At 61.8% G+C, this 57671-nt stretch carries 45 protein-coding genes (2 of these 45 only partly in view); 29 read left to right on the forward strand and 16 right to left on the reverse strand.

Annotation, left to right across the window (positions count from 1 at the left end; genetic code table 11):
* The 3 genes from xylG to xylA all read right to left on the reverse strand — a co-directional run.
* On the reverse strand, positions 1 to 1417 hold the 5' portion of the coding sequence (gene xylG, locus IB266_RS07595) for a D-xylose ABC transporter ATP-binding protein (protein ID WP_192260772.1). It extends 140 nt beyond the left edge of the window; only the first 1417 of its 1557 coding nucleotides appear in the window; it begins with the start codon at positions 1415 to 1417; its stop codon lies off the left edge, out of view.
* Positions 1418 to 1600: 183 nt separating this feature from the next.
* Complete coding sequence (gene xylF, locus IB266_RS07600; protein ID WP_025213958.1) at positions 1601 to 2602, reverse strand: D-xylose ABC transporter substrate-binding protein; 1002 nt, start codon at positions 2600 to 2602, stop codon at positions 1601 to 1603.
* Positions 2603 to 2747: 145 nt separating this feature from the next.
* Positions 2748 to 4064 carry a xylose isomerase gene (gene xylA / locus IB266_RS07605; protein WP_192260773.1) on the reverse strand — a complete coding sequence of 439 codons (1317 nt, stop codon included), beginning with the start codon at positions 4062 to 4064 and terminating at the stop codon, positions 2748 to 2750.
* A gap of 155 nt (positions 4065 to 4219) precedes the next feature.
* Here xylA and IB266_RS07610 point away from each other — a divergent pair, with 155 nt between their 5' ends.
* The 4 genes from IB266_RS07610 to IB266_RS07625 all read left to right on the forward strand — a co-directional run bounded on the left by IB266_RS07610 (position 4220) and on the right by IB266_RS07625 (position 8228).
* Positions 4220 to 5407: a XylR family transcriptional regulator gene (locus IB266_RS07610; protein ID WP_192260774.1), complete on the forward strand. Its 1188-nt coding sequence runs from the start codon at positions 4220 to 4222 to the stop codon at positions 5405 to 5407.
* 78 nt (positions 5408 to 5485) lie between these two features.
* Positions 5486 to 6613: a saccharopine dehydrogenase NADP-binding domain-containing protein gene (locus tag IB266_RS07615; RefSeq protein ID WP_192260775.1), complete on the forward strand. Its 1128-nt coding sequence runs from the start codon at positions 5486 to 5488 to the stop codon at positions 6611 to 6613.
* Between the two features lie 2 nt (positions 6614 to 6615).
* Entirely contained in the window at positions 6616 to 7110 is a 495-nt protein-coding gene (locus IB266_RS07620) for a DUF2269 family protein (protein ID WP_060742682.1), read from the forward strand.
* Positions 7111 to 7292: 182 nt separating this feature from the next.
* Positions 7293 to 8228, forward strand: a complete 936-nt coding sequence (locus IB266_RS07625; protein ID WP_225613447.1) for a hypothetical protein — start codon at positions 7293 to 7295, stop codon at positions 8226 to 8228.
* Between the two features lie 28 nt (positions 8229 to 8256).
* On the opposite strand, the gene IB266_RS07630 is transcribed toward IB266_RS07625, so the two are convergent.
* Complete coding sequence (locus IB266_RS07630; RefSeq protein ID WP_192260777.1) at positions 8257 to 8496, reverse strand: hypothetical protein; 240 nt, start codon at positions 8494 to 8496, stop codon at positions 8257 to 8259.
* A gap of 153 nt (positions 8497 to 8649) precedes the next feature.
* On the opposite strand from IB266_RS07630, the gene IB266_RS07635 reads away from it, so the two are divergent.
* Complete coding sequence (locus tag IB266_RS07635; RefSeq protein WP_192260778.1) at positions 8650 to 8991, forward strand: hypothetical protein; 342 nt, start codon at positions 8650 to 8652, stop codon at positions 8989 to 8991.
* A 105-nt stretch (positions 8992 to 9096) separates the two neighbouring features.
* Here IB266_RS07635 and IB266_RS07640 read toward each other — a convergent pair whose 3' ends face one another.
* Entirely contained in the window at positions 9097 to 9999 is a 903-nt protein-coding gene (locus IB266_RS07640; protein ID WP_192260779.1) for a LysR family transcriptional regulator, read from the reverse strand.
* Between the two features lie 92 nt (positions 10000 to 10091).
* Here IB266_RS07640 and IB266_RS07645 point away from each other — a divergent pair, with 92 nt between their 5' ends.
* From IB266_RS07645 to IB266_RS07660, 4 genes are all read left to right on the forward strand, one after another.
* A complete protein-coding gene (locus tag IB266_RS07645) occupies positions 10092 to 11099 on the forward strand; it encodes an aldo/keto reductase (RefSeq protein ID WP_192260822.1) in 1008 nt (335 codons plus the stop codon).
* Positions 11100 to 11211: 112 nt separating this feature from the next.
* Complete coding sequence (locus IB266_RS07650) at positions 11212 to 12006, forward strand: DeoR/GlpR family DNA-binding transcription regulator (RefSeq protein WP_192260780.1); 795 nt, start codon at positions 11212 to 11214, stop codon at positions 12004 to 12006.
* A gap of 118 nt (positions 12007 to 12124) precedes the next feature.
* Entirely contained in the window at positions 12125 to 13051 is a 927-nt protein-coding gene (locus tag IB266_RS07655) for a Gfo/Idh/MocA family protein (RefSeq protein WP_192260781.1), read from the forward strand.
* A 15-nt stretch (positions 13052 to 13066) separates the two neighbouring features.
* The gene (locus IB266_RS07660; protein ID WP_192260782.1) at positions 13067 to 13762 is read left to right on the forward strand and encodes a tRNA (adenine(22)-N(1))-methyltransferase; all 696 of its coding nucleotides are present in this window, start codon (positions 13067 to 13069) and stop codon (positions 13760 to 13762) included.
* 153 nt (positions 13763 to 13915) lie between these two features.
* On the opposite strand, the gene IB266_RS07665 is transcribed toward IB266_RS07660, so the two are convergent.
* Positions 13916 to 14293 (reverse strand): hypothetical protein, encoded by a 378-nt coding sequence (locus IB266_RS07665; protein ID WP_192260783.1) that lies wholly within the window; start codon positions 14291 to 14293, stop codon positions 13916 to 13918.
* A gap of 113 nt (positions 14294 to 14406) precedes the next feature.
* On the opposite strand from IB266_RS07665, the gene IB266_RS07670 reads away from it, so the two are divergent.
* Entirely contained in the window at positions 14407 to 15033 is a 627-nt protein-coding gene (locus IB266_RS07670) for a hypothetical protein (RefSeq protein ID WP_192260784.1), read from the forward strand.
* A gap of 33 nt (positions 15034 to 15066) precedes the next feature.
* Here the strand turns inward: IB266_RS07670 and IB266_RS07675 are convergent, their stop codons facing one another.
* Positions 15067 to 15792 carry a type II CAAX endopeptidase family protein gene (locus IB266_RS07675; RefSeq protein ID WP_318646584.1) on the reverse strand — a complete coding sequence of 242 codons (726 nt, stop codon included), beginning with the start codon at positions 15790 to 15792 and terminating at the stop codon, positions 15067 to 15069.
* Positions 15793 to 15993: 201 nt separating this feature from the next.
* On the opposite strand from IB266_RS07675, the gene IB266_RS30680 reads away from it, so the two are divergent.
* Positions 15994 to 16359, forward strand: coding sequence for a hypothetical protein (locus tag IB266_RS30680; protein WP_225613449.1), 366 nt, complete (start codon positions 15994 to 15996; stop codon positions 16357 to 16359).
* 361 nt (positions 16360 to 16720) lie between these two features.
* Here the strand turns inward: IB266_RS30680 and IB266_RS07680 are convergent, their stop codons facing one another.
* On the reverse strand, positions 16721 to 17965 hold the full coding sequence (locus IB266_RS07680) for an acyl-CoA dehydrogenase family protein (protein ID WP_192260785.1): 1245 nt from the start codon (positions 17963 to 17965) through the stop codon (positions 16721 to 16723).
* 377 nt (positions 17966 to 18342) lie between these two features.
* Here IB266_RS07680 and msuE point away from each other — a divergent pair, with 377 nt between their 5' ends.
* From msuE to IB266_RS07720, 8 genes are all read left to right on the forward strand, one after another.
* Entirely contained in the window at positions 18343 to 18906 is a 564-nt protein-coding gene (gene msuE, locus IB266_RS07685) for an FMN reductase (protein ID WP_092326263.1), read from the forward strand.
* Between the two features lie 39 nt (positions 18907 to 18945).
* Positions 18946 to 20043 carry a dimethylsulfone monooxygenase SfnG gene (gene sfnG, locus IB266_RS07690; protein WP_192260786.1) on the forward strand — a complete coding sequence of 366 codons (1098 nt, stop codon included), beginning with the start codon at positions 18946 to 18948 and terminating at the stop codon, positions 20041 to 20043.
* A 14-nt stretch (positions 20044 to 20057) separates the two neighbouring features.
* Complete coding sequence (locus tag IB266_RS07695) at positions 20058 to 21218, forward strand: AMP-binding protein (RefSeq protein WP_192260787.1); 1161 nt, start codon at positions 20058 to 20060, stop codon at positions 21216 to 21218.
* A 13-nt stretch (positions 21219 to 21231) separates the two neighbouring features.
* Positions 21232 to 22014 (forward strand): ABC transporter ATP-binding protein, encoded by a 783-nt coding sequence (locus IB266_RS07700; protein WP_072410120.1) that lies wholly within the window; start codon positions 21232 to 21234, stop codon positions 22012 to 22014.
* Between the two features lie 67 nt (positions 22015 to 22081).
* Entirely contained in the window at positions 22082 to 22963 is an 882-nt protein-coding gene (locus tag IB266_RS07705) for a branched-chain amino acid ABC transporter permease (protein ID WP_192260788.1), read from the forward strand.
* Positions 22964 to 22974: 11 nt separating this feature from the next.
* Positions 22975 to 24042: a branched-chain amino acid ABC transporter permease gene (locus IB266_RS07710; RefSeq protein WP_192260789.1), complete on the forward strand. Its 1068-nt coding sequence runs from the start codon at positions 22975 to 22977 to the stop codon at positions 24040 to 24042.
* A 71-nt stretch (positions 24043 to 24113) separates the two neighbouring features.
* A complete protein-coding gene (locus IB266_RS07715) occupies positions 24114 to 25439 on the forward strand; it encodes an ABC transporter substrate-binding protein (protein WP_192260790.1) in 1326 nt (441 codons plus the stop codon).
* Positions 25440 to 25495: 56 nt separating this feature from the next.
* Positions 25496 to 26293, forward strand: coding sequence for an ABC transporter ATP-binding protein (locus tag IB266_RS07720; protein ID WP_192260791.1), 798 nt, complete (start codon positions 25496 to 25498; stop codon positions 26291 to 26293).
* Here the strand turns inward: IB266_RS07720 and IB266_RS07725 are convergent.
* Positions 26285 to 27388 (reverse strand): sigma-54 interaction domain-containing protein, encoded by a 1104-nt coding sequence (locus tag IB266_RS07725; RefSeq protein WP_060742658.1) that lies wholly within the window; start codon positions 27386 to 27388, stop codon positions 26285 to 26287. The genes IB266_RS07720 and IB266_RS07725 overlap by 9 nt on opposite strands.
* 316 nt (positions 27389 to 27704) lie before the next feature.
* Between IB266_RS07725 and IB266_RS07730 the strand changes: the two genes are divergently transcribed.
* The 3 genes from IB266_RS07730 (at position 27705) to IB266_RS07740 (ending at position 31563) form a co-directional block, all read left to right on the forward strand.
* On the forward strand, positions 27705 to 28967 hold the full coding sequence (locus IB266_RS07730) for a serine hydrolase domain-containing protein (RefSeq protein WP_192260792.1): 1263 nt from the start codon (positions 27705 to 27707) through the stop codon (positions 28965 to 28967).
* 115 nt (positions 28968 to 29082) lie between these two features.
* Positions 29083 to 30420, forward strand: coding sequence for an alginate export family protein (locus IB266_RS07735; RefSeq protein WP_192260793.1), 1338 nt, complete (start codon positions 29083 to 29085; stop codon positions 30418 to 30420).
* A 39-nt stretch (positions 30421 to 30459) separates the two neighbouring features.
* Positions 30460 to 31563 (forward strand): polyamine ABC transporter substrate-binding protein, encoded by a 1104-nt coding sequence (locus tag IB266_RS07740; protein ID WP_060742655.1) that lies wholly within the window; start codon positions 30460 to 30462, stop codon positions 31561 to 31563.
* Positions 31564 to 31614: 51 nt separating this feature from the next.
* On the opposite strand, the gene IB266_RS07745 is transcribed toward IB266_RS07740, so the two are convergent.
* On the reverse strand, positions 31615 to 32226 hold the full coding sequence (locus tag IB266_RS07745) for a TetR/AcrR family transcriptional regulator (protein WP_192260794.1): 612 nt from the start codon (positions 32224 to 32226) through the stop codon (positions 31615 to 31617).
* A 497-nt stretch (positions 32227 to 32723) separates the two neighbouring features.
* On the opposite strand from IB266_RS07745, the gene gabP reads away from it, so the two are divergent.
* The 4 genes from gabP (at position 32724) to IB266_RS07765 (ending at position 38868) form a co-directional block, all read left to right on the forward strand.
* Positions 32724 to 34124 carry a GABA permease gene (gene gabP, locus IB266_RS07750; protein ID WP_192260795.1) on the forward strand — a complete coding sequence of 467 codons (1401 nt, stop codon included), beginning with the start codon at positions 32724 to 32726 and terminating at the stop codon, positions 34122 to 34124.
* A 307-nt stretch (positions 34125 to 34431) separates the two neighbouring features.
* Positions 34432 to 36153: a type I secretion system permease/ATPase gene (locus IB266_RS07755; protein ID WP_192260796.1), complete on the forward strand. Its 1722-nt coding sequence runs from the start codon at positions 34432 to 34434 to the stop codon at positions 36151 to 36153.
* Complete coding sequence (locus IB266_RS07760) at positions 36146 to 37516, forward strand: HlyD family type I secretion periplasmic adaptor subunit (protein ID WP_192260797.1); 1371 nt, start codon at positions 36146 to 36148, stop codon at positions 37514 to 37516. Before IB266_RS07755 ends, IB266_RS07760 begins: the two co-directional genes overlap by 8 nt.
* Before the next feature lie 2 nt (positions 37517 to 37518).
* Positions 37519 to 38868 carry a TolC family outer membrane protein gene (locus IB266_RS07765; RefSeq protein WP_192260798.1) on the forward strand — a complete coding sequence of 450 codons (1350 nt, stop codon included), beginning with the start codon at positions 37519 to 37521 and terminating at the stop codon, positions 38866 to 38868.
* A 225-nt stretch (positions 38869 to 39093) separates the two neighbouring features.
* Here the strand turns inward: IB266_RS07765 and IB266_RS07770 are convergent, their stop codons facing one another.
* Entirely contained in the window at positions 39094 to 44706 is a 5613-nt protein-coding gene (locus IB266_RS07770; RefSeq protein ID WP_192260799.1) for a putative Ig domain-containing protein, read from the reverse strand.
* A gap of 412 nt (positions 44707 to 45118) precedes the next feature.
* Between IB266_RS07770 and IB266_RS07775 the strand changes: the two genes are divergently transcribed.
* The 3 genes from IB266_RS07775 to hemN all read left to right on the forward strand — a co-directional run bounded on the left by IB266_RS07775 (position 45119) and on the right by hemN (position 48416).
* A complete protein-coding gene (locus tag IB266_RS07775; RefSeq protein WP_192260800.1) occupies positions 45119 to 45562 on the forward strand; it encodes a CopD family copper resistance protein in 444 nt (147 codons plus the stop codon).
* Between the two features lie 95 nt (positions 45563 to 45657).
* Positions 45658 to 47031 (forward strand): coproporphyrinogen III oxidase, encoded by a 1374-nt coding sequence (locus IB266_RS07780; protein WP_192260801.1) that lies wholly within the window; start codon positions 45658 to 45660, stop codon positions 47029 to 47031.
* Positions 47028 to 48416 (forward strand): oxygen-independent coproporphyrinogen III oxidase, encoded by a 1389-nt coding sequence (gene hemN / locus IB266_RS07785; RefSeq protein WP_192260802.1) that lies wholly within the window; start codon positions 47028 to 47030, stop codon positions 48414 to 48416. The genes IB266_RS07780 and hemN overlap by 4 nt, the downstream gene beginning before the upstream one ends.
* Positions 48417 to 48495: 79 nt before the next feature.
* Here the strand turns inward: hemN and IB266_RS07790 are convergent, their stop codons facing one another.
* From IB266_RS07790 to IB266_RS07810, 5 genes are all read right to left on the reverse strand, one after another.
* Positions 48496 to 48648, reverse strand: coding sequence for a hypothetical protein (locus IB266_RS07790; RefSeq protein WP_412548291.1), 153 nt, complete (start codon positions 48646 to 48648; stop codon positions 48496 to 48498).
* Positions 48649 to 48708: 60 nt separating this feature from the next.
* Positions 48709 to 50133, reverse strand: coding sequence for an AdeC/AdeK/OprM family multidrug efflux complex outer membrane factor (gene adeC / locus IB266_RS07795; protein WP_060742644.1), 1425 nt, complete (start codon positions 50131 to 50133; stop codon positions 48709 to 48711).
* Between the two features lie 83 nt (positions 50134 to 50216).
* The gene (locus IB266_RS07800; protein WP_060742643.1) at positions 50217 to 51041 is read right to left on the reverse strand and encodes a helix-turn-helix transcriptional regulator; all 825 of its coding nucleotides are present in this window, start codon (positions 51039 to 51041) and stop codon (positions 50217 to 50219) included.
* 600 nt (positions 51042 to 51641) lie between these two features.
* Complete coding sequence (locus IB266_RS07805; RefSeq protein ID WP_192260803.1) at positions 51642 to 52802, reverse strand: FAD-dependent monooxygenase; 1161 nt, start codon at positions 52800 to 52802, stop codon at positions 51642 to 51644.
* 86 nt (positions 52803 to 52888) lie between these two features.
* Positions 52889 to 57671: the 3' portion of an amino acid adenylation domain-containing protein gene (locus IB266_RS07810; protein ID WP_192260804.1), read on the reverse strand. Its footprint extends 2516 nt past the window's final position; 4783 of the gene's 7299 nt are visible here — the last part of the coding sequence; its start codon lies beyond the right edge, outside the window; the stop codon is at positions 52889 to 52891.

The raw sequence follows: 57671 nt of genomic DNA on the forward strand, positions 1-57671 counted from the left end.
CCCCCAGCACCTCGGCCAGCTCCGAGGACACCATGATGATCGACACGCCTTCGGCCGCCAGGGCGCCCATCAACTTGTAGATCTCATACTTGGCGCCGACGTCCACACCGCGGGTCGGTTCGTCGAGAATCAGCACGCGGGGCTTGGTCAGGAGCATTTTCGCCAACACGGCTTTTTGCTGGTTGCCGCCGGAGAGGCTGGTGATCGGCAGGAACGGACTCGCGGTCTTGAGGTGCATGCGCGCGATTTCCTTGTCGATGCTGCCCAGTTCGGCTTCGGCGTCGATGCGGGTCAGTTTCGAGTAGTTGTCCAGCACCGCCAGGGTGATGTTCTGGCCCACCCCCAGGTCCGGGATGATGCCTTGGCGCTTGCGGTCTTCGGGGACCATGCACAGGCCGGCGCGGATCGACTTGAGCGGCGTGCGCGTGTCGATTTGCTGGCCGTTGAGCCAGACTTCGCCTTCGTAGCGGCCGGGGTAGGCGCCGAACAGCGCCGAGACCAGTTCCGTACGCCCGGCGCCGACCAGTCCGGCGATGCCAAGGATTTCCCCGCGCTTGAGGACGAAGGAAATATCGTCGACCCGTTTGCGCCTGGGGTTGTCGACGTCGTAGCAGGTGACGTGGCGCGCCTCGAAAATCACCTCGCCGATGTCATGGGGTTCGGTAGGGTAAAGGTTGCTCATTTCCCGTCCGACCATCTGGGTGATGATCTTCGGAATGTCCATGTCGGTCATGGCGGTGGTGGCGATGTGTTTGCCGTCGCGGATCACCGAAATGGTGTCGCACACGGCGGCCACTTCATCGAGCTTGTGGGAGATGTACACGCAGGCAACGCCCTTGGCCTTGAGGTCGCGGATGATGTCCAGCAGCACCTCGATTTCCGAGCGGGTCAGGGCCGAGGAGGGCTCGTCGAGAATCAGCAGCCGTGCCTGCTTGTTCAGTGCCTTGGCGATCTCCACCAATTGCTGGTAGCCACCGCCGTACTGGGAAACCGGCAGCGACACGTTCATGTCCGGAACCTTGAGATCACGCATCAGGGCCTCGGCACGGTGGATCATCGCCGGGTAGTTCATGCGTCCGCCGGGCAGCGTCAGCTCGTGGCCCATGAAGATGTTTTCCGCCACCGACAGGTCGGGGACGAGGGTCAGTTCCTGGTGAATGATGACGATCCCGGCGGCTTCGGTTTCGCTGATGGACTGCGCCTTGAGCGGCTGGCCGTCCCAAATGATCTCGCCTTCCCAGGTGCCGTAGGGATAGACCGCCGACAACACTTTCATCAGCGTGGATTTGCCCGCGCCGTTCTCACCGCACAGGCCGACGCATTCCCCGGGCCTGACCTTGATATCGATGCCGTTCAGGGCTTTGACACCACCAAAGGTTTTGACGATGCCGTTCATTTGCAGCAGGTAGTCGGACATGGCAGGACTCATGAGAATGGGCTCACACACACGCAGGAACCCTGAAGTCAATCAGCCCCCTGTGGGAGCGAGCTTGCTCGCGATAGCGGTGTTTCAGCTTGCCCCCATATTGGATGGGCTGCCGCCATCGCGAGCAAGCTCGCTCCCACAGGGACTTTGCTTAACCCAGGATTTGCACCCAGGTCACTGCCCGGCGATCTGCGCCTTGGTATAGAACCCGTCCTTTTCCAGCAGGTCGATGTTGTCCTTGGTCAACGGCGTGGGGGTGAGCAGGATGGTGTCGACTTTCTTGCTGCCATTGTCGTATTGCGAGCTGAAGGTCGGTTTCTCGTTACGCGCCAGTTGCACCGAGAGCTTGGCGGCTTCGGAGGCAATCAGTTTCAGTGGCTTGTAGACGGTCATGGTCTGGGTGCCATCGATCACGCGCTTGACCGCCGCGAGGTCGGCGTCCTGGCCCGAGATCGGCACCTTGCCGGCCATTTTCTGTGCGGCCAGGGCCTGGATGGCGCCGCCGGCGGTGGCGTCGTTGGAGGCGACGATGCCATCGATCTTGTTGTTGTTCCGGGTCAGGGCGTTCTCCACGATGCTCAAGGCTTCGGTGGGGTTCCATTCCTTCACCCACTGTTGGCCGACAATCTTGATGTCACCCTTGTCGATGGCCGGTTGCAGCACTTTCATCTGGCCTTCGCGCAGGACCTTGGCGTTGTTGTCCGTGGGCGCGCCACCGAGCAGGAAGTAATTGCCCTTGGGCGCGGCTTTCAGCACGCCACTGGCCTGCATCTCGCCGACCTTTTCGTTATCGAAGGAAATGTAGGCATCGATATCGGCATTGAGGATCAGTCGATCGTAGGACACGACCTTGATCCCGGCCTTCTTGGCTTCGGCGACTGCGTTGGTCAGCACGGTGGCGTTGAACGGCACGATGACGATCACATCGACGCCACGGGAGATCAGGTTTTCGATCTGCGAGATCTGCTTCTGCTCGTTGGCATCGGCAGACTGGACGAAGACCTTGGCGTCGAGTTTTTCCGCCGCCGCGACGAAGTAGTCACGGTCCCGCGACCAGCGCTCCAGGCGCAGGTCATCGATGGAGAAACCGATTTTCGGATGGGCCGCATCGGCCATGACCGGAAGCGAGAGCAGGGCGAGGGCGCCGGCGAGCAGGGTACGTTTGAATGTTTTCATGTAGTGCGTCCTTTTATTGTTGTTTGAAAGACACTGCCTGACGATGAGCGTGATACCGGGTAGAACTGTAGAGCGTTGCAGGACGCCGTGGGCACAGATTTGTCGCGAGAATGTAACAACCCCCGTGCCCCGAACGGCGCCGTTGTCAGGGGTAGATAAACCGATTGACCACGTTCTCGAGCATTTCCTGGCGACCGCTGACAGCCTGGGGATTCAGCTCGTTGGTAAAGGCGTGCTCGGCCAACGATTCAAGACTGAAGTCGCCGGCCAGCACTGCCTTGCCAAACGGTTTGTGCCAGCCTGCGTAGCGCTGGTCCTTGAACTGTTGCAACTGATCGTTCTGTACCATGGCTGCCGCGCGCTCCAGGGCGAGGGCGAGGACGTCCATGGCGGCGACATGGCCGTGGAACAGGTCGATATCGTCCACGCTCTGGCGCCGGACCTTGGAATCGAAGTTGAACCCACCATTGCCGAACCCGCCAGCCTTGAGGATTTCGTAGGTGGCCAGGGTCATTTCTTCGACGCTGTTGGGGAACTGGTCAGTGTCCCAGCCGTTTTGCGGGTCGCCGCGGTTGGCGTCGATGCTGCCGAAGATCCCCAGGGAGACGGCTGTGGCGATCTCGTGCTGGAAGCTGTGCCCGGCGAGGGTGGCGTGGTTGGCTTCGATGTTGACCTTGATCTCGTTTTCCAGGCCGAACTGCTGCAGGAAGCCGAACACCGTGGCACTGTCGTAATCGTACTGGTGCTTGGTCGGCTCCTGGGGCTTGGGTTCGATCAGCAGGTCGCCTTTGAAGCCGATCTTGTGCTTGTGCTCGACCACCATGCGCATAAACCGGCCCAGTTGCTCGCGCTCGTGTTTCAAATCGGTATTGAGGAGGGTTTCGTAGCCTTCGCGACCGCCCCACAATACGTAGTTGGAGCCTTTGAGGCGTTGGGTGGCGTTCATGGCGCTGAACACCTGGGCGGCTGCGCAGGCGAACACTTCGGGATCGGGGTTGCTGGCGGCGCCTGCGGCAAAGCGCGGGTTGCTGAAGCAGTTGGCGGTGCCCCACAGCAGCTTGATCCCGGTCTGCTCCTGATGGCGTTCAAGGTGGTCGATCATCTGGGCGAAGTGGTTGCGGTACTCCTTGAGCGAGCTACCCTCCGGGGCGACATCGGTGTCGTGGAAGCAGTAGTAGTCGATGCCCAGCTTGGAAAAGAACTCGAAGGCCGCTTCGGCCTTGCCAATGGCCACTTCCATCGGATCCCCGGCGTGCTGCCACGGGCGCTTGAACGTGCCGGAACCGAACACATCCGACCCCGGCCAGACGAAGGTATGCCAATAGCAGACCGCCATGCGCAGGTGTTCGCGCATGGGTTTGCCGAGCACCAGTTTGTTGGCGTCGTAGTGACGGAAGGCAAGCGGCGAATCGCTGGCGGGGCCCTCGTAGCGAATCTTGTCGACACCGGGGAAGTACGGCATGTGCGGGTTTCCTTTTTATTCTTGGCGGTGTCTCGATACTAACGCCGGCCCCGTGGCTGCTGATTATGAAAATCACCAACGGGCAGTTCGATTTTGAGTATTGAGATTCGTCGGCCGGGCGCCTAGTCTGTGTCCACCGGCACAGGGTTAAGCCAATGAAAACCGTCCCGCCCGTTCACCGCATCGCGCTGTTGTTCAACGGCAGCAAAATCTACGACCGCGGCATCATCAGCGGTATCGGCAACTATTTGAGCAGCACGCGTGCGTCCTGGGACTTGTTTCTCGAGGAGGATTTTCTCTGCCGCTTGAAAGGCATCGAGCGCTGGCAGGGTGACGGGATCATTGCCGACTTCGACGACCCGCTGATCGGCGAGGCGCTGGCCGGGATCAAACTGCCGGTGGTGGCGGTGGGCGGTTCCTATCAGGATGAACGCGCCTACCCGAAGGGCATCCCCTATGTCGCCACCGACAATGACGCGTTGATGAGGTTGGCCTACGAGCACCTGATCGAGGCCGGGCTGACCCGCTTCGCCTGTTTCAGCCTGCCTGAAGCACAAGCCAATCGCTGGGCCCAGGAACGGGAGAAAGCCTTTCGCCGGCTGGTGCAGCGCGACGGCCTGCAGGCCGAGGTCTATCGCGGCATGGGCACCAGCGCACCGCTCTGGGACAGCGCCGTCGAACAGCAGATCGCCTGGTTGCAAAGCCTGCCCAAACCCATCGGCATCATCGCCGTCAGCGACGCCCGCGCCCGGCAACTGCTGCAAGCCTGCCTGACCGCCGGGATCGCCGTGCCGGAGCAAGTGGCGTTGATCGGTATCGACAACGACCCGCTGACCCGCAGCCTGACGCGGGTGCCGTTGAGCTCGGTGATCCAGGGCACCGAGACCATGGGGCGGACCGCCGCACGCCTGCTCCACCAAATGCTGCACGGCATGCCGTCCACGGGCACACAGATTCTGATCCCACCGGATGCGATCAATGTGCAGGTGTCGAGCCTGCATCAACCGTTGGGCAACCCTTATGTCATGCAGGCACTGCTCTTCATCCGCCAATACGCCTGCCAGGGCATCAAGACGGCCCAGGTGGCGGCTTATGTAGGGATATCGCGCTCATCGCTGGAAGCGCATTTTCGCAAGGAGCGGGGCTGCAGCGTCCACGATGAAATCCTGCGCTTCAAACTGACCGCCGCCGCCAACGGGCTGGAAAACACCGACGCACCGATTGCCGACATCGCCCAGAATTGCGGCTTCAAATCGGCGCAATACCTGCACACGGTGTTTCGCCGCGAATTCGGCTGCACGCCCCGGGAGTATCAGCAGGGGGCAAGTGTGGGAACTCAATGACCTGCCACAAGGGCTACACCACCGCCTCGTCCTTGTGGCAAGGTTGCGGGCTTCATCGAATATTTAGGGACGGATGGAATGACGCTCAGGGTCATGGTGGTCGGTGGGTATGGAAATTTCGGCAGTATCGTTTCCAGGCACCTGGTGGTGATGCCAGGCGTACAGTTGGTGATTTCGGGGCGCGACGCCCAAAAACTGCAGCGCAAAGTCGATGAGTTGAACGCCCGATCGGGCACGGCATGTGAAAGCTGGTGCGGCGACGCCATGGGCCCAGGCTTCAAATCTGTCCTTGGCTTGATGAACATCCAATGGGTCATTCATACCGGCGGCCCCTTTCAAGGGCAATCCTATGCCGTCGCCGAGAGCTGCATCGACGCCGGCGTGAATTACTGCGACCTGTCGGACAGCAGAGCCTTCGTCACCGGCATTAGCGCACTCGACACCCGGGCAAAACAGGCAGGTGTGGCGATCCTCAGTGGTTGCAGCTCAGTGCCAACGCTCTCGGCCGCCCTCATTGATCAGCAGCGGCATCGGTTTAAACGCATCGACACGATCGAGCATGGTATTTCTTCTTCGGCCAAAATGCCGGGCTTGTCCACCGTCGAAGGCGTTCTCGCCTATGCGGGTAAGCCGATCAAGCAACTCAGGAATGGCCGGGTGCATGAGGTTCTGGGATGGCAGGATCTGACGCTTCGCAGAATGCGCTACATGGGCACCCGGGTACTGGCTAATGTCGACGTGCCGGACATGGATATCTTCGCCAGCCGCTATGGTGCCCTGAACCTGAGCTTCAAGGCCGGCGCAGGCCTGAAGCTCGGCGGCATTGCCAACTACCTGCTGGCCCAGGCAATGAGGATGGGGCTGGTGCGCGACCATCTCCCTTGGGCGGCCAGGCTTCATCGGTGTGGGCTCTGGTTCGAACGACTTGGCGATGGCAAAAGCGCAATGTACATCGATGTCCATGGCATCGGTGCCGACGGCGAGCCGCTGTCGTTGAACGTGCAGCTCACCGCCATGAACGACAAAGGGCCGGAAATTCCCAGCTGTGCAGCCGTTGCCTTGGCGGCGAAAATCGCCCAAGGGTATCTGCCCGAACCCGGAGCTCGGGCCTGTGTGGGTGAAATCACCGTCGACGAATACATGGCCGCCATCAACGATCCGCAAAACCTCAGCCTGTCTGTGCATTTCTCTGACGGGCAGGGTTGACCATGCTCTATCTGTGCTTGAAGTACATCCATGTGATCGCTGCCATTTTCCTGTTCGGCTTCGGCATGGGATCCTACCTCTACCTGATCGCCGCCAGCCGCACCGCCAACCCGCAGGTCATTGCCCATGTGGCCAGGACGGTTGTCCGGTTCGATACCTGGATTACCACGCCGGCGGGTTTCATTCAGATAGTGACGGGTTACCTGCTAACGAGACTGGCCGGACTTCCCCTGACTACGGAATGGATCATGACGTCGTTGATCATTTTCCTGTGCGTGGGGGCGTTGTGGCTGCCTGTGCTGGTGTTCCAGAAGCGGTTATACGTGATGGCGTCGAGCGCGCTGGGGGATGGGCGCACGCTCGATGATCGATACTCAACCGTGTATCAGAAGTGGTTCTGGATGGGGGTTCTGGGCTTTTTGGGGATGTTTGTCATTGTGTCGATCATGGTGACGAAGATGACGCCACAGCAGTGGATCGAGCGACTACTGGTCTAAATATCGATCCGTTCCGCCGGGTTGTTCCCGGGCGTGGATATCTTCAAGAAACGTCGTTCGTGATCCGGATGCTCGAACAGGACCACTGTCTAGCCTGGCTTGAGCAAGGGGGCGGGTGAAGCGAGTTTGGGCGATGGGCATGAATGTGTGAACACGATGACTTCAAGGACAAGATCCGATCCATGAGCGATGACACCTACACCCTGTACATGCGTTTCCAGACGCCCGATCCTGACATCGGCCCTCGGGAGCGGGCGCCGATGCTTGCTCAGGAGCTGGCCTGGGCGCGTGAGCGGGCGACCATGCATCGCTTCAGCTGGATCATGGTGCTGGTGCCGCCGTTGTGCCTGGGCCCGGTGTTGCCGGGCATCGCGTTTTTGCTGGGGCTGTTGGTCTATCAGGGGTTATCCGCCCCAGGCGTCGACCTTGACCGAATCGTGGGAGATTCCCTTGGCTGGCTTGTGCTCGTCACCTTGCTGTTCATGGCTGCCTGGGTCCTGCATAACTACTTGCGCGATAAGCGCGACCCGACCAAGCGATATTGGCAATCGATGCCCGATCAAGGGCTGGTCGAGCTCGAACACCACACCCTGATCCGCGGCATCAGCCTGTGGTCCAACGACTATGACCCGGACTGCAACACCCTCATGCAATGGATCGACGGCAAGCTGAAATGCGTGCAAGACAGCGGTGTGTCGCAATGGATTCTGGCCAAGACCGCGGCGGGGCATTGGCTGGTGCTCAAGGAGCAGTTCTCAGGGGACTTCAGCTACGGGCGAGTAGGGCAAATGCCTGCACCGGACAAGCTGCTGCAACCCCAGCAGCAACTGGCGATTGCTTTCGCCCCCGGCACGAACCTGCAGTTGGGCCGGCGTTTCGACGGTGCGCCGATGCCATTGGTGGATACGCCGTACTGGATGTCTGCCGATGAACTCAAGCGTCTGGAGGAGGCCGCCCATCACTGGAAGTTTTTACCGCCGAACCGCTATGGGGTGGTCAATGACCAGGACGCCGCCTGGGTGCAACGGCTGGTGGACAGGGCCCAAGCCAGTGTCGGGCCGCAGCCGGCAATAGATCGCAGCCCAGCCCAGCGGGAGCAATCGCCCTCGCCACCATGAATCGAACACATCCCGCAAGTCCGGCTTGTCACTGAAGCCACGTGTCCACCACCCGCCGATCCAGCTCCTCCCAATCCGCCATACCCAATACCCGAGTGGTATTCAATCCGCGCAGATAACCGCGCAGCTGATTGGCCGTGGCCCGCTTGAGCTCCGGGTCGGGTTCTGTGTCGCTCAACAGCACGCTTTCGTACTGGATCAGGTAGTCAGCCACCCGCTCACGGAAGTCGGGCAATACCGAGTCGCGAATCAGATCAAACGTTCTCATGGATAGTCCTCATCAATCTTTCTCGGCTTGCAACTATTGCTAGGAGTAATAGTGACCATTACGAAATGCAAGTTCTGCTTTGCCGGCAATCATTGGAAAATCAGCGCCATCGAACACGCAGCCCCGTATTTTTATTTTCAGGACCCATGACCCATGCGCCGTTTATTTTTGCTTCCCCTGGCGTTTTCCCCATTGTTGCTGGCCGGTTGTGCCTCGGCACCGAACGATCCGACCCTGACCTTGCAGACCAGCAAGACGCCGGCCCAATACGCCGAATGCGTCGTACCGAAATTGCAGGGCAATGCCTTGAACCCGATGGTCTCGCAGACCCAGCGCAGCTACCGCATCGTGGTGCCGAGCAAAGTCTCGGCGGACAACGTGCTGGAAGCCTACAAGGCCGGCAACGGCGGCAAGGTATTCATCTACGAGCGGCACTTGCTGGCCTCCAACCTCCTGCCTTCGAGTTTCGAACGCGCCGCACAGGAATGCATCTGACCGGCCCGTAAACGCTTTTCACCGTGCTCCTTTGGTTGGCCGCAACCAACCAATTCCCTTGCCCCGCACCGTCCTCGGTCGCGGGGCTTTTTTTTTCTGCCGGTTTCAGGCTGGCCAATCGTCCGCCCGGATGAACTCGATGAGCGCTCTCAGGGCCGGTGGCACATGGCGTCGGCTGGGGTAATAGAGGAAAAACCGGCTTGGTGGCGCTTTCCATTGCGCGAGCAGTTCCGTGAGATGCCCATTGCGGATGTCGTCACGCGCCAGCTCCTCGTAGACGTAGGCAATCCCGGCGCCATCTTTCGCCGCCTGGATCATCAGCGCATCGTCTTCAAGAGTGAGCGGGCCGGTGACGGACAACCGGATCGGTTGCCCCTCTGCCTGATACTCCCAGGCGTAGAGTTTGCCGCTGGGAAAACGCCGGGCGATGCAGGCATGGTCGAGCAAGTCCCGTGGAGCCTGGGCGATTCCCTTCGTGGCCAGGTAGGTTGGCGCGGCTACGGTCACGAACGATTGAGGGGGGCCGACAGGGACGGCGATCATGTCGCCGGCCAGGCTTTCGCCAAAGCGCACGCCGGCGTCAAAGCCGCCGTTGACGATATCGGTCAAGCCATCATCGCTGACCAGGTCCAGTTGAATGCGGGGATACCTGGCCACGAACGGCGCGAGCACCTTCGCAAATACTGCACGCGCCGCCGGACGCGCCACGTTGAGGCGAAGCTTACCGGCGGGCACATCCTGCAACGAGGTCAATTGGGCCAAGGCTTCGGCAACCTGCTGCAGGGTAGGGGCCAGCGTTGCCAATAGCTGGTGGCCGGCCTCGGTCGGGGTAACGCTGCGCGTGGTGCGGTTGAGCAGCCTGACACCCAGGCGTGCTTCCAGGGCTCGCATGGCGTGGCTCAGTGCCGAGGCCGAAACGCCACGCTCGTCGGCGGCCTTGCGAAAGCTGCGATGGCGAGCGACGGCGGCAAAGGCATCCAGTTCGGAAAGATCGGGGTGCTGACTCATGAATGCAATTCAGTAGTTCAAATACGATTACCCATCTTATCGTCATGAGATCCCTCGCGGATACTGCCCACATCATCTGTGGAGAACTCGCTATGCAAAAGAATCGTCTTGGATCATCGGACTTGCTGATTTCGCCCATTGGCCTGGGAACCTGGGCCATTGCTGGCACTGGCTGGGAATACAGCTGGGGGGCGCAGGACGACGAGGACAGCCTCGGTGCTCTTGAATATGCCGTTGAATGCGGGGTGAACTGGATCGATACGGCGGCGGTTTATGGATTGGGCCATGCCGAGCAACTGGTCGGGCAGCTGTTGCGGCGGCTGCCGGCTTCGCAGCGTCCATTGGTGTTCACCAAGGGCAGTCTGGTCTGGGACCCGGTCACCAAGGCGATCTCACACTCGCTGGCGCCTCGATCGTTGCTCGCCGAGGTCGAGGCAAGCTTGCGCCGACTGCAAGTCGAAACCATCGACCTTTATCAGATTCACTGGCCGGCCTTTCCTGCCGACGGTAGCAGTGAAGGGCTCGAGAAGGCGCTTTCGGCGTTGGCCACAGCCCGCGAACAGGGAAAAATTCGCGCCATCGGCGTCTCCAATTTCGATGTCGCGCAACTCAAACGGGCCCAGGCGGTAACCGAGATCGTTTCACTTCAGCCGCCTTATTCCGCCTTGATGCGGGACATCGAGCAAGACGTCCTGCCATTTTGCGAGCAGGCGGGAATGGGTGTCTTGGCCTATTCCACTCTTCAATCGGGGCTGCTTTCCGGCAGCATGACGCGCGAACGCATCGCCCAATTGCCCGACGACGATTGGCGCAAGGCGCGAAGCGCCGACTTCCAGGAGCCTCGCTTGAGCGCGAACCTGGCGCTGGTCGAGGTCTTGGCTGGTATCGGCGAACGGCACGGGGTCAGTGCGGCGGCAGTCGCCATCGCCTGGGTGCTGCGCAAGCCGGTGGTGACCGGCGCCATCGTCGGAGCCCGTCGCCGCGGGCAGGTCGATGGGCTGATTGCCGGCGCGCAGCTGTGCCTCAGCGCCGAGGAGATCGAAGAAATTCGACCCTTCCTGCCAGTGGGCATGGGCACGAATGTCCCAGGGAGCGCTTGACCGTTTATCGTGCAGGCGCTCCCTGGAATGAGCGGGTTTGACGCTTCGCTGCATAACCGGCACTATCTGCTCGTTGATGATCATTAGTGCTCGTTTATGCAGGTTGTATCTCATGACTTCTCCCCACGAAGCGTTCCCCGGCGAACGCCAGCAATTGATCAGCCAGCGTCTCGCCCGGTATGGCCGGGTGATCGCGGCGGACCTGGCCAGCGAATTCAATGTGTCCGAACACTCGATCCGGCGTGACCTGGGGGTGTTGGCAGCGGCGGGGTTATGCAAGCGCGTTTATGGCGGCGCGATACTTGTGCCGGCTGCCGAAGGGTCGCTGGATGTACGCGTGCGTAAAGACCCGGTACGCAAGGGCAGCCTCGGCCAAGCGGCCGCTGCATTGCTGCGCGCGGGCCAGCACGTGTTCATCGATGCCGGATCGACCAACCTGGCGATTGCTGGCGCCATCGATCCAAGCCTTCAGGTGACCCTCTCCACCAATTCGCCGTTGATTGCGGTGCAGTTGATGAAACTGCCCCGTGCCGAAGTCATCCTCCTGGGGGGGCGCTTGAATCCAATCGCCGGTGGTGTGATCGGGCTGACGGCGGTGGAGCAATTGCGCCAGTTCAGTTATGACGTGTGTTTTCTGGGTGCCTGTGCCATCGATCCAGACAATGGGGTCACGGCATTCGGCTTGGAGGACGCAGAGTTCAAGCGCGCAGTGGTGGCGGCGAGTGGGCAAGTGATTACCGCGGTGACCAACGAAAAGCTGTCCAGCGTTGCTCATTATCAGGTGGTTTCTTGTGAGGAGGTCGCCGCCCTGGTGGTGGAGCACGATGCGCCACGTGAGCGGCTGGAGCCCTTCTACGGCCGGGTGACCAACGTCGTGACGAGCGTCCTTGAGCAGCGGCGTAGCTGATGCCTTTGCGGCGCCGGGCTGGGCAATCAGGTAGATACTGCTCGGCCCCCATTGTCCGCCAGGCGATTTGCGTCTAGTTTGCTGGCCGATCACAAGTACAAAAAATCAGGAGTCATCGATGCAACCGATTCGTCTCGGCCTGGTGGGCTACGGCAAGATTGCCCAGGATCAACACGTTCCAGCCATCCTCGCCAACCCCGCGTTCCAACTGGTGGCGGTCGCCACGCAAGGGCAGCCCTGCGCCGGGGTGGAGAACTTCCGATCCCTGGGCGAACTGCTCGAAAACGGCCCGCACGTCGATGCGATTGCGTTTTGCACACCGCCGCAAGGTCGATTCGCCCTGGTGCAACAGGCGCTGGCGGCCGGTAAGCACGTTCTGGTGGAAAAGCCGCCGTGCGCCACGTTGGGTGAAGCCATGGCCTTGGTGGATCAGGTTCGCGAGCAAGGCGTCAGCGGTCTGTTCGCCTGGCATTCCCGTTATGCCCCAGGCATCGCAGCCGCCCGTGACTGGCTGGCCAGCCGCACCTTGCACAGCGTGCAGATCGATTGGAAAGAAGACGTGCGCAAGTGGCATCCCGGCCAGGCGTGGATCTGGCAACCCGGCGGCCTGGGGGTCTTCGATCCCGGCATCAACGCGTTGTCGATTGCGACTCATCTGTTGGCGCTGCCGTTGTTCGTGGAGTCCGCCGAGTTGCGTGTGCCGGACAACTGCCAGTCGCCGATTGCCGCCAGCATCAAGATGGCCGACGCGCGCCACCTCGATATTCGTGCGGAATTCGATTTCGACCATGGCCATGACGAGCTCTGGAGCATCGAGATTCGCTGCACCGAAGGCGTCCTGCGCCTGGACAACGGCGGCGCGCTGTTGAGCATCGACGGCGTGCGCCAGGCCGTCTCCGCGCAAGGCGAGTACGCCGCGGTGTATCGACATTTTCAGCAACTGATCAACGACAAGGCCAGCGACATGGACCTGCAGCCACTGCGGTTGGTCGCGGACAGCTTCTTTGTCGGCAGTCGGACGGCGGTCGAGCCGTTTTACGATTAACCCAGGGAACTGCAGTTGAACGAACAGACATTATCCATGCGCCTGGAGCGTGTGGCGGCGCATATGCCGGCAGGTGCGCACCTGGCCGATATCGGCTCGGATCACGCTTACCTGCCGGTGGCCTTGTTGCGCCGTGGCGTCATTGCGACGGCGGTGGCCGGCGAGGTGGCGTTGACACCCTTGCGCGCCGCCGAACGCACCGTGGGCGAGAATGGCCTGGAGCAGCGGATCAGTGTGCGTCTGGCCAACGGCCTGGCGGCAATCGAGCCGGAAGACGGGATCACCGCGATCAGCCTCTGCGGCATGGGCGGCGAGACGATCCGCGACATCCTCGACAGCGGCAAGGCACGGCTGAGCGGGCACGAGCGGCTGATTCTGCAACCCAACGGCGGCGAACAACCGCTGCGCCAATGGCTGATGGAAAACGGCTACCGCATCCTTTGCGAGGAAGTGCTGCGGGAAAACCGCTTCTACTACGAGATCATCGTCGCCGAGCGCGCCGGGCCAGTGACGTACACCGCCGAGGAGCTGTACTTCGGCCCGCTGCAGATGCAAGCGCGAACCCCGACCTTCCTGGCCAAGTGGCAGCGCCTGCTGCGCCAGAAACAAAAGACCCTCGCCAGCTTCGCCAAGGCGCGGCAAGCGGTGCCCGAAGAGAAGCTGCAAGACATTGCCCGGCAGGTCCGGTGGATCAGTGCGCTGTTGGCTTGAGTTGCATTGAGGTTGGATGTGCGGACGTCATCGCGAGCAAGCTCGCTCCCACAGGGAGTTGTGCAAGTCCCTTTTGTGGGAGCGAGCTTGCTCGCGATGAGGCCATCAGTGACTTCACTGATTCGAGAGCTGCCGCCTTCTCCGGCTGCCCGACTATCGACCCATCATGGGGTAGTGCTTGATACGGCACGGATGCGAATTACCGTCGCCTTTACAGATGCCATCCAGGTAGCGGTAGTCCACCCGTACCGACTGCCCTTTGCCGGGCCATTGTCGGCGGGGGAGCGTGGCTTGGTAGTCCGGGGTTTCCGGGGTGAAGGTCAACAGTGAGCCTTGCGCGGGACACTCCACCGAGGCGGATTTCGGCATGGCTTTCACGATCTGCGCCTGAAGTTGCGGGTAGGGTTGTTTCAGTACCTCGACGATACGCAACTCCATCTGGCAGATCTGCCACGTCGAGGCCTGGACGGGCTCGCACAGGAAGGGGAGCGTCAAGGCAAGCAGTCCGAGGCATGCGGTGTGAGTGTTCATTGCTGACCTTGTTTGGGGTGCTGACGTTTGCCAATCATAGCTTGGCATTGTAGCCATCAGCAGAGTAGTGGCACTATGCCTACGGTCTTTTGGCCAATACAAGGAAGTAACCCATGCCCGGCATCCCAAACGTCGCTTCAGCATTCTGTGCATTCATGCAATCGTGGGAAGAGGATCGCAAATACCTGCCGTCATCCATCAGTGCCCTGGCCAACGGTTTCGAGGGCTGGTTGAAGTTCGAGTTTTATTTCTGGCTGATCCACGCCCGTGGACTTCGTGGCCCCGACCGCGAACTGGCGGATGTTGGCGTCGAGTACAAGGTGAAGCTCGATCAGCGTTGGTCGCTGATGGACATTGTTTCCAAGCAATGCGATTTGTGGATTCGCGACCAGGATGAAAAGCGCTTTCACTTCATTGAACTCAAGACACCTTTCGCCAATGCCAACCAGGGCAAGATGTTTGAAAGCGCGGCCAAGGACTATTGGTACATGACCCGCTTGAAAGCCCAGGCGGAAAAGGTGGCGACGGGCAGTGTCATCATCTTTGGCGTGAACTTTGATCAGGCGCGCTGGGAAAAGCATCTCCGCTACATCGAAGAATATGCCGGCTACGTCGAGCATTCATCCAAGGCATCCGGCACCGTGCCAGGCGTGGAGGGGCTGAGGTGGGCGGTCCTGACCATGCACTACCTGCAGATGGGCGAGATTCTTCTGCCACCCGTCGAGGTTCAGGCGCCGTGAAGCTGTGGAGGGCCGCTGCCTGGCACCGCTGGCTCAACCGTAAAGCCCCATCAGCGAGAAAGACTGGTCAGCGCTCAGTGCGACAATCTCGGTCAGCGAATGCAGGAGCACCGGCACCAGCAGGCTACCGCTGACCACCCTGGCGATGGCGAACACGCCTCCACAGGCGAAGATCAGCACGATCGTCATCCAATTCCCGTATTGGATGTGCATGCCGGCGAAGACGGCCGACGTCACGATGATCGCGATCCATGTCCAGGCACGGCTGTTCTCGTAGGGAAACAGCCGGAACATGTAATGGCGGAAGAACAGCTCTTCGGCGATGGGCGGCAGCACGATCAGCGAGGCAATCTTGATCGCGGCCTGCCAACGGTTGAGCCCGTCCAGAAGCTCGGCCATGAACACCTCACGGGGCAACCCGAGCACGAAGACGGCGACTCCGAAAAGCAGGTAGGTCCCGACAATGCCGACCGCCCCCCACCGCAGGGGGTTGCCAATGGCATGACCGCGCCACTGCGGGCGCGAATCGGCACGGTATTGCAGGGCGAAGAGGCCGAGGAGGACGAGCGCGGTGAGCCCCGAGGTGGTCGTGAACATCAGATAGGCCTGCATGTCCGCGGGTACGAAAAGGACCTCGGGTATCGCGGCCAGGAAGACGACCACAGTGGCCAGCACAAACATCCCGAGCCGGGGAAAGAAGCGGTAGGGCGATAAAGTGGAGGCGGGTGCAAACTCAGGGGCGGCACTTAGATTCGTCACAGTCACTCCATGAGTGCAAGGAAAAAGGCATGATGCCAGTGTTTTGATCGTCTGGGATGAGTTCCTATCGGCTTTGTGCAGAGGTAGGCAGTTTGCCTTGCGACTCGGTACTTGCCCGGGGGGCTTTACCAGTGGCGACAAAAATGATTCAGGGTCATCGACGGCCGCAATGGAATATCTCGACTAGAGGACGCGACATTCATGGAAACTCCCTTTTCTCCAATCAGCGATCGTTTGCACAATCGCCGGTTTACGGTGGCGGATAATGCCCAAGGACTCTCTGGCGCTGGCACGGTATTTCATTACCACGTCGAGGACGGTGCCATTTCGAGCACTTACCAAGGCGGCCGGATTCGCCTGGGCAATCAAGTCGGACGTGTAACGGGTCCCGATACCATTGAGCTTCTCTTCCAATGCTTGACTACGGAGGGTGAGATTCTTTCCGGCTGGTCCCGTGGGACGGTGAGTGTCGATCAAGCAGGGCGTACGACGTTGAGCTTCGTATGGGGTTGGTTGTCGGGTGCGACTGGAGGTGGGGAATCCCACTACGTCGAACGTGTGGCGTAAGGAGCAGGCATCCATGCAGCTGAACCACCGCTATCGCGAGCCAGCCCGACATCCATACAGCTGAACTACCGCTATCGCGAGCAAGCTCGCTCCCACACTCGATCTCCAGTGGACACGAAACCCATGTCTAACCCAGAACCCCTGTGGGAGCGGGCTTGCTCGCGAAGGCGGCGTCACAGTCAATGAAGATGTTGAATGTGCAGGCCTCTTCGCGAGCAAGCCCGCTCCCACAGAAGGATTCCGGGTGCACGCGGATATTGTGTCCGCTGAAGATCCAATGTGGGCGAGCCTGCTCGCGATGAGGCCACCAGCCAGCCCAACATCTATGTAGCTGAACCACCGCTACCGCGAGCAAGCCTGCTCAAAGCTGCTTCGAGCCCCCGCCAATCTGCCAGACATACGGCGGTTCCGTACCGTTGATTTCCCAATCACCGATGATGCGCTCCTTGTAGATCAGCGGATTGTGCGAGGCCGCGGTGCGGGCATTGCGCCAGTGACGGTCGAGGGCCTTGCTGGTGCTGGTGGCCGAAGCACCGAGGGCATTGAACAGGTCGCTGGTGGCGCGCAGCACCAGGTCGGAAATCACCACCTGGGCCTGGGCCGACTCCAGTTCGGCGGCGATGTTGGCGGTGTGCTCGGCCTCGGCGTCCTGGCTGAAGCGACTTTCGTAAGCGCGCTGGGAGGCGCTCGCGGCGCGCAGGGTGGTGGCTTCGGCGGCATAGACCTGGGCCGATGCCCTGCCGACCACTTGCTGCACTTGCACGTCCTGGCTCACTTCGCTGGCATTGCCGGTGCTAAAGACCCGCGTGCGTTTGCGCACTTGCTCGGTGATGTCATGAACCGCCGCGCGACCGGCGCCGGTCAGCACGGCCAGCAACACCAGTTGATAAAACGCGGTCTGGTATTTGAAGCGGGTAGAGAAGTCGATGAGGTTTTCTGCCTCGACCAGTGCATTCTCGAACAGCGATGTCCCGCTGCCGGTGGTGCGTTGGCCAAAACCGTCCCAGTCATCGCTTTGCTTGACGCCCGGCTGGTGTACGCGGACGGCGGCAATCACGTCGGCGCCGTTGTCGTCGCGTTGGGCATACACGTCGATCCAGTCGGCGAAGATACTGCCGGTGCTGTAGTACTTGGTGCCGTTGACGACCCACTGATCACCCTGGCGGGAAACTCGGGTGACGACTTCGCCGATTTTCACCGCGCCGACTTCCGTCCAGGCATTGCCCACCAACTCACCCTCGACAAAGCGCTTGAACCAGGTGTCCTGTGGGCTACTGGCGTGGGCGTTGAGGCGGTCCTCGACGAATGCGAAGTGCCCGCGCAAGGCCTGGGGCAGGTTGGAGTCGGCTTCAGCCAGTTCGATCAGCAATTGCAACAGCTGCGGCAGCGAGGCCCCGGCGCCGCCATATTCGACCGGTACGCGGACGGCGCCAAAGCCGGCTTCCTTCAGCCATTTCACCTGTTCAAAGGGCAGGCTGCGTGTTTGCTCACGCTCCAGGGCGCCGGCCTGGATGCGTGCAAAGATCGGCCGGAAGCGTTCGGCCAGGGGCTCATAGTCAGTGCCCGTGGAAAGGATCGGCGGCAGGTGGTGTTGCTGTGCGGTCATGTTGATATTCCTTCTTGGTGGCGAGTCGGCGGGCAGGGGAAAAATCTGCCGGTGCCAAAAGCCATTGCACAGTCCATGCCCGAGACCCAACGCCCGTAAATGCGGGGTCCATACGGCGTTCATCAGCGAAAGGGCTGTCCTGGCCGCGGACAATCTGTTGCGCAACTGTGTGCCGGGCAACAGTTGCCGCGACGGACATCGACGGGCCAGGTGTTCGCCAGGCAACAGTGGAACAACAGCTTGTCCGTCGGGCGACAGTGCAGTGATTGGGAGTGTCATGTAATTCATTGATTAGTAAGGAAATATTTAACTGGCACGGTTGCTGCTCTACACCTTGTGCAGACGCTGAGGTGGCGTCTCCAGGCATGGGGTAAGCGATGAGCAAGCAATTCAAAGTGGTGGCGGTGTCAGGCAGCGTGCAGCACCCGTCACGCACCCTGGCACTGCTCCAGGCGTTGGTGGACCGGCTCGGGCAGCAACTGCCGATCGAGGTGCGCTTGATCGAATTGGCCAAGGTCGGTCCACAGTTCGCCGGAGTGTTGCGTCGCGAGGCGTTGCCGGCTGCCGTGCAGGAGGATCTGCATGCCATTGAATCGGCCGATCTGTTGATCGCCGCCAGCCCGGTGTATCGAGCCTCGTACACCGGTCTGTTCAAGCACCTGTTCGATTTCGTTCATCACGAAGCCCTCAAGAACGTACCGGTGCTACTGGCCGCGACAGGTGGCTCGGATCGCCATGCCTTGATGATCGACCACCAGTTGCGACCCCTGTTCGGCTTCTTCCAGGCCCTCAGCCTGCCAGTGGGGGTCTATGCCAGCGAAACCGATTTCAGCCAATACCGGATCTCCAGTGCACAGGTGCTGGAGCGTATCGAGCGCGCCGTCGAGTCGGCGTTGCTGAGCCTGGTCCCGGGCGCCCGGCGTGACGCCAGTGCTGCCTGATCCATTTTTCCTTTCAAAACGAGCCGTGGAGTACATGCAATGAGCCAGGACACGATCAAATTTGCCTACTGGGTGCCCAACGTCAGTGGCGGTCTGGTGGTCAGCAAAATCGAACAACGCACCGACTGGGGCATCGACTACAACCGCAAGCTGGCCCAGATCGCTGAAGCGGCCGGCTTCGACTACGCCCTGTCCCAAGTGCGCTTTACCGCCGGCTACGGTGCTGAATACCAGCACGAGTCCGTCGCGTTCAGTCATGCCTTGCTGGCCGCCACCACGCGCCTGAAAGTCATCGCCGCGGTACTGCCGGGGCCGTGGACGCCGTCGGTGTTGGCCAAGCAGATCGCAACCATCGATCACCTGACCGGCGGCCGTGTGGCGGTCAACATCGTGTCGGGCTGGTTCAAGGGCGAGTTCACCGCCATTGGCGAGCCGTGGCTGGAGCACGATGAGCGCTATCGCCGTTCCGAAGAATTCATCACCGCGCTCAAGGGTATCTGGACCACCGACAACTTCACCTTGCGCGGTGATTTCTACCGCTTCCACGACTACACCCTCAAGCCAAAACCACTGCAGCAGCACCCGGAGATCTTCCAGGGCGGCAGTTCACGTGCGGCTCGGGACATGGCCGCCCGGGTATCGGACTGGTACTTCACCAACGGCAATACCGTGGAAGGCGTCAAGGCGCAGATCGATGACCTCCAGGCGAAAGCCGCGGCCAACAACCACAAGGTCAAGGTCGGTGTTAACGCCTTTGTTATTGCCCGCGACACGGAAGAAGAGGCGCGTGCGGTCCTCGCCCAGATCATCGACCAGGCCGATCCCGAGGCCGTCAATGCCTTCGGCGATGCGGCGAAGCAGGCCGGCAAGTCCAGCCCGGAAGGCGAGGGCAACTGGGCCAAGTCCAGCTTCGAGGACCTGGTGCAATACAACGATGGCTTCAAGACCAACTTGATCGGCACGCCGCAGCAGATCGCCGAACGCATCGTCGCGCTCAAGGCGGTAGGCGTGGATCTGGTGCTCGCCGGTTTCCTGCACTTCCAGGAAGAAGTCGAGTATTTCGGTCGTAAGGTCCTGCCGCTGGTGCGTGAGCTTGAGCAACGCAAAGCGGCAGCCCAAACGGCGGCGGTCGCTTAGGCGCGGGAGGCAGCATGGGCACGTTCACCGACACCCTCGACCCGGCCCCGGCCAGCTTGCCCCAGTGGTTGCAGCGCCAGGCGCTGGAGCATGGCACGGACGTCGCGCTGCGTCACAAGCACCTGGGTGTCTGGCAGGAGCGGACCTGGGTGCACGTAGCCGACGAGGTGCGCCATTTCGCCAGTGCCCTGCAAGCCCGCGGTTTTGCGGCGGGCGCGACCCTGACGATCATCAGTCGACCCAGGCCGCAGGCGCTGCTTGCCGCCTTGGCCGCGCAATGGCTGGGCGGCGTGGCGAGTCTGTTCGACCCGCTGGAGACGGCGGCCGAACAGGTGCAACGACTCGCCACGCTGCAGCCGGATTTCGTCCTGGTCGAAGGCGTGGAAGAAATGCTGCGTCTGCGTGCGGCGCAGGTGGCCGTGGGGGTGTGGGTCTACCTCGACAAGCGTGGCCTGTCGGATTCGGCGCCATTTGCGCAAGCGCTGGATTACGCCGCGTTGGCTGCCGAGCGGCCAATCGTTGACCTGGCCCCGCAAGGGCAAGTGCTGCAGACGGCCTTTGTTTTTTATCGCGGAAGTGGACGGGCGATGGAGGAACAACGCGTCAGCCACGCCGAACTGTTGCAGGAGGGGCAGCGGCTGTTGGCGCGCGAAGGGCTGGGCCGGCAGGAAGAGGCATTGGCCGCCCGGGCGTTCGCCTCGGGCGGGCAAGCTCGCTATCTGCTGGCGCCCTGGTTGATGGCCGGTTTTCGCCTGAACTTTCCTGAGAACCTGGCGACCCGTGATCGCGATCGTCGCGAGCTGGGTCCGACGCTGGTGGCCGGGACACGGGAAACCTACGAGCGTTTGCACCGCTATGCGCTGGAACGTTTGCCGGAGCCGGGCAGTTGGTCGCGCGGGCTGGTGGACTGGGCGTTGGCAGCGCAGCCGGGGCTGCTGCAACGGCATCTGGGGAACTGGCTGGTTCGCCGGCCGTTGCGCGACGTGCTGGGGTTTTCCCGGACCCGCGCGCCGCTGCTGGTGGGCGATGCCTTGCCGCCCGAAACCCAGGCATTTTTCCAGGCATTGGGTATCAAGGTTCGCCAGTGGGACGACGGGGCTCGCTGGCAAGCGCCGCCGAACCTGGTGCAGCACTCCACCGATGACTGGACGGGTCTCCAGTCGCAACTGGCCTGAGAGGAGACGCCCCATGACCCAGACGGCCATCACGCATTTGCTGGAACTGGACCATATTTCGCTGTCATTCAAAGGCGTGAAAGCAGTCACGGACATCAGCTTTCGCGTCGCTGCCGGTGAGATCTGCGCCTTGATCGGCCCCAACGGCGCCGGCAAGAGTTCGCTGCTGAATGTCATCAGCGGCGTGTACCAGGCCCAGGACGGGCACATCCGTTTTGATCGACAGGAGCGGCGCCGGATGCGCCCTCACGATGTGGCGGTCCGCGGCATTGCCCGGACATTCCAGAACATCGCGTTGTTCAAGGGCATGAGCGTGCTCGACAACGTGCTCACCGGACGCAACCTCAAGCGCCGCAGCACCTGGATCGAACAGGCACTGCGCATCGGTCGTGCCCGGGCCGAGGATGACCGTCAGCGCGAAGCGGCCGAGCGCGTCATCGCGTTCCTGCATTTGCAGCCTTGGCGCGACGTCCTGGTGGGTACGCTGCCCTATGGCTTGCAGAAACGGGTGGAGTTGGCCCGCGCGCTGGCGGCGGAGCCTCGGCTGTTGCTGCTGGACGAGCCCATGGCCGGGATGAACGCCGACGAGAAGCAGCAGATGAGCCGCTTCATCGTCGACATCAACCGTGAGCTGGGCACGACGGTGGTGTTGATCGAGCACGATATCGGCGTGGTCATGGACATCAGCGACCACGTGGTGGTGCTCGATTACGGTCGCAAGATCGGCGACGGCTCGCCTGAAGACGTACGGCAGAACCCCGAGGTCATTTCGGCCTACCTGGGCACTCGCCACTGATACCGGATATTCGACACCTTCCCACCAGGGAGGGCAGGCAAGTTGCGTCCGCAGAATAGGAGCGGCGATGGAATTTTTCTTTGAAGTATTGATTGGCGGGTTGTTGGCGGGGGTGATGTACGCCTTGGTGGCCATCGGTTTCGTGCTGATCTACAAGGCCTCCGGGGTGTTCAATTTTGCCCAGGGTGCGATGGTGCTGTTCTCGGCGCTGACCTTCGTCAGCCTGCTGGAGCGCGGTGTGCCGTTCTGGCTGGCGTTCGTCATCAGCCTGGCGGCCATGGTGCTGATCGCGGTGGCGGTGGAGCGGGTAGTGCTGCGGCCCTTGGTCAACCGTTCGCCGATTACGCTGTTCATGGCCACCCTCGGGCTGTCCTACGTCATCGAAGGTTTCGCCCAGGCACTGTGGGGCGCCCAGGTGCATGGCCTGGAGCTGGGGATCAGCGATGAGCCGCTGGAGTTGGGCGGGATGTTGTTGTCGCAGTTCGACATTTTTGCCGCATTGACCGCGGCGTTCCTGGTGCTGCTGTTGTCCTGGCTGTTCAACAACACCCGGCTCGGATTGTCGTTGCGGGCGGTGGCCGATGATCCACTGGCGGCGTTGGCCGTGGGCATTCGTTTGCAGCGGGTCTGGGTGGTGGTGTGGGCGGTGGCGGGGTTTGTCGGGCTGGTCGCCGGCCTGCTCTGGGGTGCTCGCCTGGGCGTGCAGTTCTCGCTCTCGCTGGTGGTGCTCAAGGCCTTGCCGGTGCTGATCATCGGTGGGTTTACCTCCATCAGCGGGGCGATTGTCGGTGGCCTGATCATCGGGGCTTCGGAGAAGCTGGCGGAGGTTTACCTCGGGCCCTTCATCGGCAGTGGCATCGAGAACTGGTTTCCCTACGTGCTGGCGCTGTTGTTTCTGCTGGTGCGTCCGGCGGGGTTGTTTGGCGAACGGGCCATCGAACGGGTTTAGGGAGAACACTCATGTTTTATCGAGAAGCAGGCCAGTTCAACACCCGCTATGCCCAGGACCGCCGAGTCTTTGCCCTGCGCCAGGACCGTCACGGGCTGGCCGCATTGTTGCTGTTTGCCTTCGTCGTGGTGCCCTGGCTGGGCAATGACTACTGGTTCAGCGCGATCCTGATTCCGTTCCTGGTGCTGTCCCTGGCCGGGTTGGGGCTCAATTTGCTCACCGGTTATGCTGGGCAACTGTCCCTCGGTTCGGCGGCGTTCATGGCGGTGGGAGCCTTCGCCACCTACAACCTTGAAATACGGGTCGCCGGCTTGCCGTTGTTGGTCAGTATCGCCCTGGGTGGGTTGACGGCAGCGCTGGTGGCGGTGCTGTTCGGCCTGCCGAGCCTGCGCATCAAAGGCTTCTACCTGCTGGTCTCGACCCTGGCGGCGCAGTTCTTCGTGACCTGGGCGTTGACCCGGTTCAGCTGGTTTTCCAACAACAGCGCCTCGGGCGTGATCAGTGCGCCGCGCCTGGACGTATTCGGGGTGAACCTCGACGCGCCGGCCGGCCGCTATCTGTTGACCCTGAGCGTGGTGGTAGCGCTGTTCTGGCTGGGCAAGAACCTGGTGCGCAGTGAGCTGGGACGCAACTGGATGGCGGTGCGCGACATGGACACCGCCGCTGCGGTCATCGGCATTGCGTTGGCGAAAACCAAGCTGCTGGCGTTCGCCATCAGCGGTTTTTTCCTCGGGGTGGCCGGCGCGCTCTGGGCCTTCGCTTACCTGGGGACGGTGGAGCCCCATGGGTTCGACCTCAATCGGTCGTTCCAGATCCTGTTCATCATCATTATCGGCGGCCTCGGCAGCCTGCTGGGCAACTTCCTCGGTGCGGCTTTCATCGTGCTGTTTCCGGTGTTGCTTTCGAACCTGGTGTCGCTGCTGCCCGGCGGGCTGGTGGACGCCGGCCAGGTGGAGAACCTGCAGAAGATGATATTCGGCGCCCTGATCATCCTGTTCCTGATCAAGGAGCCAGAGGGCCTTGCGCGCCTCTGGCAGAGATTTCGCCAGCGCGCACGGCTGTGGCCGTTGCGCTACTGAGCGAACCGCACAACGCGGGTTTGCAGTTCCATTTTGTTGGCTTATCCATGGCTTCATACAAGGAAAATTCGATGTTCAAACGATCATTCGCCAGCAGCCTGGCACTGGCCCTGAGCCTCACCGCCGCGGCGTTCACTGTCCAGGCGGACAACGAGCAATACTTCCCGCTGCAAAGCTATCGCGTCGGCCCTTATGCCGCCGGCGGCACCGGTTTTTTCGGCGGCTTCATCGACTACCTCAAGTACGTCAACGCCAATGGCGGCGTGAACGGCGTCAAGCTGACCTGGAGTGAATGCGAGACCGAGTACGTGGTCGAAAAAGGCGTGGAGTGCTACGAACGCCTGAAGAAAGGCTTGAACGGCGCGCCGGCGGCTGCCACCAACCCGCTGTCGGTGGGCATCGCCTACGCCACGCTGGAGCGCTCGACGGCCGACAAACTGCCGCTGATCACCATCAACCACGGGCGCACGGATTCCACCGATGGCAGCGTGTTCCCCTACGTTTTCCCGTTGCAGTTGAACCCGTATTCCGAGGTCTCGGCGATCATCAATTACATCGGCCAGCGCGCCGGCGGGTTGGACAAGCTCAAGGGCTTGAAGATCGTTACCCTGTATCACGGTTCGCCCTATGGCAAGGAAACCAATGAGGTCCTGCAAACCCTGGCCGACAAATACGGTTTTGCGCTGACCTTGCTGGAGGTGCCGCACCCAGGCAACGAGCAGCAGTCGCAGTGGCTGAATATCCGCCGGGAAAAACCCGACTGGGTAATCCTGCGCGGTTGGGGGGTGATGAACCCGGTGGCGCTGAAAACCGCGCAGAAAGTCGGTTTTCCGGCCGACCACATCATCGGCAACATCTGGAGCAACTCCGAAGATGACGCCGCGCCGGCCGGTGCCGCGGCCAAGGGCTTCATCGCCATCACCACGCACCCTTCAGGTACTGATTTCCCGGTGCTGCAGGGCATCAAGCAGCAAGTGGTCGACGCCGGCCATGGCGACCTGGCCGATCCCAAGCGGTTCGGCACCGTGTACTACAACCTCGGCGTGGTCAACGGCATCCTCAACGTAGAAGCGCTGCGCATTGCCCAGCAGAAATTCGGCAAGCAACCCCTGACGGGTGAGCAGGTGCGTTGGGGCTTCGAGAACCTCAAGCTCGACGACGTCCGGCTCAAGGAACTGGGGGCGTTGGGCCTGGTGCAGCCGTTGCAGTTGTCGTGCTCGGACCATGAAGGCGGCGGTGCGGTGCGTTTCCAGCAATGGGACGGTACCCAGTGGAAGCTGATCAGTGACTGGGTGCAGGCCGACCGCGCCCTGTTGCGGCCGATCATCGAAGCGTCTTCACACCAGTACGCCCGGGAAAAAGGCATTACCCCGCGTGATTGCAGCAAGGAATCCTGAGGCATCGCGGCAACCGGGCGTACGCGTCCGGTCGCTGTCTGAAAAGGCGAAACAGCATGGCGACGAACGTGCCGATCCTGCAGATCGACGATATTGAAGTGCTCTACGAACAGACCATCCTGGCGGTGCGCAGTGTGTCGCTGGAGGTGAAAAAAGGGCAGGTCGTGGTGCTGCTGGGCGCCAACGGCGCGGGTAAAAGCACCACGCTGAAGGCGGCCTCCAACCTGGTGCGCGCCGAACGGGGCGAGGTGGTGCGGGGGCGGATTGTCTACCAGGGGCGCGACGTGACCCGCAGCGCGCCTCACACCTTGGCGGCGAGCGGCCTGGTGCAAGTGCTGGAAGGTCGGCATTGCTTTGCCCAGTTGACTGTGGAGGAAAACCTTCTGGCCGGTGCCCTGGCGCGCCAGGTGCCGCGACGCCAGTTGCTGGCTGACCTGGAATTGGTCTATGGCCATTTCCCCCGACTGAAACTGCGGCGCAAAAGCCTGGCCGGCTACACCTCGGGCGGCGAGCAACAGATGATCGCGATAGGCCGCGCGCTGATGGCCAGGCCGCAACTGGTCTTGCTGGACGAACCTTCGATGGGGTTGGCGCCGCAGATCGTCGAGGAAATCTTCGAGATCGTCCGGCAACTCAATCAGCGTGATGGTGTGAGCTTCTTGATCGCCGAGCAGAACATCAATGTCGCCCTGCGTTACGCCCACCATGGCTACGTGTTGGAAAGCGGTCGGGTGGTCAGCGAAGGCAGCGCCGAACAACTGGCGGCCCGCAGCGATCTCCAGGACTTCTACCTGGGCGCGCGGGCCGGGGCGAGGGCTGAGGAACCCTTGGGCGTCGGGGCACGATCAAGTTGAAAGATTGACCACCTGGCCGTCCCGCGTACTGAGCGTGGGACGGCGTTTGTTGACCACCAGTTCGCCAATCCTGATCAGCAACGTGCGGGTGACATTGCGACTCAGGCCCAGCAGGCTGGCGGTATGGACCTGATTGCAATTGGCGTATCGGTAGGCGGTGCGTAACAACTCGGCCTCGACCTTTTCATACACATCGCCATGCTCCTGCTCGAGCAGCTTCTCGAAGGCTTTCTGCAAGAGCTCCTCTGCACTTTGAGGGGCTGCTTGCGGTGGGTTGTCCTGGCGCTCGATACGAAAGTTCGACAGGTGCAGGTCCTGCACACCAATCACTTTGCTGCGGCAAATCAGCAGCGTGTGGTGAATGACGTTTTCCAGTTCGCGGATATTCCCCGGCCAGGAATAGTCGAGCAACTTGCGCTGCGCCTGGGCATCCAGCGTCACCTCGCCGTGACCGAGCCTGTGGCTGTACTGCGCGATGAAGTGGCGTATCAACGGCAGGATGTCGCCGGGACGTTCGCGCAGCGGCTTGAGCGCCAGGCTGACCACGTTCAGGCGGTAATAGAGGTCTTCGCGAAAGTGCCCGGCATTGATGGCTTTTTCCAGCTGTACGTTGGTGGCCGCCAATACACGCACATCGATCTTGATGCTCTTGCGCGAACCCAGTCGAACCACTTCGCGCTCCTGCAATACCCGGAGCAACTTGACCTGGATCGGCAGCGGCAAATCACCGATTTCATCGAGGAACAGGGTGCCGCCATCCGCTTCCTCGAACCAGCCGGCCTTGGCCGTCAACGCGCCGGTAAAGGCGCCTTTTTCATGGCCGAACAGCTCGGCCTCCACCAGGGTCTCGGAAAACGCCCCGCAGTTCACCGCAACGAACGGCTTGTGGCGACGGGCGCTGAGGTTGTGCACGTGGCGCGCCACCAGTTCCTTGCCGGTGCCGGTCTGGCCGATGATCAACACGCTGGCATCACTGGGCGCCACTTGTTGCAGGTGTTCCAGCAAGGCGCGGGAGGTAGGGTCTTCGAAGACCTGGGCCGTGGCACGAATCGAGGTGGCCAGGCCGGGGGAGGGAGGTAGCGTTAGAAGCTGCATGACGGTGGCCCGTTAATGAGATTGCCGTGACGGAAGGTGGGTGAGTGCCAACGTTCCTTGATGGCATCACCGCGGGAAGCCTTTGGGCTTAAGGCTTAATCTAAATGATCTAAAAAAATGATAATAAATAACTTTAAGTTATTTGCTTAGGACTGGGCCGACGGTGAGAGCGAAGCTTGCCCCCACGAGCAGGGTGGTCATGGGACCCAGATTGGCAAGCAATGTCGATAAAAAGTTTTATTGACTAAAAAATTACATCGGGTAATTATTCTCCTGCATCTGCTTTCACGCAGAGTCATTTCGCAGGGGCAACCCAATGAATCAGAACACCGTGCCTTCACTGGCCAGTCTCTACGTCGAGACTCACGAATCGCCTTCTGACGCACGCCTGGCGCCTTCGCTCATGCAAGGCTTTCCCGCCGAACCCCACCGCCGCGTCACCTGGCACAACTGGATGAGCCCGCCCTACAGCCAATGGGGCTTCCGCAACCTGGCGCGCTTGCGTCCTTCCATCGATGTGCGGGCCGGCACCGGGCCGGTCAGCGCGTTCAAGCAGGCGCTCCAGCCGCTGGATGAACTGCACTTCGCCAGCGAGTGTGGCTTGAGCATCAGCGTGATCGACCACCTGATCGCCAGCCAGACCGATGGGTTCCTGGTCCTCAAGGGCGACACCGTGCTGTTCGAGCGCTACTTCAATGGCCAGTGCCCCCAGGACCGGCACATCATGTTTTCGGTGACCAAGTCGCTGATCGGTGCCCTGGGCGAGCAACTGGTCTGCGAAGGCCTGTTGGACCCGACGCTGACGGCTACCCATTACGTACCGGAACTGACGGGCAGCGCGTTCGGCGATGCGACCGTGCGCCAGCTGTTCGACATGGCCGTGGCCGTCGATTACAGCGAGGTCTATGAGGACCCGGATTCAGAGAGTTCCCAATACGGCTACGCCTGCGGTTTCCAGCCGGCGCCAGCGCAGTACACGACGTTCGAATCCCTGTACCAGTACTTGCCGTCATTGAGAAAACGCGGCAATCACGGCGGTTTTTTCCATTACGTGACGGCCACCACCGAGGCATTGGCCTGGGTCATGGAGCGGGCGTCTGGCAAGGCCTGTCATCAGTTGCTGCAGGAGGTCTGGAGCCAGTTGGGCTGTGAACGTGACGGCTACTTTCTGGCGGATCCCTGGGGTCGCAGCGTGGCCGGTGCCGGGTTCAGCGCGACCTTGCGTGACATGGCGCGCTTCGGCCGCCTGCTGGCCAACGATGGCCGCCAGCAGGGGCGACAACTGCTCTCGGCCGAGGCGCTCGCCGGTATCGCCGCTGGAGCCGACCCCGCCATCTATGCCGCCTGCGCCGACTTTTCGAGCTGGACCCCTGGCGCGTCCTACCGCAGCCAGTGGTATGTCTTCAACGACCACAGTCAGGCGCTCATGGCCGGTGGCATCCATGGCCAATACCTGTTCATCGACAAACCGTCCGGCGTGGTGATCGTCAAGCAGTCGTCCCTGGGCGACGCCGTCAGCCCCTTCGACGGCGATAGCATGCGCATGCTGCGTGCCATCGCGGCGCAACTGACGCCCTGAGTTCATCCGATAAACACAAGAGTTTCGTTCCGCTCACCCGGCCCAGCCAGGTGTTGGCGCGGGTTTGCGCCGCCATTCACTGCCCTGTAACAACAATAATCAACAGGAGCTCCATATGGTTTCCATGATGCGTTTGTCCCGAACGTTCCTCGTGCTCGGGTTACCCTTGACCGCCCAAGCTGCCTGGGCGGGCTACACCTTCGAGGAGGGCAACCTCAAGGGCGAGGTCAACTTAACGGCCGGTGGCGCGGTCCTGTCCACCCGCAACGTCAACTTTGGCGGCGGCGTGGTGGACATGCGCAGCGGCAAGAATGGCGGCACGAAAATCGACTGGCAGGAGTTCTACGTCAAGCCGGGCGTCAAGTTGGAGTATGCCGTGCAGCCGGATTTCAGCCTGCTGGCCGGCGGCTCCCTGGTGGGGGCGACCACCTTCGGGGATGGCGATGCCGGTGGCTTCACCCGCAGTTCCGACGGCAAGGTGTCGACCGAAGAGTTCTATGGCGGTTTCTGCGCCGGGGAGTGGACGGTTACGGGCGGTCGCCAGAATTACATGATCGGCAACGGTTTCATCGTGATGGATGGCAACCTCGACCAGTTGAACGACGGCGCCTATTGGCTCGCCCCACGCACCGCCTTCAAGGATTCGGCGGTAGTCGCCTGGGACCATGGCGCATTGAAGGTCCAGGGTTTCAGTCTGGGGACCGACAGCGACCTGGGGGACTTTCGCATGAGCGGCGTGAACCTGGACTACAACCTCGACGACCAGGTGACGCTGGGCGCCACCGCGTTGAAGGTCAAGGCCATGGGGCCCAAGGGCAGTACCTTGCCGCGTCGCCGAGATGGCATGCTGGTGTACAACGTCAGGGCCTTGAACGCCAGGCTCCCGGGTATCCCGGACCTGACCCTCAACGCCGAATATGCCCTGGAGCGGGGCAGCGGCGAAGGCGTGGACTACGACGCCAAGGCCTGGTACGGCCAGGCGGATTACACCTTCAGCACGCTGCCGTTGACCCCGGTGATCGGCTACCGCTACGCGAGTTTTTCCGGCGACGACAACCTCACGGACAACCGACAGAAAGCCTGGGATCCTTTGAGCAAGGGCTTCGTCGACTGGAGCACCTGGCTGATCGGCGATGTCGTCGGCAACTACCTGATGTTCAACAGCAACGAAAACGTCCAGCAGTTCTCACTCAAGACCCACCTCAACGAAACCCTCACCCTCGGTGCGATCCACTACCAGTTCTGGCTCGACGAAAAAAACTACATGGGCACCGCCGTCAGCGACCGGCGCTTTGCCGACGAGAGTGTAGTCTTCCTGGATTGGGCGCCGTCGAAGTCGTTGTCCACCTCGCTGTCGTATAACTGGGTCAAACCCATGGCGGCGGCCAAACAGGTCTTTGGCGACGACCGGAAATTCAGCGCGCTGGAACTCTACTTCACCTACCGCTATTAAGTGCCGCGAGCCTTCGCGGCCGCGCTGGAGTGTTTGATAATGAATATGCTTTTGCGCAACACCTTGCTGGGCGCTGTCGTTTCGATGCTGGTCAGTGGCGCGAGCCTGGCCGAAGAGCGGACGGTGCGGATCTACAATTGGATCGAGTACCTGCCGCCTGAAATCCTCAAGAGTTTCGAAGAGGAAACCGGCATCCGTCCCATCTACGACGTCTTCGACAGTGTCGAGACATTGGAGTCCAAGCTCCTGACCGGCAACTCCGGATATGACGTGGTCTACCCGAGCAGCTCCAACGTCAGTCACCTGATTGCCGCCGGCGCCGTCCAGCCCCTGGACCGCAGCCAGTTGCCGAACTGGCAGCATCTGGACCCCGAGTTCATGAAGTCCCTGGAGGCGGTGGGCGATCCGGGCAACCGCTATGCAGCGCCGTACCTGTGGGGCACGACCCTGATCGGCTACAACGTCGACAAGGTACGCCAGGTATTGGGTGCCGATGTGCAAATGAACACCTGGGACATCCTTTTCAAGGAAGAGAACATGGCCAAGCTGGCCAGTTGTGGCGTCGGTCTGCTGGACGCCGCCAACGAGATCGTACCCATTGCCTTGCACTACGAAGGGCTGGACCCCAACAGCCAGAAACGTGAGGACTACGCAAAGGCGCAGGCGGCCATGCTCAAGGTCCGGCCCTACATCACCTACTTCAACTCGTCGCGCTATGGCATGGACCTGGCCAACGGCGAGATCTGCGTAGGGGTGGGTTGGTCCGGTGGGGTGGCCCTGGCCAAGCGACTGGCCGAAGACGCAGGGAAGGGGGTCAAGGTAGAGATGGCGCTGCCCAAGGAAGGTGCGCCGATGTGGTCGGACGTCATGATGGTCCCCACCAACGCGCCTCATGCCAAGGAGGCCTACGCGTTCATCAATTACATCTTGCGTCCCGATGTCATCGCGCGGATCAGCAACAAGATCGGTTACCCCAACCCGAACAAGGAAGCCACGGCGTTGGTCAATGCCGACATTCGCAACAACCCCGCCATGTATGTGCCGGACGAGGCGCGCAAGACCCTGTTCGCCCTGGAGCCAGTGCCGGCCGCCGTGGAGCGGATTCGCACCCGCACCTGGATCGGCATCAAGACCCATCGCTGATCAGCGTGACCCGGCGTTGCGGCGCCGGGTCCGTATTGGTGGGTGACGCCCTCAGGCGCGCATGCCCAGGAAGAGCAATTCGGTGATCCGCCGGACCTGGGTGGAGTGTGCCTCGATATCCGGTTGTTCCTGGTTGACCAGCCTGAACAGCTGTAAGTGCGAATAGTCGTTCAACAGGAACGCGGCGAGGTCGACGTCCAGGTCGGCGCGTAATTTGCCGGCCTGTTGTAATTCCCTGATCAGACCACTGATCTCGGCCCTGAGCGCATCGTTCATGGCGCGATACCCCTCGGGCAACCCGTTATCGCCACCAAACAGGATCAGCGGCAGCAACTCGCGCCACAGGCTCGGGTGCATGACCTCCATTGCGTAACCGGTCAACAGCCGCTCCAGATAACACAGCGCTTCAACCGGGTCCTCGATTTCAGGCATCTGGCTGCGGGTGTCCGTGAGCGCACGCTGGTCGGCGTCGTGCAGGATTTCCAGGATGATTTCCTGCTTGTTGCCGAAGTACTTGAACACCGTGGGAGCCGATACGCCGGCCTGGCTGGCGATCTGTTCGATGGTGGTGTTCTGGAAACCCTGGCGCTCGAACAGTTCGACCGCCGCCTTGCTGATGGCTTGCCGGCGTTCGGCTTTTTGACGTTCACGCAGTCCGCTCACGGGAGGTCCTTGTCGAAAAGAAAAGGTAAAGGCCATGGCACTCCTGTGGGAGCGAGCTTGCTCGCGATAGCGCTGGATCAGCCGCATTCAAGTCGACTGAAACACCGCCATCGCGAGCAAGCTCGCTCCCACAGGGTTTGCGGTTAGCAACAGGCCGGGCATAGGCATGCAAAATACTTAACCCAGTAAAGTTTTTAAAGGGTTTATTTCGTTACCGCCCCTCGACGACGTAGCTGGATGCCGCGGTCCAGACGCCTGGCAAGAGGCAAAACGCCATGCCCCACGTGGCGAAATCAGGCACAGAGATGGCGCGTTCAGGTAACTGACGCGAGAGGGAAGGCAGGTAACGTGGCGCGACTTTTCACCGCAAGTGCGCACGTTCGCCCAGGGTGGATCAACACAACCAAACGGTGCCGCTTCCAGGAGGGGCGGGAAAACCAGCAACACCGACTGTCCCTGCGCGCGTCTCAATGTTCGATCACAAGAGAATAAAAAAAATGACCAGCCCCAGCTTCAAGGACTCGAACGGCCATCTGGCACAGGGCTTCAAGCCTCGTCACGTCACCATGCTGTCCATCGCCGGAATCATCGGTGCGGGTCTGTTCGTGGGATCGGGCCATGCCATTGCCGCCGCCGGCCCGGCCGTCATGCTGGCCTATCTGTTTTCCGGGCTGTTGGTGGTCCTGGTCATGCGCATGCTGGGCGAGATGGCCGTCGCCAACCCGGACACCGGCTCCTTCTCCACCTATGCCGACCAGGCCATCGGACGCTGGGCAGGCTTCACCATCGGTTGGCTCTACTGGTGGTTCTGGGTGCTGGTGATTCCCATCGAAGCGTTGGCCGCCGGTCATGTGCTCAATCAATGGTTTCCCGCCGTCGATGCCTGGCTGTTCGCCTCGGTGTCGATCGTGCTGCTGGCCGTGACGAATCTGTTCAGCGTGTCGAAGTACGGTGAGTTCGAGTTCTGGTTCGCCATGGCCAAGGTCGTGGCGATCATCGGCTTCATCTCCCTGGGTTTCGCGGTGCTGATGGGCTGGATTCCCGAGCGCGAGGCCAGCGGCCTGAGTCGGTTGATGGAGGAGCATGGCGGGTTCGCCCCCAATGGCCTGTCGGCGGTGGTGGGCGCGTTCATCACCATCATGTTCAGCTTCATCGGTACAGAGGCGGTGACGATCGCCGCCGCCGAATCCGATAACCCTGCGCAGAACATTGCCAAGGCCACTCGTTCGGTGATCTGGCGTATCGGCGTGTTCTACCTGCTGTCGATCTTCGTGGTCATTTCCGTGGTGCCCTGGAACGATCCGCTCCTGGCTTCAGTCGGTTCCTACCAGCGGGCCCTGGAGCTGATGAACATTCCCCACGCCAAATTCCTGGTGGATATGGTGGTGCTGATCGCCGTGGCCAGTTGCATGAACTCTTCGATCTATATCGCCTCGCGGATGTTGTACTCCCTGGGGCGCCGGGGCGATGCGCCAAAGGCCTTGAAGGTCACGTCCTCGGCCGGCGTACCACGGTCCGCGGTGATTGCCAGTACCGTGTTGGGCGCGGGTGTCACGTTGTTCAGCTACTTCATGCCCGCCGGCCTGTTCCAGTTCCTGCTCGCCAGCTCCGGCGCCATCGCCTTGCTGGTGTATCTGGTGATCGCCATCTCGCAACTGCGCATGCGCCGAATGATGCAACGGCAGAACATCGAGCTGCCTTTTCGCATGTGGCTGTTCCCTTGGCTGACCTGGTTGGTCATCGTGTTCATCTCGGCGGCTCTGGCGGTCATGATGATCACCCCCGAGCACCGCAGCGAGGTCAGTACCACCCTGGGCCTGGCGCTGATCATTTCCTTTATCGGCCTGGCGACGTCGCGGCATTCGCCCCAGCCTGAGCGTGTCGCTTCCCTCGGTTAGCCCCGTATTTTTGCCCTGTTGACGCCACGTTACTGGCGTCAACAAAACCGCCTTTCAAGCCCATTCAAGACGCAAAAACCTCAGTCTTGAAGCGCGGCCCTTCCGCCTGTCACCCACTTGCAAACCCAGCCTTGCGAACCGGCACTAACCCGCAGCCGCGTTGTCAGTAATTGGCGCCTGTAGGGATGAGGAGCGTCCCTGGTATCGGCACGTCAGCTGGATAGTTTTTTCTCGAGCTCCCTCGGTGAAAAGAGCCTCGCGATGGATTGCGTCCTGGACCGACAATTTCTTTTGCAGGCGATTTCCCATGGGGTTTCTACTCGATCCGCGTCATGACATCGATGCTGCCTTATTGAGCTACCGCCGGGTATTCTGGGCCCTGGCGTTGTTCAGTGGCGTGATCAATCTGCTGGTACTGGTACCATCGCTGTACATGATGCAGGTCTACGACCGGGTCCTGACCAGCCGCAACGAAACCACCTTGTTCATGCTCACCTTGATGGCCCTGGGACTGTTCATGTTCAGTGCCCTGATCGAGTGGGTGCGCGGTGAGGTGATGATCCGTATGAGCGCGGGGCTGGACGATGCCTTGGGCGAGCGGGTCTTCGACGCGGCTTTCGCCCGCAGCCTGCGCGAACACAACGCCAACCCGGCGCAGGTGCTCAGCGACCTGGCGACGTTGCGCCAGTTGATCACTGGGCAGGGCTTGATCGCATTGCTCGACGCCCCCTGGCTGCCGATCTTCCTGCTGGTGGCGTTCATCTTTCATCCCTGGTTCGGCGTGCTGACGCTGGTGCTCGCCCTGGTGCTGATCGGCTTGGCGCTGTGGGGCGAACTGGCGACGCGCGCGCGCCTGGGCGAAGCCAATCGCTTGGGGGTTCAGTCGTCGATTTACGTCAACAGCACGCTGCACAATGCTGAAGTCATCCAGGCCCTGGGCATGCTCGGGCCGTTGCGTCAGCGCTGGAGCCTGCTGCAGCAACGCATCATTGCCGCCCAGGCCCATGCCAGCGACCGCGGCGCGCGCATCACTTCGGCGACGCGTTTCGTGCGGATCTCCGGGCAGTCCCTGGCCTTGGGGCTGGGGGCCTTGCTGGTGCTCGAAGGGCAACTGTCGGCGGGCATGATGATTGCGATGTCGCTGTTGCTCGGGCGAGCCCTGGCGCCCGTGGAAATCGCCATCGGCTCGTGGAAGCAATTCAACGCCGGGCGCCAGAGCTACCAGCGTCTGAGCCAATTGCTGGCCCAGCACCCGCGTGAGCGCCTGCGCATGCCGTTGCCACCGCCCACCGGCGCGGTGCGCCTGGAACAGTTGTATGTCGGCCCGCCGGGTGCTTCGCAGCCGATCCTGCGCGGGATCAATTTCAGCCTCGCCAAGGGCGACGTGCTGGCCGTGGTCGGGCCCAGTGCCAGCGGCAAATCGACGCTGGCCCGGGCTCTGGTCGGGGTCTGGCCGGCCATGGGCGGGTCGGTGCGCCTGGACGATGCCGAGATCAGCCAGTGGTCCCACGACGCCCTGGGGCCGCACCTTGGATACTTGCCGCAGGACATCGAGTTGTTCGACGGCACGGTCGCCGACAACATCGCCCGTTTCGGTGAGCAGGACGCCGACAAAATCATCGCCGCCGGACGGCATGCCGGTATCCACGAAATGATCCTGAGGTTTCCCAAGGGCTACGACACGCCGCTGGGCCCCGGCGGACTTGGCTTGTCCGGTGGGCAAAAACAACGCCTAGGCCTGGCTCGCGCACTCTATGGGCGGCCGTCACTGATCGTGCTCGATGAGCCCAACTCCAATCTCGATGACGCCGGCGAGCTGGCGTTGGTCCAGGCGATCAGTGCGCTCAAGGCGGCCGGCAGCACCGTGGTGTTGATCACTCACCGGCCCAGTGTGCTGGCGGTGGTCGATCACATCCTGGTGCTCAAGGACGGTACTCAACAGGCGTTCGGCCCTCGGGACCGGGTGCTCAAGGCATTGATGCCCGGGCCGCGACCGGCCACGGTCAGGGAGGCTGGCAAAGATGCGTGATCTGATCCCAGAGGCACACGCTTACAGCGAGCAGGGGCTGAGCGTGCGCAACACCCTGGCGCTGCCCAGTGCCAGGACCGATGCCGGGCGTGCAGCGCGGTATGGTGTGGGGTTCCTGGTCCTGACGCTGGGTGGTTTCCTGCTTTGGGCCTGCCTGGCGCCACTCGATCAGGGCGTGGTAGGCAGCGGCACCGTGGTGGTGGCGGGGGAGCGCAAGGCGGTGCAGTCGCTGGTCGGCGGGGTGGTGGAAAAGCTGCTGGTCAGCGATGGCGACCGCGTCACCCAGGGGCAATTGCTCGTGCAACTCAACACGGTGCAGGCGCAGTCGCAACTGGACGTGACCCTGGGCAAGCTGCTCAATGATCGCAGCGTCGAGGCGCGCTTGATTGCCGAGCGCCTGGGCAGCGCCGAGATCCAATGGCCCGCGGAACTGCTGGCCCACGCCGACGAGCCACGGGTCAAGGCGGCCATGGCGTTGCAGAGCCAGTTGTTCATCACCCGTCGTGCGGAGCTGGGCAGCCGCTTGCAGATCATCGAGCACGAAGCCGCGGCATTGCAGCAACAACTGCTTGGCTACGAAGGCGTCAAGCGCAACTACGACGCGCAGATGCGCTTCCAGCAGCAAGAGCTTGAAGGCCTGCGTGACCTGGCCCGGGAAGGCTACGTTCCGCGCAACAAACTGTTCGAGGCCGAGCGTAACGCGGCCCAGTTGGCGGGGCAGATCGCTTCTGGGGTGGGCGATGTCGGCAGGACCCGGCAGGCGATCAACGAAAGCCGGCTCAAGGCCTTGCAGGCGCAGCAGGAGTTCCGCCGCGATGCCGAAACCCAGCTCAGCGAAGTCTCGGCCGAGGCGGCCGGTTATGCCGATCAGATCCGGGCCTTGCAGTTTGAAGTCGACAACGGTGCGATCCGCGCGCCAGTGGCCGGGCAGGTCATGGACGTGAGCATTCATACGGTCGGTGGCGTTGCGCAGGCCGGCCAGACCCTGATGCAGGTGGTGCCGCTGGATGCGCCGATGGCGATCACCGCCCGCTTCGAGCCGCTGATGGCCAACAAACTGCGCCCGGGCCTGCCGGTGCATGTGCATTTCACCGCGCTGCAACGGGTGGATACACCCACGGTGACCGGCACGGTGACGACGGTGTCGGCTGATCAGTTGATCAATGAGCAGACGCACCAACCGTACTTCTCCGCCAAGGTCGAGATTCCCGCCGACACTGTGGTCGCGTTGCAGAGCGCCGGCCTGCAGGTGCGCCCCGGCATGCTCGCCGATGTCACGGTGGTGACGGGCGAACGCACCTTGATGAATTACCTGATGAAGCCTTTGCGTGAACGCTTGCTGGCAGCCTTCAAGGAGGAATGAGCATGGTCGACCGTTGCCGCTACCGTTGGCGTGTGTTGCTGGGCCTGTACACCGGTTGGGCGTTGATCGATCCGCTGTGGGCCGCCGAGGGTGGCCTGAGCCTCACTGCCGCCTACGACGCTTCGCGCCTCAACGATCCGACCGTGCAATCGGCGGCTCACGCTTTTGAAGCTTCGCGGCATGAAGAGGACATCGGCCGTGGAGGCCTCTACCCGCAAGTGTCGCTGACCTCGCGCTACGGCTACGGCGGACGTACCGACGGCGGTGACGACAGCACTTACGTCAACAGCAATGATTACCAGGCGAACAACGTCACCCTGGCGGCGCAGCAGCCGCTCTACGACAAGGCCCGCTGGGCGGCGTACCAGGAAGGCAAGGCGCGAGGGCAACTGGGTACCCAGGTGTTCGACGTGGCCGGTCAGACCTTGTATGACCGGGTGGCAAAGGGGTATTTCGACGTTGCCCGGGCCGAGAACGAGATCAAGCTGATCCAGCAGCAAAAGGCGGCCATCCAAGGCTTGGTCATCCAGAGCAAAAAACTGTACGAGGGCGGCCAGGGCGCGATCACCGATATCGATGAGGCCCAGGCGCGGCTCGACCTGGTGCAGGCCCAGGAGGCTGAAGCCCAGGCGCGCCGCGTGGCCGCCTTGCGAGCTTTGTCCGGGCGGGCCAGCGTGCCCATCGATGACATCCAACCGATGCGCGAAGAACTGGCCGCCGGTAGCCCGATCCCGCCGGAGCAGGACTTGCCGTACTGGACGGCGATTGCCCGCCAGGCCAGCCCCGAGTTGGCCGCCCGGCTGGCAGCGGTGAAAGTCGCCGAAGCCCAGGCCGACAGTCAGCGCGCCGGGCATTATCCGACCCTGTCGTTGACCACTCAATTGACCCGCCGGGAAACCCGTCAATACCAGGAACTCGATCCGCGCCAGGACACCTATTACGTGGGCGTGCAGCTGGACATTCCGCTGTATCGCGGCGGGGCGGTACGGGCCTCGGTGGCCAAGGCCGAAGCACAACTGGCTGGTGCCCAGTCCGACTACGATGTGCAGCGCCAACAACTGGCCGAGGACATCGAGGCTGATTACCTGGGCGTCGTCGCCGGGTTCACCAAGAGCAAGGCCATGCAGCGGGCGGTAGAGTCCAACCAGCGAGCACTGACGTCGACGGAAAAAGGTTTCCAGGGTGGCGTGCGTTCCACGGTGGATATTCTTGATGCGCAGCAGCGGTTGTTCCAGGCCCGCCGGGACCTGCTCAATACCAAGCTCGACATGCTGCAAAGCTATGTGAGCCTGCACACCCACACTGGCCAGATGAACCGCGCGGTGCTCGAACAGGTGCAAAGCTTGTTCTAGACAATCCAGGGTTCAAGTTCGCCACAAAAACTGTCCAGGCGCTGTGCTTGCCTTCAATCTTTCAGGCACAGCACGACCCCCTGTGGGAGCGAGCTTGCTCGCGATAGCGGTGGGGCAGTGAGCATCCATGCTGGATGTGCTGCCGTCATCGCGAGCAAGCTCGCTCCCACAGTTTGATCTCCCACAGTCTAATCTGGGGGCCAAGCCCCCTTGTGGGGGCTTGCTTCAGGCGGTGAAGTCGCTGGCGTGCAGCTCCTTGACGCCCACCAGTTCGAATTCGAACTCGGGGGTGGCGTCGGCGTTGGTACTGCCGGAGAGGATGCCATCGACGAAGCGCAACTGGCCGGTGGCGTTGGTGGCATCGAAGGCATTGCTGCCGATGAACGTGAAGGCATCGACGGTGGCGGTCAGCGGGTTGGCGTCCAGGCCGGTGAGGTCCAACTTGTCGAACTCCGCGCTCTTGAAACCGCTGATCACATCGCGCAAAGCCCCGACGCCCATGTCCGACAGCGCACCAAACGCGTAGGTGTCCGCGCCCGTGCCACCGGTGAGGTTGTCGGTGCCCGCGCCACCGATCAAGCGGTCATCGCCCGAACCGCCCACCAGCGTATCGTTGCCTGCACCGCCATTCAGGATGTTCCCCGCGCTGTTACCGGACAGACTGTCGGCATAGGCGCTTCCCGTCAGGTTCTCGATGAATTTCAAGGTATCGAGCCCGGAACCCACGGTGTTTTGTTGCGCAGACGTCGAGAGGTTCACCGTAACACCGGACAGGGCTCGTTCGAACGACACCGTATCGTTGCCATCGCGCCCGTCCAGGATGTTGTTGCCGGCGCCGGCGAACAGCGTGTTGTCCAGCGCGTTGCCCGTGCCATTGGCGGCGCCGGTGCTGTCGATGTACAGGTTTTCGACATTGTTACCCAAGGTATAGGCGGCCAGGCTGCTGTGCACACTGTCGATGCCCCCCGTCACCGCATTGCTGCTGGTCTCGATCACGCTGTCGTCGGCATTGTCGACAAAGTAACTGTCGTTGCCGTCACCACCACTCATGCTGTCGGCCCCGGCGGCGCCATCGAGCACGTTATGGGCGGCGTTGCCGGTGATGAAGTTGCGCCGCTCGTTACCGGTGCCGTCGATCTCCGATATGCCGGTGAGTACCAGGTTTTCGAGGTTGGCGCCCAGGGTCCAACTGACCGAAGCCTGTACGGTGTCGATCTGCGAGGCCGAGGTGTTGGTTTCGACCACACTGTCGAACGCGTTGTCGACCACGTAGATGTCGTTGCCATCGCCGCCGGTCATGGTGTCGGCGCCCAGGTCGCCATCAATTGTGTCGTTGCCCGAGCTGCCCACCAGGGTGTCATCCTGGTCGGTGCCGGAGATCATCCCGCCCTGGTTCTGGGCGTTGTCGAAAATGTCCTGCACGCTGTTGTTATCGTTAGGATTGCCCTGGAAGCCCAGGTCATCGGCAATGTAATCCGCCAAGCGCTGGCCGACGATTTCCGCCGATTCCTCGTGCAGGTGCCAGACGTCGTCGGGATACACCAGCGGATCGACTTCGTAGCGCAAGGGCAGGTCGGTGTAGTCCACCGCCAGCTTGACGTCGGCGCGTTCAGCGGCCATGGCCTCCTGGGCGGCGCGGACATAACCGACGCCTTCGACGATGGAGGCAATCTTCTCTTCCGAATAACCCCGGGCCCGCGCCGCATCCTGCTCGTAGTGACCGGTTTCCATCAGGTACACACTGAAATTGCCAAACTGGGCGTGCAGGTAATCGAACACCTTCAAGGTTGCAGCCTTGTAGGCCGCTGCCGCCGCGACCTTGTCCGTGGCGCGGGCGATTTCCTGGGCGGCTTCCTCGCCCTGGCCCCAGATAATGCCCATGGTGACGTTGTCGATCGACTGCAGTTCGGTGCGCTGGTCGCGCAGCAACGTCACCGCCCGCAACAGTGCCGGCCCGGGTTGGTTGGTGTCTGTCAACCACCAGCACAGCTGGAGTTCCTCGGGGCTGAGTGTGGACAGGCCGTTGACGGTGCTGCCGCCGACCGCGATGTCGATACCGTTGCCATCGGCATCGGTGAACTGGCTGCGCACGTCGTAGGTGGTGTAGCGGTTCAGGTCATTGACCAGCATCGAGGTGCCGGATTGGTCGTCGTCCTCGGTCATGCGCAGCAGGCGCGCATTGGATTGGCCGAGGGTGGGCAGGTAGAGAATGTCCTGCTGGGCACGCTCGCCGAAGACGAAGTCGTTGGCGGTGAGGGTGTTGAGGTAGTTGCCGTTGAGGGCGATCTCGAAGCGATTGCCATCGGCGTCGGCTTCGGCGGACTTGATGTAGGTCTTGTCGCCGGCCGCGTTCAGGGTCATGTACAACGTGCCGTTGCTGCCATCGCCGAGGCCGAGAAAGCCCAGCCCGGAAACGTCGATTTTGTCGGTGCCAACGGTGAAGTCATAAATCGTGTCGGTGGCGGTGACACCACCGGTGTCGTAGTCGCGGTAGCTGTCGGACAGGTTGCTGTAGCGAAACGTGTCGGCGCCATCGCCACCGTACAACGAGTCCCGTCCGGCACCGCCGTCGACGATGTCCGCGCCGGTGCCAGCCTTGATCGTATCGTTACCGCCGAGGCCGAGGATCAGGTCCGCGCCTGTCGTGCCGTTGAGGGTTTCGCCGTTGTTGGTGCCGGTAATGGTGTTGGCGGGCGCATCGGCCACCACCAGGCTGAAGTTGTCGCTGACCGAGGCGCCTGAAGGATCGGTGGCCTTAACCAGTACGTCATAGTTGCCCGCAGCGGTGCTGGTTGGCGTGCCGCTGAAGGTCAGGCTGGTGGCATTGAAACTCAGCCAGGTGGGCAGGGCGGTGCCGTTGGCGAGGGTCGCGGTGTAGGTCAGCACATCCTGGTTGGCGTCGGTGAAGCTGTTGCTCGCCACGGTGTATTTGAATGGCGTGCTTTCACTGGCGTTCTGGTCCAGGAGTGGGGTGGCCACGACCGGGGCCACGTTGGTGGGGGTGGTCTGGTCGGCGAAGACGAAGTGATTGGCCGTCAGGCTGCTGACGAAGTTGCCCGCCATCGAGATCTCGAACCGGTTGCCGTTGGCGTCGACCGTGAGGTCCTTGAGGTAGGTGCGGTTGCTCGACGAACTGTAAGTGACCTGCAGAGTACCGTTGAGTCCGTTGCCCAGGCCGGTATAGCCGAGGGCCGACACGTCGATCTTGTCGGCGGCCACGTCGAAGTCGAGGATCTGGTCACTGGCGCTGGTGGAACTGGTGCGGTAGCTATCGAGTTTCGAGGTGTAGCGGAACACATCGGCGCCGGTGCCACCGGTGAGTTTGTCGACCCCGGTGCCGCCGACCAGGATGTCGTTGCCGGCGCCGCCATTGAGGGTGTCGTTGCCCGCGCCACCGAACAGTTGTTCATTGGCCGCGGTGCCGGTCAGTGTGTCGTTGTTCGGCGTACCATTGATCACAATGACGGCGGGGACGTCCTGCACGGCGAGCGTAAAACTGTCACTGACGGTGGCGTTGCTGCCATCGGTGGCCGTGACCTGGATCGAGTAGGTGCCCGACGCGGTGTCGGGAGGCGTGCCGTTGAAGGTGCGAGTGGCGGCATCGAAGGTCAGCCAGCTGGGCAGGGCGCTGCCATTGGCGAGTTTGGCGGTGTAGCTCAGGCTGTCGTTATCCGGATCGGTGAAGCTGGTGGCCGGCACCACGTAGCTGAACGGGGTGTTTTCGGTGGCGTTCTGATCCACCAGCGGCGTAGCCAGCACGGGCGCCTGGTTGGTCGGCGACGTGGTGGCGAAGACGAAGTTGGCGCTGGTCAGGGTGTTGAGGTAATTACCGTCCAGCGCCACTTCGAAGCGGTTGCCATTGGCGTCGGCCTCCAGGGATTTGATGTAGGTCTTGGTGCCGGCGCTGTTGAGCACCAGGTACACGGTGTTGTTCTTGCCATCCCCCAGGCCGGTGAAACCCATGGCCGAGAGGTCGATCTTGTCGGCGCTGACGTTGAAGTCGGTGATCAGGTCGCCCAGGTTGGCGCCACCGGTGTTGTAGTTGCGGTAGCTGTCCAGGCGATTGGCAAACACAAAGGTATCCGCCCCAGCGCCACCGGTGAGGGTGTCCATGCCGGCACCGCCGTCGAGCTTGTCGTCGCCGGCGCCGCCACTGAGGCTGTCATTGCCCGCCAGGCCGAGCAAGGTGTCGGCTGCATCGCTACCCAGCAGTGAGTCGCTGCCACTGGTGCCCGTGATCACGCGATTGAAAATGAAATTGCTCGCCGTCAGGGTGCTGGCCAGGTTCCCCGAGAGGATCAGCTCGAAGCGATTGCCACTGGCATCGGCGTCGAAGTCCTTGATGTAGGTGCGGTTGTTGCTGGCGCTGTAGCTGACCTGCAGGGTGCCGCCACGGCCATTGCCCAGCCCGGTGAAGCCGAGGCCGGCGAGGTCGATCTTGTCCTGGGTGACATCGAAGTCGGTGATGGTGTCATCGAAGCTGGTGGTCGCGTTGCGGTAACTGTCCGACTGAGCGACGAACCGGAACGTATCGGCGCCGGTGCCGCCGGTGAGTTTGTCGACGCCTGCGCCCCCGACGAGGATGTCGCCACCGGCCGCGCCATTGATGGTGTCGTTGCCCGCGCCACCATAGAAAATCTCGCTGGCGGCGCTGCCGAGCAGGGTGTCGTTGCCCGGAGTGCCTTGTACGGTGGTCATCGGTACCGTGGCGCTGACGTAGCTGCCGTCGCCATAGACCAGCGTGGCGCCCTTGCTGGTGTGGCTGATGGTGTTGGCGATGATGGCGTTGCGGTCGGTGCCGTCTTCATTGCGCTCTGCAACACCGTAGGTCGACAGGTCGCTGCCGCTGATGATGTTGCCCTGGATGAGGTTATCGCTGCCGTTGAAGTACTTGCCAGACACGCCCAGGGTGTCGTCGTAGGACTGGATGATGATTTCCGGTACGGCACTGCCCAGGGAGTTGTTGTTGAGGGTGTTGTCGATGACCTCGACGTGGTTGCTGCCGTAGATGCGGATCCCGGCACTGGTGTTGTCATGGATGTCGACGCCCGTGACGGTCACTTCGCTGGAGAGTTTGATCAGCACCCCTTCGGCGCCGTTGCCGTATACCTCGCCGCCGGTGATGGTGATGTTGCTGGGCGAGGGAATGTCCTCGCTGCCGCGCTGGACCACGATGCCATTGCCGCCGTTGTCGTAGGCGACGTTATTGGTCAGGGTGAAATCGTGGGTGCTGGTGACGACGTTGAAACCGTGGCGGTCGTTGTTGTAGGCGACGTTGTTTTCGAAGGTGCTGTCGCTGAGGAAGTCGGCGACGAAACCGTCCAGGCCGTTGCCGTGGGACACGCTGTTCTTGATGACCATGTTGACGGTTTGCTCGTGGGGGTCGAAACCGTACCCGGAGCAATCCTTGATCTCGACGCTGTCGAGGGTGACGTTGGAGTCGTAGCCTTCTTCGCCGGGAATGTAGCCGTTGAACCAGCCGTCGACCTTGCCGGTGGTGCTGTCGCGGTTGCCGTCGATGGTGAGGTTGCTCACGCCGAAATCGTGGGTTTCCTCGCCATAGGCCGAGCGAATGATGCCGGTGATCTTGGTGTCGGAGCCATCGGCCAGCTTGACCGTGGTGTCGCCCATGCCGTCGCCGTACAGATAGACGTTGCTCTTGAGCATCAGGCAGCCGTCGGAAGGTTCCTCACCCCCCGAAACGATGTAGGTGCCGGTGGGCATGTACACCTGCCCACCGCCGGCCGCGGCCGCTGCATCGATCGCACTCTGGATGGCTGCTGTGTCGTCTGTGATGCCATCTCCTTTGGCGCCAAAATTTTGTACGTTGAAAATCATGAGCTTATCTCCGTATCAGGCTTAAACCTAGGTAGACGTCAACATTCCATCGACGACCTTCGTGTTATGACCCAACGGAGCGCAAAAGTTGTGACCGCATATCGGGGAAAGTGTCAAAAAGCCGGACTAACTGATCAGCGGTTGTGTGGAATGTGCGCAAGAGCAACGTTCTGTTGACGCTTTCCCGCGCCTGACGACGCCGACTGTGGGAGCGAGCTTGCTCGCGATAGCGTCGGATCAGCTGCATCGATGTGGACTGACACACCGCTATCGCGAGCAAGCTCGCTCCCACAGGGTTCGTTGATATGGCTGGCATGCGGTTTCCTTGATTGGCATCAACCCCACTTCCGGGCCCGCGGGATAACCTCGAATAAACCAGCGCCCCTGCTGAAAGGGGCGACCGAGGCCCCCAATGAGTTATCCGCTGTTCCTGACCTTGCACCTGTTTGCCGCGCTGGTGTTCATCGGCACGGTGTTCTTCGAGGTCCTGTTCCTGGAAAGCATCCGCAAGCAATTGCCCGCCAAGGTCATGGTGTTGCTGGAGCAGGGCATCAGCCGGCGCGCCCGACAGTTGATGCCATGGGTGCTGCTGGTGCTGTTCGGCGCCGGCGGCGGCATGGTCTGGCTGCGCTATTGGCCGGCATTGTCGTCGCCGTTGCAGTCGCCCTTCGGTGTACTGCTGGGGCTGAAGATCCTGTTGGCGGGCAGTGTGCTGGGACATTTCCTCTGGGCCATGTGGCTGTTCAAGCGCGCCCGCATGAACGCCCGCTACGTGCACATCATCCATGTCAGCGTGTTCCTGCACATGGTGGCGATCGTGCTGCTGGCCAAGGGCATGTTCTACATCACCTGGTAAGCGCTGGCGGCGGGGGCCAAGGCGCTTGATACAGGTCAAGGTGGCCCGGCGGGTTAGCGCGCAAACTGCCCCTGCACAGTCACTCGGAGATTGTCATGTTCGACCCGTTCCATACCCTCGTTGAGCGCCCCTCGGGACGTGCCCCACGGGTGGCTGATTTCGATTGCCCAGTCGGTACGCGTAGATTCCACGCCGGCATCGGGTCCCTCGACCTGCTTCGGGGGTTGCGCACCAGCCGCCAGAAACGACGGCCCCTATCCGTGGCGGTGCACCTGCCTTCGCGCTTGCGGCTGGCGTCGTGTTCGCCCCTTGCCAGCGACTGCCGATGCGGCGAGATCGAGGGCTATCTGCAGCGCCTGGCGTATGAAATGGGTTTGGTCGGTTGCCACCTGGGGGCAGGGCGGCGCGTCGAGCAGTTTTGCCTGACCGGTGGTACACCGGTGATCGCTCATTTGCAGAAGCTGATGAGCGATCTGCGCAAGCGCTTCGACTTCAGCGAGTACGACGGTGCCGATCACAGCATCGAAGTGGACCTGCATCACACCGACTGGTCGACCATGGGCCTGATCCGTGACCAGGGTTTCACCCATGTCAGCATCGGCGTGCCCGACATTGGCGTCGACAGCGAGCTGTCGGTCGATTGCTACCAGAACCCGGCGCCGATCCATTCGCTGATCGATGCGGCGCGCACGTTTGGTTTTCGCTCCATCAACATTGACTTGGGCTACGGCCACGCCTGGCAGACGCCCAACAGTTTCGCCCTGAAACTGGCGACGCTGATCGAACTGGAACCGGACCGGCTGCACGTTTTCGACTATGCCCGCGCGCCTTATCGTTATCGCTCGAAGAATGCCGGAGTGGCTGGCGCCTTTTGCAGCACGGCCGACAAGGACGCCATGCGGCGCATCTGTTGCGAACAGTTGATCGGCGCCGGTTATCACTACATCGGCCTGGGCCAGTTCGTCAGGGCCGACGATGACCTGGCGGTAGCCCAGGAGCACGGACGCCTGCATCGCAATTGCCAGGGTTTTACCCGTCACGGTTGCTGTGACCACGTGGGCTTCGGTTTGTCGGCCATCACTCAGATCGAGCACCTGTACGTACAGAACACCGACGACCTGCTTCGCTATTGCCAGCAACTGGATGCCGGGCAGTTGCCGGTGTGTAGTGGCTGGCGTTGTGAAGCCCAGGACCTGGTCAGCGCGAGCGTGACCGAGCAGCTTTCCTGTGACCTGGAGCTGGACATACCGGCCATCGAAGCGCGTTTCGGCCTGGTGTTTCGCGAGCACTTCGCGTCCGTCTGGCCGTTGCTGGAAGCGTTGCATGATCAGGGATTGATCGAACTGACGAGCCGGTTTATCGGCATCTTGCCCGCCGGGCGCTTGAACGTGGATGCGATCTGCAACCTGTTCGACCCGGCACCGGATGAGGCAAGCCCACACGCTTTTGAAAAGTTGAACCCTTCATGACGACTGCCTCCGGTTTCAATCGTGCCCTGGTGGAGAAATACGACCGCCCGGGCCCGCGCTACACCTCCTATCCGACGGCCCCGCAGTTCCACCAGGCCTTTGCCATGGACGAGTACCGCCAGGCCGCCCAGCGCAGTCACGAGGCTGCGCAGCCCAAGTCGTTGTCGGTGTACATCCATATCCCGTTCTGCCAGAGCCTTTGCTATTACTGCGCGTGCAACAAGATCATCACCCGCAAGACCCATCGCGCCGCCGAATACCTGACCTACCTCAAGCGCGAAATAGCCCTGCAAGCGGCCTTGTTCGACCGCTCGCGCAAACTGACCCAGTTGCATTTGGGCGGGGGCACGCCGACTTACCTGACCCATGGGCAACTGGCCGACCTGATGGATTGCCTGCACCAGTCGTTCGACATGGATGACAGCGACGCCCATGAGTTTTCCATCGAGGTCGATCCGCGGACCATCGATGCACAACAGATCCAAGGCCTGCGCCAACTGGGATTCAATCGCCTGAGCTTTGGCGTCCAGGATTTCGATGCCCAGGTGCAGATTGCCGTCAACCGGGTGCAAAGCGAGGCCCAGGTCGTCGAGCTGGTGGAGGCCGCGCGCCGGGCGCGCTTCAAATCCGTCAGCGTCGATCTGATCTATGGCCTGCCGTTGCAGACCATCGCCAGTTTCGATGTCACCTTGAGCAAGATCATCGCCCTGCGTCCGGACCGGATCGCGGCCTACAGCTACGCCCACCTGCCGCAACGGGTGCGGGCGCAACGGATGATCCGCCCCGAAGACATGCCGCCGCCCGAGCGCAAGCTGGAGTTGCTGGAACTGACCATCAATCGCCTGACCGAAGCCGGCTACGTCTACATCGGTATGGACCATTTCGCTTTGCCAGATGACGAACTGGTGCGCGCCCGCGCCCAGGGCACCTTGCAGCGCAATTTCCAAGGCTATTCCACCCACGCCGATTGCGACCTGATTGGCCTGGGGGTGTCGTCGATCGGCAAGGTGGGTGACAGCTACAACCAGAACGTCAAGGAGCTTTCCCAGTATTACGCCTGGCTGGATCAAGGCCTGCTACCGGTGCAGCGCGGCTATCGGCTGAGCGACGATGACCGCCTGCGGCGTGAGGTCATCAGCGAGCTGATGTGCCATGGGCGCATCGACTTCGACCGGATAGACAACGCCTTCGGCATTCGATTTGGCGAATACTTCGCCGATGCCCTGGAACGACTCCAGGAGCTGGTGCGCGACGGGTTGCTGGACATTCGCGACGATGAGCTGGTGCTGTTGCCCCAGGGCCAATTGATGATGCGCAACGTGGCCATGGCGTTCGATGCATACCTGGAGGCAGGCCAGACAGTCCAGTATTCGCGTACGGTCTGATGACGCTCAAGGCGCATCGGACTGCTTTTGTGGCGAGGGAGCAAGCTCTCTCGCCACAAAGGCCGGCTGATCGGGGTTGCTATGAACGTTCAGTGCCCGGGTTTCCGGAAGCCGGGATCAGGTCGCGTATCGCATAGAAACCCTGCACCAGGCGATTCTTGGCCCGGTACTCACACAGGAGCAGCAAGGTATCCGGCATTTGGGAGATGGACGAGGCATGTTTGACTACCATCGTCTTGCCTCCCGAGCGTAAGCGCACCAGTGTCCCGGGTTCGAATGTGCCCATTTGCAGTCACCTCACAGTCACGTTGCTTGTGCGTTCTACCCAACCCCCGCCCAGTGCCTTGTACAGATTGACTTCGGCGAGCAACTGCGACAGCCGGTCGACGATCAGGGTTTGCTGGGCGTTGAACAGCGAGCGTTGGGCATCGAGGAACGTCAGGCTGCTATCCACGCCGATGCGATAACGTCGCTCCGCCAGGCGGTAGTAATCCTGGTTGGCTTGCACCAGATCGCGCTGGGCGATCAATTGGTCTTTATAGGTCTTGCGTGCCGCCAGGCCATCGGACACTTCCTGGAAGGCGGTCTGGATGGCTTTCTCGTATTGCGACACGCGGATGTCTTTCTGGATTTTCGAGTAGTTCAGGCTCGCCCGAAGGCTGCCAGCGTTGAAAATCGGCAGGTTGATCTGCGGTTGAAATGTCCAGCTGCCCGACCCGCCCTTGAACAGCCCGGACAGTTCCGTACTGGAACTGCCGGCGTTGGCGGTCAGGCTGATGCTCGGGAAAAAGGCGGCACGGGCCGCGCCGATGTTGGCGTTGGCCGATTGCAGCAGGTACTCGGCCTCCAGGATGTCCGGCCGGCGTTGCAGCAAGTCCGAAGGCAGGCCGGCCGGTACTTCGCTGAGCAGGTCCGATGCCAGTGGACGGCCTGGCAGGTCATCGGCGACCGACGTGCCCACCAGCAACGTGAGGTTGTTGAGGTCCTGGGCGACTTGGCGCTGGAACTTCGCCAGGCTGGCCCTGGCGCTTTCCACCGAGGTTCGCGATTGGCTCAGGTTCAAGGCCGAGGCGGTGCCGACCTGGTTACTGCGTTCGGTCAGGCGCAGGCTTTGCTCATAGGACTGGAGCGTGTCCTGGGTCAGCGCCAGCAGTTCCTGGTCGGCCCGCCAGGTCAGGTAGGCACTGGCCACGCTGGCCACCAGGCTCAATTGGCTGCTGCGGCGGGCCTCTTCGCTGGACAGATAGATCAGCGACGCCTGGTCGCTGAGGCTGCGTATGCGCCCGAACAGGTCCAGTTCATAAGCGCTGATCCCCAGGGTTGCCGAATACGAACTGCTGATGGCGGCGTTACCGGTTCCGGTGAGGCTGGCCGGCAGGCGCTGGCGCGAACCGGTGCCGTTGGCGCTGATCGCCGGGAAGAGGTCCGCCCGCTGGATCCGATACTGCGCCTGGTAAGCCTCGACGTTCAGCGCCGCTACCCGCAAGTCGCGGTTGTTGGCCAGCGCGCTTTCGATCAGTTGCGCCAGCACCGGATCCTGGAACAGATCACGCCAACCCTGTTCGGCCGCCAGGGGCCCCGACAAGGCCGGGGCATAGGCCGAGGTTTGCGGATACTGCCCGGCGACCGGTGCGTCGGGCCGTTGGTAGTCCGGGATCAGCGAACAACCGCCCAGCATGAATGCCGCGGCCGCCAGGGGGCTCAAGAGTTTATGCATCGACCTGTTATCTCATTGTGGTGCCTGCCCAGACCCCGCGGGCGCAGGCAGGCGGGTTCTGGCGGGCCGTGCGCGGCGAGCCGTCATGATCCGATCATCCATTTCGCCAGCCCATGCCGCCCACTCACGCCCAGCTTGGCGGCGGCACGCTTGAGGTAGGTTTCGATGGAGCTGTTCTTGACCTGTAGCTTTTCCGCAATCTCCGGCACGGTGCCCCCGGCCAGCAGGCCCAGGCAGACTTCTTTTTCCCGCACGGAAAGGGTGACGTCGCAGGGGCTCAATCGATCATTGAAATCCCGTTGCAACTGGGTCTGTTCGGCGGCATCGAGTGGATGGCCCGTAGCGCTGCCAGAGGCTTTGAAAGATTGGCGATTGAGGTGCGCATGACGCTCGGCCAGGGGCAACAGCGTTTCGGAAAGGTATTTCAGAAAGGACAGTTCCTGAAGGGAAAAGTCGCGCTGTACCTGAGGGCGTTGCAATGAGATCACACAGCGGCGGTTGGCCTTGCGTGAAATCAGAATGCACTGGTGGGAAGTGCCGAGGCAGTCATTGCCTCTTTCATCTTTCATTCGTGCGTTCAGATGGATCAGCAGGGCGTCATCCACTTCCAGCACTCTTTTCACCAAGGGGTGATCGTTGCGCTGTATCGCCGTGGTGGGGCAGGGGGACTGCATGTGCACGTTTTTTTCCGCACCCGCATACCCCAACAGCTGTACATCGAGGACGTTCGACTGGGTGTCGTCGGCTGTCCATTCACTCAATTCGAGTCGACTGACAGGCACCGTTGTTTCGATCATCTGGTGCACGTTGGTCAAGAAACTCTCGTGTCCGACACTTGAAATCAGCTTTCCTAGCTCTACGTAGAGGTGCGATTTTTCTGCACCCTCAATACACGCATGTCGATTCATAGTCCTTATTCCTGCTTACTCGAAAAAACTCCGCATCCGTGATGTTGACGGAAGAAAATCCGACCGCTTCCAAAATGCTTGAGCCTCTTCTGGAGTTGATACTTGGAGTCAATAACGTCTTGTGGACCTATTGACTTAAACGGTTTAGCCGGTAGGGCTATTAGGCGTTTCCATGTGGGAAAAGTCTGTAAGGGAAAACAGGGACATTCCGGGTCAGTCAGTGGGGTTTGGGTTCTTGGATACCTCCGGGTAAAAAACACGTTGGGTCACAGGTTTTTCCCTCGCGATGATCGCTGTGGGGGACAGCTTTCAGCGCGGTTTCAGGAAAATATTCAGCTAAATTAACAGGTTGTGTTCGGGGCTCGATTCTTGAAAATCTGTTTTTTCATGATCGTCAATGTGGGAATTGTCTGGCAGTAGTGTCCCAATTCTGGATTCCCAGTATGGTGAGGAATTCTCATTTATCGATTTTCATCCCGGTGCATGTCGTTTTTTGTCTATGTAGGAGTCGCTTTTTGTCATTGACGCTTTAATGTCGTCGGTCAAGTGGCGGGGTTCACCGCCGTGCCGCCCAGGTCCCTCGGTGACCGTTTCGCGAGGTTATGCGCAGGGCTTGAACGAGAGGAGGTCGATGTTCTTTTTCCGCAAGCTGCTCTGTGGCGTCAGGCGCATATACCATTCTCGCAGCCAGCAGGCGAGGCTCGATTCGCTTTGCTCGATACCGCTCATGAAGCGCGCGGCATTGACGATCCCGTTGGCCCGCGGGTGACGGTGGGCCTGGTAGTGCAGTAGCGCGGTGCGCAGGTCCGGCGTTTGCGTCAGTCGATCGGCCAGTACCACGGCATCCTCGATCGCCTGTGCGGCACCTTGGCCCAGGCTGGGCAGCATGGGATGAGCCGCATCGCCCAAGAGCACCACGTGTCCATCGCAGAATTGCTCGACGGGATGGCGGTCCCGGGCATGCATTTTCAGTATGACGCTCTCAGGGGTGGCCTCGATGGCGGCCACGACTTCCGGCGCCCAGTCGGCGTAGGCTGCGAGCACTTCCTGCTTGCTGATGTTCAAGGCGGCATCCGCCGCGTTTTCGTGATTGCAGGTGCCCCACCAATACGCCTGGCCGTCCCCGACATCGCAGAGCCCGAAGCGCTTGCCGCGTCCCCAGTAATGCGCCACGTAGCCTTCGGTCATGACCGGATGGCTGAAGGGCGCCACCGCCAGCCAGGCGACATAACCGGATGGGCGGGTTGGGGTTTCGCCGAGCATCTGCTGGCGAATCACCGAGTTCAGGCCATCGGCGCCAATCAACAGATCCGCTTCCTGGAGGCTGCCGTCCTCGAACCGCACCACCACACCATCGGGGCGAGGGTCATACCCCGTGCAGCGCAGCCCGGTCGTCAAGGTGTCGGGGTCGAGCTGCTGCGCCAACGCGCGCAGCAACAGCGGGCGCTGGATATTCACACTGGGATGACCCAACTGTTCGCCGATCTCGTGGATCGGCATGCGGGTGATGGCATCGCCCTGGTGTTTCTTGAAGAAGAAGTCGCGGATCACCTGGCCGGCCTGTTCCACCGGAACATGGGCGTCAATCGAGTGCAACGCCGCCATGGCATTGGCCATGACGGACAAGCCGGTGCCACCGGTGCGCAGTGTCTGGGCCGCTTCGAAGACCTTGACCTGCCAGCCCGCGCGCTGCAGCGCGATGGCGGCGGTCAGCCCGCCGATCCCGGCGCCGGCGACAATGGCTTTTTTGGGTGCTGTCATGCTGTTTCACCTGTATCGGGCCCGGAACGACCGGGCGATGGAGTCAAGCGGGGCCGTCAATCCGGCCCCGTGATCGGCGGTCATGGTCAAGCCAGTGCGCTCATGGATTCGGCGGTCCTGGCCCGGGCCAGGTCCATCCGCGACCGGATGCATTGGCCCACTCGCTCGATGTGCGGCTCGCGCATCATGGTCAGATGGTCACCCTCCACGGCGACTCGCTGCACTTGGGGCGCAATCGAGCGCCAGCCGCGGTACGGGTCGCGAAAGGCGGTGCCCACCAGTTCATGGGGGGCTTGCAGCACATCGGGCAGCTCGACGTCCGCGGCGAACAGCGTGATGGGCAGGTCCAGTGGCGGGAAGCGATAGTCCAGCAGCCCTTGCCAGTTGGCATGGAACACCCGGAACAGCTGATCGAGTGTCGCCAGGGTGATGGTCTCGTCGAAAATGCCCTGGTCGATGCCGTGCTGTCGGATCGCCGCGAAGGCCTGCGGGTCGTCCAGGGAGGAGAAGTCGAGGGCGTGGTAGGCGTATTCCTTCTGGCCGTCGCCGCTGAGCAGTTCCCACATGAACCAGTTCATGAACTCGCTGCGTTCTATCCGCACCTCGCCCTGCCTGACACGCACGATGGTGTCCAGCAGGAACACGTTGTGCAGGCGCCGTCCGCGCCGCTGCAACTCGCTGGCCAGTTCATACGCCACGACGCCGCCATAGGACCAGCCGCCTATATTCAGGGGGCCTTCAGGGGCGACCTGCTCGATGGCGTCCGCGTAGTACACCGCTTGGGCCTGCACCGATTGCAACGGTTCACGGCCATCCCATGTGCCTGGCGCTTGCAGGGCATACAGGTGGACCTGGTCCTTGAGCACCCGCGCCAGTGCCGCATAGCACAACACATGTCCGCCGATGGGGTGGACCAGGAACAACGTCGGCTTGCGCGTGGCATTCTTGAAGTCCACCAGCGCGCCGGCGCCGGGGTGTCCGGTTTCGGTCTGTTGCAGCACCTGGGCGAATTCGGCGATGGTCGGCGCCTGGATAAAGTCGGACAGCGAAGGTTCCAGGCCTTGATGTCTGGCGAGCATGGCCACCAGTCGCACCGCCTTGAGCGAATTGCCCCCCAGCTCGAAGAAGTTGTCGTGGACGCTGATGTTGTCCAGGTCCAAGGTTTCCTGCCAGTAGGCTTGCAGCAGATCCTCCATGGCATTGCGCGGGCCAATGAAGGACCGCTGCAAGGTGGTCTGGACTTCTATCCTTTGCAAGCGCTGCCGGTCGATCTTGCCCGTGGGCCCGAGCGGTAGCTGCGCGATCCTGACCAGCGTGTTCGGCACCATGTAGTCGGGCAGCGTCAGGCGCATTTCCGCCTTGAATTGGTCCAGGTCCGGCTCGCGGCCCGGTAGGGCCTGGACGAAGCCCACCAGATAACGGCTGCCGTCGGTTGCCGTCTTGTCGATGACCGCCACCTGCTCGATGTCGGCCCTGAACCGGGCGGAGCCGAGCATGGCCACTTCGATCTCGCCGAGCTCTACGCGGTAACCGCGAATCTTGACTTGAGCGTCGCTGCGGCCCTGGTACACGAGATCGCCGCCAGGCAAGTAGAAGCCAATATCGCCGGTTTCATACAAGCGTCGGGTCTGCCCCTCGAGCTGGCGATAAATGAAGCGCTCGTCGGTCAGGTCGGGGCGATTCCAATAGCCATTGGCGAGACAGGCCCCTTCGATGAACAGGTCGCCCGTCACGCCGACCGGGCAGGGGTTGCCGGCCGCGTCCAGGACATGCAGGCGTACCCCGTCGATGGGCGTGCCGATCGGCGGCATGCTCGGCCAGGTCACTGTCGCGCCTTCAAGTCGCAGGCTCGTGACCACATGGGCCTCGGTCGGGCCATAGTGGTTCTCCACCCGGCAGTCGCCGAGGTGATCGATCAGGTCGCGGATTTCGGCAGTGATTTTCAACTGCTCGCCGGCGACGTTGATCTGGCGCAGCGAGGAGGGGTAAATACCCAGTTGTGTGGCGACTTCGGCCAAGCCCTGGAACGCGACGTAGGGCAGGAACAGGCGATTCACCGCTTGCGCGCCAATAAACTTCAGCAAGCGGATGAAGTCATAGCGCAACCCTTCGTCAATCATCACCAGTTCATGACCGCTGGACAGGGTCGAGAAAATTTCCTGGAACGAAACGTCGAACGAAATGGGCGCGTATTGCAGTGTCTTCAGCGCTTGTGTCCCATGGCCGTCCTGCGCCTGCTGGCGGTTTTGCCAGAGGATCATATTGGTCAAGGCCTGGTGCGGCATGGCCACGCCCTTGGGGCGGCCGGTCGAGCCCGAGGTGTAGAGCAAGTAGGCGTTGTCTTCACTCATGATGCCAGCGGCAATGGCGGCCACCCGTTGGTGACTGCCGGCCAGGTTGTCGTCGAAGCCGGCGACCACGCTGTCCCAGTGGCGCGTATCGGCCTGGCCTGCCAGGGCCATCGCCAGGCTCGCAGAGGCATCGGCGAACAGCACCAGGCGTGGCTGCGAGTCTTCGAGAATCAGCTGGATACGCTCCTGCGGATAGCTCAGGTCGATTGGAACGTAGGCGGCGCCGGCCTGTACGACACCGAGCAAGGCGACGATCAGGTCGGGCGAGCGGGGCATCATGATCGCGACCCGATCCCCCTGGCCGATACCGTGCCGGTGCAGCCAGCTCACCAGTTGGGCGCAAGTATCGTGCAGTTGGCGGTAGGAAAGACGAGCCTGGCCAAAGCTCACGGCGGTCTGCTCGCCATGGCGCGCGAAACTGTCCAGTAACACGCTCGACAGGTTGTCGTGGGGCAAGGCCCTGGCGGCCCCCGGCGCAGTTCGGTCGATGGGCGGCAGCCAGGCCGGAATGGCCGGCTTGGCCTCAGGCGCGGCGATCATCAGTTCCAGCGTGCGCAGCAGGTAATCGGCATAGGCTTCGGCCTGGCTCGTGGCGACACGCGCGGTGCGGTAGTCCATCTTCAACATCAGCGAACCGTTGGCAGGGTGGCGGCCGAGGGTGGTCAGCAAGTCGTAGTTGCTCGCTTCCGTGGTTTCCCAGTCGGTGAGGATCTCTTCGCCTTGGGCCAGCAGGTCCTTGAGCACGTAGAAATCGACGTAATTGAACACCACGTTCAAGGCGACATCGGTCTCGCGATGAATCAATGCGAACGGATAGCGCCGATGGGCGAATACCTGTTGTTCCTGGGCAATTGTTGCCCGGATCAGCTCCAGCCAGCTCTGGCCCTGGCTGCTGAAGCGTATCGGCAGGGTGTTGAGGAACAGACCCAGGACCGAGGCGGCATCTTCGAACGCCGGTCGGCCATGGCTGATCACGCCGCACAGCACGTCCTTTTGATTGGACATGATCGCCTGGGCGAAACCGTGGGCCGTCAGCAGGACCGCGCGCAGGGGCAGGTCATGGGCCTGGCAGAAGGCTTCGAGCCGGGCCAGGTCCGCGGCGGGCAGTTCACGGTAGGCCGAGCGGTGCGGCGTCGGGTCCGGTGCCACTCCATGGATCCAGCTGGTCATGGCCGCGGCGGGCGCCTCGTGCAGGTATTCGCGCCAGAAACGGCGGTGGGTCTGCGTCGCCATGGCTTGTTGCTCCAGGGCCACGAAATCGGCTGGTGTGGTGGTCAGGGCCGGCAGGGCGTCGGTGCCAGGTGCCGAGGTGTAGAGCGTGATCAGGTCGCGCATCAAGGTGGCGACACTCCAGCCGTCGAGGATCGCATGGTGGAAGCTGAAGACCAGGTCGATTTCAGTCTCCGCGACGAACACGCAGAACTGATACAACGGCGCCCGATGCCAGTCTTCGCGGTAACGCTTGCGTTCCTCCACGTAGGCGGCAATGGCCTGGGCCCGGGTGTCGGGGCCCGTTGAGCAGACATCGATGATTTGCACGGGGGGTTCGACGCTCGAGTGCACCCGGGCCATGGGCACCTCGGCGTGCCCGATATCGAACGACATGCGCAAGGCCGGATGACGCCGGATCAATGCGGCACAGGCCCGCTCCCACGCCGGCGCATCCCAGTGCAGGCGCAAGCGGTAGCGGAAGATGTCGTGATAGATCGCCGAATCCGGGTGCATCATCGAGTGATAAATCATCCCGACCTGCAGTTGCGAAGCGGCAAACACGTCATCGAACACGCCTTCGCTGGCCAGGCGGATCGCCGACGGAACCTGGGCGAAAGGCGCCACGTGGGTCAAGGGTTCGAGCTCGGTGGCCGGGGGTTGCCCGGACTCCAGGGCCTCGGCCAACTGGGCGATGGTGGGGGACTGGTAGACCTGCGCCAGGGTCAGCGCAATCCCCTGTTCACGGGCATGGATCTGCAAGTGGATGACTTTCAGGGAGTCGCCACCGAGCATGAAGTAGTTGTCATGGATGCCCGGCGTCGAGCGCTTGAGGTTGTCCCGCCACAGCTCGGCGAGGGCCTGTTCCAACGCCGTGCGTGGGGCTGTCACATTGTTACCCAGGTTGGCCGTCGGCTCGGGCAGGGCCTTGCGGTCCAACTTGCCGTTGACACTCAACGGGAACTGATCGAGCTCGACCAGGTGCCTGGGGACCATGTAGTCAGGCACCTGCTGGCGCAAGGTTTCCTGCAGCGCCTGCGGGGATGGCGAGCAGCCGGGCTCGCTCACCCAATAGGCGTTGAGGTACGCATCACCGGCTTCCTGGCGGGCGATCACGACCACGTCCTTGACACCTTCACAAGCGAGCAGGTGGGCTTCGATCTCGCCCAGTTCGATGCGCAGGCCGCGGATTTTCACCTGGAAATCGTTGCGTCCCAGGTATTCGAGGCTGCCATCGGGCAGCCAACGCCCAAGGTCGCCGGTCTTGTACAGCCGCGCCTGGGGCTCGCTGCCCAAGGGGTCGTGGATA

It is taken from the genome of Pseudomonas sp. Pdm06 (assembly GCF_014851795.1).
In the GTDB taxonomy this organism is placed as follows: Bacteria; Pseudomonadota; Gammaproteobacteria; order Pseudomonadales; family Pseudomonadaceae; genus Aquipseudomonas; species Aquipseudomonas fluorescens_AA.

Coding starts and splice junctions, on each gene's coding strand:
- IB266_RS07615 (WP_192260775.1), top strand. CDS start 5,486: ATGACGCTCAGGGTCATGGTGGTCGGTGGGTATGGAAATTTCGGCAGT.
- sfnG (WP_192260786.1), top strand. CDS start 18,946: ATGAGCCAGGACACGATCAAATTTGCCTACTGGGTGCCCAACGTCAGT.
- IB266_RS07725 (WP_060742658.1), bottom strand. CDS start 27,388: ATGCAGCTTCTAACGCTACCTCCCTCCCCCGGCCTGGCCACCTCGATT.
- IB266_RS07670 (WP_192260784.1), top strand. CDS start 14,407: ATGCCCGGCATCCCAAACGTCGCTTCAGCATTCTGTGCATTCATGCAA.
- IB266_RS07755 (WP_192260796.1), top strand. CDS start 34,432: ATGGGGTTTCTACTCGATCCGCGTCATGACATCGATGCTGCCTTATTG.
- msuE (WP_092326263.1), top strand. CDS start 18,343: ATGAGCAAGCAATTCAAAGTGGTGGCGGTGTCAGGCAGCGTGCAGCAC.
- IB266_RS07640 (WP_192260779.1), bottom strand. CDS start 9,999: ATGAGTCAGCACCCCGATCTTTCCGAACTGGATGCCTTTGCCGCCGTC.
- IB266_RS07665 (WP_192260783.1), bottom strand. CDS start 14,293: ATGAACACTCACACCGCATGCCTCGGACTGCTTGCCTTGACGCTCCCC.
- IB266_RS07775 (WP_192260800.1), top strand. CDS start 45,119: ATGAGTTATCCGCTGTTCCTGACCTTGCACCTGTTTGCCGCGCTGGTG.
- adeC (WP_060742644.1), bottom strand. CDS start 50,133: ATGCATAAACTCTTGAGCCCCCTGGCGGCCGCGGCATTCATGCTGGGC.
- IB266_RS07625 (WP_225613447.1), top strand. CDS start 7,293: ATGAGCGATGACACCTACACCCTGTACATGCGTTTCCAGACGCCCGAT.
- IB266_RS07800 (WP_060742643.1), bottom strand. CDS start 51,041: ATGAATCGACATGCGTGTATTGAGGGTGCAGAAAAATCGCACCTCTAC.
- IB266_RS07735 (WP_192260793.1), top strand. CDS start 29,083: ATGGTTTCCATGATGCGTTTGTCCCGAACGTTCCTCGTGCTCGGGTTA.
- IB266_RS07765 (WP_192260798.1), top strand. CDS start 37,519: ATGGTCGACCGTTGCCGCTACCGTTGGCGTGTGTTGCTGGGCCTGTAC.
- IB266_RS07770 (WP_192260799.1), bottom strand. CDS start 44,706: ATGATTTTCAACGTACAAAATTTTGGCGCCAAAGGAGATGGCATCACA.
- IB266_RS07620 (WP_060742682.1), top strand. CDS start 6,616: ATGCTCTATCTGTGCTTGAAGTACATCCATGTGATCGCTGCCATTTTC.
- IB266_RS07655 (WP_192260781.1), top strand. CDS start 12,125: ATGCAACCGATTCGTCTCGGCCTGGTGGGCTACGGCAAGATTGCCCAG.
- IB266_RS07720 (WP_192260791.1), top strand. CDS start 25,496: ATGGCGACGAACGTGCCGATCCTGCAGATCGACGATATTGAAGTGCTC.
- IB266_RS07710 (WP_192260789.1), top strand. CDS start 22,975: ATGTTTTATCGAGAAGCAGGCCAGTTCAACACCCGCTATGCCCAGGAC.
- IB266_RS30680 (WP_225613449.1), top strand. CDS start 15,994: ATGGAAACTCCCTTTTCTCCAATCAGCGATCGTTTGCACAATCGCCGG.
- IB266_RS07760 (WP_192260797.1), top strand. CDS start 36,146: ATGCGTGATCTGATCCCAGAGGCACACGCTTACAGCGAGCAGGGGCTG.
- gabP (WP_192260795.1), top strand. CDS start 32,724: ATGACCAGCCCCAGCTTCAAGGACTCGAACGGCCATCTGGCACAGGGC.
- IB266_RS07630 (WP_192260777.1), bottom strand. CDS start 8,496: ATGAGAACGTTTGATCTGATTCGCGACTCGGTATTGCCCGACTTCCGT.
- xylF (WP_025213958.1), bottom strand. CDS start 2,602: ATGAAAACATTCAAACGTACCCTGCTCGCCGGCGCCCTCGCCCTGCTC.
- IB266_RS07790 (WP_412548291.1), bottom strand. CDS start 48,648: ATGGTAGTCAAACATGCCTCGTCCATCTCCCAAATGCCGGATACCTTG.
- IB266_RS07700 (WP_072410120.1), top strand. CDS start 21,232: ATGACCCAGACGGCCATCACGCATTTGCTGGAACTGGACCATATTTCG.
- IB266_RS07730 (WP_192260792.1), top strand. CDS start 27,705: ATGAATCAGAACACCGTGCCTTCACTGGCCAGTCTCTACGTCGAGACT.
- IB266_RS07740 (WP_060742655.1), top strand. CDS start 30,460: ATGAATATGCTTTTGCGCAACACCTTGCTGGGCGCTGTCGTTTCGATG.
- IB266_RS07705 (WP_192260788.1), top strand. CDS start 22,082: ATGGAATTTTTCTTTGAAGTATTGATTGGCGGGTTGTTGGCGGGGGTG.
- IB266_RS07645 (WP_192260822.1), top strand. CDS start 10,092: ATGCAAAAGAATCGTCTTGGATCATCGGACTTGCTGATTTCGCCCATT.
- IB266_RS07650 (WP_192260780.1), top strand. CDS start 11,212: ATGACTTCTCCCCACGAAGCGTTCCCCGGCGAACGCCAGCAATTGATC.
- IB266_RS07680 (WP_192260785.1), bottom strand. CDS start 17,965: ATGACCGCACAGCAACACCACCTGCCGCCGATCCTTTCCACGGGCACT.
- IB266_RS07715 (WP_192260790.1), top strand. CDS start 24,114: ATGTTCAAACGATCATTCGCCAGCAGCCTGGCACTGGCCCTGAGCCTC.
- hemN (WP_192260802.1), top strand. CDS start 47,028: ATGACGACTGCCTCCGGTTTCAATCGTGCCCTGGTGGAGAAATACGAC.
- IB266_RS07635 (WP_192260778.1), top strand. CDS start 8,650: ATGCGCCGTTTATTTTTGCTTCCCCTGGCGTTTTCCCCATTGTTGCTG.
- xylA (WP_192260773.1), bottom strand. CDS start 4,064: ATGCCGTACTTCCCCGGTGTCGACAAGATTCGCTACGAGGGCCCCGCC.
- IB266_RS07780 (WP_192260801.1), top strand. CDS start 45,658: ATGTTCGACCCGTTCCATACCCTCGTTGAGCGCCCCTCGGGACGTGCC.
- IB266_RS07805 (WP_192260803.1), bottom strand. CDS start 52,802: ATGACAGCACCCAAAAAAGCCATTGTCGCCGGCGCCGGGATCGGCGGG.
- IB266_RS07610 (WP_192260774.1), top strand. CDS start 4,220: ATGAAAACCGTCCCGCCCGTTCACCGCATCGCGCTGTTGTTCAACGGC.
- IB266_RS07695 (WP_192260787.1), top strand. CDS start 20,058: ATGGGCACGTTCACCGACACCCTCGACCCGGCCCCGGCCAGCTTGCCC.